This is a genomic window from Eubacterium sp. BIOML-A2 (assembly GCF_009680135.1).
In the GTDB taxonomy this organism is placed as follows: Bacteria; Bacillota; Clostridia; order Lachnospirales; family Lachnospiraceae; genus Faecalicatena; species Faecalicatena contortus_B.
In genome coordinates, this window is record NZ_WKZK01000052.1 from 1 (window position 1) to 41,179 (window position 41,179).

Sequence of the window (41,179 nt, forward strand, 5' to 3'; positions counted from 1 at the left end):
TGCATTATGGCAAAGAAAAAGAAGCTCTGTTACGAGCTTCCTAAAGAATGAACGCTAAATCGACTGTGAATAGTAACAGCAAAACTGCACAAATAATTATCACCCCCTTGACAATCTGCTGATAATAAGAAGAAATACCCATAAGATTCATGCCATTATTTAATACTCCAATCAGCAGTACACCTATCACTGTGCCATGAATCGAGCCAATTCCCCCTACCAAGCTTGTTCCGCCAATTACTGTAGCAGCAATTGCATCTGTCTCATAGCCTACTGCTATTGCTGGCTGCCCTGAACCAATCCTTGATGCAAGAATGACTCCCGCAAGGCCTGTCAGGATGCCGCTGCACAGATAAGCCCATGTTTTTATTGTTTTAGTCTTTACACCTGATGCGATGGCTGCATTTTCATTTCCCCCTGTGGCATAAAGATATCTCCCAAATCTTGTCTTGTTTAATAAAATTGCCGCAATTACCACGACAGCAATAAAAAATATAACTGGTACTGGAATCGGCCCAAGAGAACCTTTGCCATATAACTCAAAGGAATCTGAAGTAATTGTATATGGCTTCCCATCTGAATATACATAAGCAAAGCCTCTTGCAATTGACATCGTCGCCAACGTCGTAATAAACGGCGGGATATTTGCATGTGATACTAAAATCCCATTCAGCAGGCCAAATAAACCGCAGGCGAACACAGCTAAAAGCAATGCAACAATTCCCATTTTTTCATGAACTGTAATAAAACTTCCAGCTATAACACCTGCTACGGCAACCAGGGAGCCTACGCATAAATCAATCCCTCCTGTAAGAATTACAAATGTCATTCCCACGGCAATAATTCCATTGATAGAAATTTGGCGCAATACATTAATGAGGTTTTGCGCTGTACGAAAGGTATCCGATATTATGAACATAGCGATAAATAAGACTATAAAACCGATTAATACACCATTTTTCTTTAAAATGTAAGAAATATTTTCTTTCTTATTCATAGACTGCCTCCTTATTCGCACATTGACTTTTCCAATATTTGTTTTTGGGTAATTTTACCTTCCATAAACTCTTTGTAAGTAAACTCACCTCGAATTTCCCCTGCCCCCATAATCATTACACGGTCACTCATGCTCAGGATTTCAGGAAGTTCTGAGGAAATCATAATAATCGTCATTCCCTCCTGTGCCATTTTGTCCATTAATTTATAGATTTCCGCTTTGGCGCCAACATCTATTCCTCTTGTCGGCTCATCCAATATCAAGACTTCCGGTCCTGCCAGCAGCCATTTTGCTATAATAACCTTTTGCTGGTTCCCTCCACTTAGTGTTTGCGCAGTCTGCTCCATGGAATTACATTTTATAGTCAGCATTTTAATCAATTCACCGACTCGTTCTTTCTCTTGGGTTTTCTTTAATAAACAGTGACGGGTTATTTTTTTCAAATTTGGCAGACTAATATTTTCTCTGATTGATCTCCCCAAAACTAACCCATATTCTTTTCTGTCCTCACTTAACATTACGATTCCATGACTGATAGCATCATATGGGTTTCTAATTACAATTTTCTTACCGTCAATATAAATTTCCCCGCCATCAAGCTTATCTAATCCGAATATGGCTCTTGCAACCTCGGTTCTTCCAGCTCCCATCAAACCGGTAATCCCCAGAATTTCCCCTTTATGCACTTGAAAAGAAATATTCTTAAATACCCCATCCCTTGAAAGATCCTTCACTTCAAACCCAACGGCTCCTATTGACGTGTGTCCTTTGCTGAACATGCTCTCCATGGTTCTATTTACCATTAATTCGATTAATTTATCTTTATTAATCTCTTCAATAGGGTAAGTTCCAATTAAATTGCCATCGCGTAAAACAGTAACCGTATCTGCAATTTCATATATGTCTTCCATTCGATGCGAAATATAAATTATTGCAACACCCTTTTTCTGCAAATCACGGATAATGTGAAATAAATGTCTTGTCTCTTCCTCTGTTAATGAGGACGAAGGCTCATCCATAATAATTAATTTTGAATTGTCACGGACTGCCTTTATTATCTCCAGCATTTGGATTTGAGCAATGGTAAGTTTATCAACCTTCTGAGTAGCCTGTACTTTCATTCCGAAATCATTTAAGCTTTTCTGCGTTTCTTCATTCATCTTCTTTTGGTTTAAAAGCCCATTGCTAAGACAAAGTTCCCGTCCCAAAAAATAATTTTCCGCAATTGTCATCTGACGAAGCGGCGTTAACTCCTGATGAATCATAGAAATCCCAAGTCCCAATGCCTCCCTCGCATTATTCAGAGTTATTTGCTCATTATCAAAGACTATATTGCCTGAATCTGCTTTTAACAATCCTGTAACTATTTTCATCAGAGTCGACTTCCCTGCGCCGTTTTCACCTGCAAGAGCATGTACAGAACCCTTTCGGACTTCAAAAGAAATATTTTTTAGTACTTGTACCTGAAAAAAACTCTTGTTTATGCCCTCCAGTTTTAGAACATTTTCTTTGTTTTTCATTAAATGCTGACACCTCCTATTGATTATTCAATTGCTCTAAGTAATAATAATACCTTTCATTCCAAAGCAAAACATCTTTAGGCTCAAAAACCTTTGGAAGTATAGAATCCTGCAATAAGCTGCAGCCTTCCTCCAACGATGAAATTTCATGATGTCCTATCATCTGTACAAGAACATTTCCGGCTGCGGAAGCAAAATTCATTCCTGCATATACTTGTTTATTACACACATTTGCTATGTAACTGCAAAAAATAGAATCTTTTGAACCACCATCTATAATATGAATCCTGGAAAAATAACTGTGAGTCTGTTCTTGTAGTTCATCTAATGCCAATCTACATTTAAATGCCATACATTCCTGGATACAACGGAAAATTTCTCCGGGCGTGTCAGGCATCATCCCATTGAATTCGTAACATTTATTTCTGATTTTCCGAATCATATTTCCAGGCGTAAATAATTCTTCGTCATCTACATCAAATGCAAAACTAAATGGTTTCGTTTCAGAAATCATTGCGTCTATTTCATTATAACCATAACTAAAACCTTTCAATTCATAATCGCGTATGGTTTCCTGTATTAACCATGTACCCATAATACTTTTAACTAAAAAATATTTGCCATCCATATTTCCTTCATTAGTTATATCCCTATTCATGGCATTTTTACTATTAATTGGATTACTAATTGGAACTCCACACAACGTCCATGTCCCACTGCTTATGACAGCTTCGTTCTCCGAATATAAAAATGGGGCAAAAGCCGATGCCGTATCATGTTCACAGACTGTTGTTATATTGAATGGCTTTATATCATCCAGGCCCTCTAGTTTACATTGGGACTTTCCAATAACAACTCCAGGATTCACAATATTTCCCATCATCCTTTCGGGTATAGAAAATGTATTCAAAATCTCTGTATCCCACTGTTTTGTTTGATAACTCATCAATTGGGATACTGACGATAGTGTGAATTCTGCTATTTTCTCTCCGGTTAAATAGTAAAGAAGTAAATCTGGTAAAAAGAGCATTTTATCACATTTTTCAAAAATATATGCCTGCCCTTCCTCCTGCATAGCTGCAAGCTGAATTCTTGTGTTAGCTGAAGTACTTAAATTACCAGTTAATTTATAGAGTTCTTCATCTGGCATTTTATTTTTTATCTTTTCCATACATCTTTTTGTTCTGCCGTCACGATATGCTCTTACAGGAGACAGCAATTCTCCGTCCTTACTAATAAAAGAAAAATCATTACAAAATCCGTCAATCCCCATGGATACAAACTCAGATTCTGAATGTGCTTTTCTAATTCCCTTTATCATCTCAGAGTAAATATATAGATAATCCCAATAGATACCTCTCCCCATATTAATTGGATGATTGGGAAATCTATGTATCTCCTGCATTTTTAGCTTTGAACCATTGAAATCTCCCAACAACAGTTTTCCACTACTTGCGCCTAAATCAAATGCAAGATATCTCATGGTTCCACCTCATTATTTATACTTTCTACTGTTTAGTCTGCTTTAAATTAATGATTTTACAATATTGCAAAACGCCTCAGCCTCAATTCTCTCCAGCATGCTAAATGCTTTATGAATATCTTTTCCTGATACAATTACCCCATGCTTTGGCATAATACATCCAATCGGTTTCTTGCGGACAATTTCTTCTCTGTCTTTAAAATATTTCAAAACATTTTTAACAGACTGTTCTGAGCATGGAATTGCATATTCCATACACTCTACATCCCCTCTTCCTTCTGTGGCATCAGTAACACTTCTAATTGTTTTTTCATAGGCTATAAACGGCATACAATAAAATGGATGGGCATGGATTGTTGCTCCTATTTCTTCGTATGCAGATAATAATGCCACATGCATATGCGTTTCACGCGATAACTGTCCCTTCCCCTCTAAAATATTATAATTATAGTCAATCAACAGCATGTCTTCCGGCTTTAAATTGCAATGCCTGTCTTCAGACATCATTGAGGGCGTACTAAGAATTTTACCTGGTGCAACACGGACAGCAAAATTCCCGCCAGCCGCATTCGTCAGTTTACGCGTCCATATTAAATGTGCTGTTTCAGCCATTTCCTCTCTAATATCCATATACGTATAATTTCCCATTTATAATTCACCTCACATATTCACAAGTTTTCCCTTATATTTTCATTATCGTTACCAACGGCATAAGTTGCTTTGCACGTTCTACGTTAAAGCCAAACGAAAGTGGAGATTCCGCTGTAGATGCAGACACTGCAGTTGCAAAACGAAGAAGCTGTTCCGGTTTATAGCCCTGTTCTGTTCCAAAAACCAACCCTGCCAAGAAACAGTCTCCACAGCCAATTGTATTAAACACATTTACTTTCGGCGGTCTGGCCCTATAAAACCTATCTCCTATCTTGACAACAGAACCTCTTTTTCCCATAGAAACTGCTATTATTTCGATACGATATTTGTCCAATTGCCTGATTGCCTCTATGATGTCCTTCTCGGATTCTACCTTCCTTCCAACCAATTCCTGCAGTTCTTCGACATTTGGCTTAATCAAATAGGGCGATTTCTGTATGCATTCCTTAAAAGAAGAACCACTGGTATCTAAAAATACTTTTAATTTTTTATCAGCCATCCTATCCAGAACATGATTGTAAATAAGAGGGTCAGAGAAATTAGAACTGTCTCCTGACAAAACTAAGTAATCACCTTCCTGAATACTTTTGTCCATCAGGCTAAATAGTTCTGCTACTTGCCCTTCATTGGCTACCGGTCCCTTCTCACTGATTAAAGTCGAGTCTCCAGAATCCTCTACAACCAGATAGCAAGTCCTGCTTTCCGGCTGCTTTGCATAGACAAATTCTGGATGTACATTCTCCTGTCGAAGTAAATCCAATATAAATTCCCCATTCTGTCCATAAGCAAACCCAAAGGCATTTGATTGTGTTCCCATCTGGGATAAATTCATAGAAACGTGGGTTCCTTTTCCTCCCAGAGAACAGGTTACTTTCTTTACCCGGTTATTCGTATTCTTTATGTATTGTTTCATATAAAGGATTTTATCTACTGCCGGATTTAGAGTTAAAGTGTGAATCATAATATAATCTCCTTCCATCAGAGCAATCGTTTGCTCAAGCAAAAAAAATTACTTTATTTCCATATATTGGATGACAGCGCTCAGATTATCACGAAATCCCCCGCCCTGCACATATTTAGAATCAAATAATGCACTGCCCATAGTAAATCCCCAAGGTCCTATTTCAAACATCGTATCTATTCGCTCATAACTTGATATGCTGCCTGCAATACAGATTTCTGCATTCACTTTTGAGCAGAATTCCTTAGCCAATTCTTCCCCCTGTTCATGTCTATACGCTAAAATATCAAAACCTGTTATTCCCTTTTGCATCATTTTTTTCGCATCCATGACTATTTCATCAAAACTGCCTTCAAGTACGCTAGGACTTCCGTATACTTTCCCGACAAATGGCTTATATGTAACATCATGTTCCATAAGATATTGGTGAACCGATGGAAAGTACAGTGTTCCCATAAGCTGGTCAAACCCACATTCAACTGCCGTTTTAGCCCCTTCCATACAAGATTCTTCATCATAAGTCACTACTTCCAGATACGTTGTCTTTCCAGCATTTTTCATTGCTTCTGCAAGTTTTTTCATCTCACTTTTTGGTAAACCGATATTTTTAAAGCCCCAATGGCTCACGTTTAAGTCCTTGCAAGATTCAAAAACCTCATGTGCATTTTTTACAGTTACATCATTATACGTCAGCATTACTACTAAATTTGGTTTTTCCTTCATCTTTTTATGAATCTCCTTTCTCTTTTCATATATACTATTGGTTGCTTGAGTAATATCGATAGGCAAACGTTTGCTCTAATTTTATTATTGCACAGTGATTTACTATTGTCAACAATATTTTTTGTTTTTTTAGTTCAGACCTATATAAGTTTTCTTTTCGAAACTATAAGAAGAAATAAACAAAATCCACGTTTTATTCCCTCGAGCAATGAACCAAATCCCCACACAGCTTGCCGCGGCGCCTTTGACTTCGCCAGCCCCGAAAAAAAATGACAGTTCCAAAGAATAATTGTATTCAACGTAAGGGGCTGTCGCACTAGCTGATTAAAAAGCGCTTCAGACTGTAGACAATCGCCCTCTTTTTGGAGGCGGTTGTCTAATTTCAGTTTAACCTGCCCTTTCCAGATGGTATAATAGAATCATCAGGAAAGGCAGGTTTTTGTTATGTTGGGAAATAGATAACGCAGAAAGAACACAGATGGAAATCGCAAGTCTGAAGGATCTTGTACCTAGAAACCATCTGGTACGGAAGCTGGATGAAGCAATTGACATGAGTTTTATATATGAGGAAGTGAAAGATTTATACAGTGATTTTGGACGTGAAAGTATCGATCCGGTTGTATTGATTAAAATTGCCATGATCCAGTACATTACGATGAATTCTTTGACTGCTATCTATGCCCGAATCACAAAGTGCTTCATTACACCACAACAAACCGTGAAGGATATCGGGAGTATAAAAGTGACTGGCTTATTTGCCAAAACTGTCCTCACCGGGATCGTTGCACAAACAGTAAAGATTCCGTAAAAGTAATTACGCGTCATGTATGGGAAGACTACATGGAGCAGGTCGAAGAAATCCGTCATACAATCAGAATGAAAGAACGATACAAACAACGCAAGGAAACCATAGAGAGAGTCTTTGCAGATGCAAACGAAAAACACGGAATGAGATACACTCAGTACAGAGGTCTGGCTAAGATCAAAATGGAGCTTAACCTCTTATTTGGCTGCATGAATCTAAAGAAACTGGCAATTTGGAAATGACGGATAAAATGGGGAGCGAAATATCGCTCTTCATCATTGCAATTTTTCTTTTCCAGCACAGAATTTAAATTTGAAAACTAAAAGAGGGTAAAAAAACGATTCGCGAACATGACATTGCGAACCGTTTTGTTTACAGTCTGAAGCGCTTACAATTAAGCGCTTACTTTGTACACCTACTGGGGACATAAAAGTACCACCAATTCTATATCCATACGCTGCCCCCGTTTGAGACCCCACCTTAGGAACGTGTCCTTTTCCTGTCGGTTGGATGCGCCAGCTCCATTTGCAGGGCTGTTTCCCGCCTAGAATTTCTTAGGTTCGCTTTGAGCGTTTTTGAAAGGACATGGATGTTCTCCGGGAGGTTTTCGGCTATCCCTTCATGGAGCGTCCCCATCCGTACCACGACTAAAGCGCGTCACTAACTCCCGATTTACGCAAAAAGTTCCTGATAGAGTCTTTTCGCATAGTTATCCGTCATACCGCTGATATAATCAGTTATCATTAATATTCTTAAATAAAGTTTTTCCTCCTCGCTTTTCCCCGCCGACTCATGCCTGTACATTGATTTATAGAATTCTGACACCGTATCAATTATCCTGCGGTCAATAAAGTTGATTTTTTCTTTTGTATCATACCCGACCGCCGCCGGCATAAACTGACTGAGCAGGGAATCGATCACACGCCGTCCGAATAATTCTCTCCGCGTTTTCACGGAACTGGTATAAATCTTCTCCTCGCTCAGATCCGAGATTGCGGAAATAATATACCCGGAAACAGTGTCGTTAAACAAATCCCCGGAAAAATGTCCCTGCATAATCAGCTCATATTCTTTTACAAAGGTTTCCCCCGCATCTCTTATCATAATCCCCTGCATGAACTGATTCCATCTTTGTACTGCCGTCAATCCCGGTTTTCTTGTATTCTTTGCGACTTCCTCCCGATACATTTCCGCGAGTTTTTCCACACACCGGCAGACTTCCTGCTTGTTTTCTTGATTTTCCTCAAGATTCCTTCCGCATTGCTCAAATGTTTCCATGATCTGCTCGAAACTGATCACTTTCTTTACCATTGCATCTTCCAGGTCAGATGTCCGGTATGCTATATCATCCGCGGCTTCCAGCAGATATGACAGCGGGTGGCGGGAACCATTCATTCCCGTTCTGTTGTTTATCTCCTCAAATAATTTCCGTTCAGAATAGTAGTACCCTATTTTTTTATAATGGTCCGGATTACAGTTCCTCAATTTTTCCGACGAAATGGGATATTTCATGATGGCCCCCAGAACACTGTATGATAGATTAAACCCATTTTCCCGTCCCAGATAAGGAGTCTTTGATAATAAGCGCAGAGACTGTGCGTTGCCCTCAAAGGTGTACAGATCCAGAAGCTGCCAATTAGACAGGATCTCTGTGAGTTTCCGTTCTCCGAGAACCAAATCTTTCAGATGTGTCTGGAACCATTCCCTGATCGCATATTCCCCAAAATGGCCGAATGGGGGATTGCCGATATCATGGATCAGGCCGGCGCACAATAGCACCTCCGAAAATTCTTTCTCAGAGTGATTCTCAAACCACTGATCCTTTCTGCTTTCTCTTGTTTTCTTAAAAGCATACTCACCCAGCTTTTTTCCTATGGCGGACACCTCCAGCGAGTGCGTCAGACGTGTTCTTACATAATCGTCCTCGTCAAGAGGAAACACCTGTGCTTTATCCTGCAGCCTGCGCAGGAAAGTACTGCAGATAATTGTTTCATAATCGTTTCTGTCCGCTATACCGCCCTCATGTTCCATTTCAACAAAGTGCTCTTTTGAAAGTAATGTCTCCCATTCCATCTATTTCCTCTCCTTTGAAAATGACCTTAATCGTATCCTTTGAAAAAGGATAGACTAACATATTTCCCCGCTGTTTTCAACATGTTTCGTGTTTGACTTTCCTTTCTAAAATATAGGAAAGCAGCGTTACTTAATGAATTTGTCTATGGCCTGATTAAGCTTTCGGATCGCTTCCTGGTCATTTTCCTCCACAGCTTCCACAATGCAGTGATCAATATGATTCTTCAGGACAACCTTTCCCGTATTATTGATAGCGGAACGCACCGCAGCCAGCTGGATCAGAACCTCGCTGCAGTCTTCATCCCGCTCCACCATACGCTTGACCGCCTCCATATGTCCGATCGCCTTGGAAAGGCGGTTTATGACCGCCTTTTTCTCCGCCTCGCTATGGACATGGCGGTGCCCCTCCCCATGTGTATGTGTCTCTCCGTTTCCATGAGTATGGGCTTGTTCGCAGGGTGTTCCGTTATGGTGCCTGTGCTGATGTTTATGCGGTCCGCTTGTCACGTTCAATTCCTGTTCCTGCATTTCTGTTTTCTTTTCCATGGCTGTTATTCTCTCTTTTTTTGTTTTTAGTACTCGTTTATACATTTATTTATAATTATATTATGATATCCCGTACAATACTTATATCTTAACAAATTTTTCCGGACAATGCTATCAGATTTCATCCTGCCATGGCTTCGCTTACTTATCCATCTGTACCTGTCTGGTGCATACCCGGTCCAGCAATTCCCGGTTATGGCTCACTGCAATCAGTCCGATCCCTCTCCGCTCTGCTTCCCGGACAAGAAAATTCCAGATCTGGCTCTGGGTAATCAGATCCAGCATGGTGCTGATCTCATCCGCAAGAAGGAAACGGGTCCTCTTCCCCAGCGCCCTTGCCAGGCAGAAACGCTGGAGCTCCCCGCCAGAAAGCTCCGATGGAAAACGATTCAGCCAGTCCGACTCGATTCCCAGTTCCTGCAGAATCCGCTCCTCCACCTGATCCCCCTCCAGAATCACGTCCCGCATGCGCAGCCTTGGATTTACCGCAAGCTCCGGCTGCTGCCAGATCATCTGTACCGGGCAGTATCCCCTATAAGAATGCAGGGGCTTTCCGTCCAGGAGGATTTCTCCGCTGTCTGGCTGCAGATACCCAGAGAGCAGCATACACAGCGTGGTCTTACCATACCCGCTGGGTGCAGCGAGTCCGACCCTCTCCGTATGCTCCACAGACAGATTAAAGTTCTCCAGAATCATCCGATCTTCTTTTTTATATTGATAAGAAACATTTCTTATTTCCAGTCTCATAACGGCTCCATCTCCCCAGACCTGTTCTCCCCTTGCTATATTTTTCCGAATCAGCATTACGGTGTTAAGAAAACCCCCGGCGTTTATACGGCTGATAAACACCTCACCCGGCCGCCTCTCAGTTCCCTATAGGGAATCTTCTGGCTGCACGCCTGCGTGCAACTTGCGCACCGGGGTGCAAACGCACAGCCCTGCGGCATATCTTTTGCATAGGGCTGCGCGCCCTCTATACATTGGAATCCATTACGCGGCATGGCCCGCCAGAGTGCTTTTGTATAAGGGTGCCGCAGGGTCTCCTCATAACGGAAATCAGAAACTCCGGCCTCCTCTACAGACTCTCCCGCATAAAAGACGACAATACGGTCCGCGGTTTCCAGCGCCAGTTCCAGATCGTGTGTAATGACCAGGACCCCGGCCCCCATATCCGCTAATTCCCGAAAATGTCCCATGGCCCGTTTGGCCACTCTGAGTTCCAGCCCGGGGGTAGGTTCATCGGCAATCACAAGCTTCGGTTCTTCTATCAGAGCCGTTGAAATCAGAATTCTCCGGCTCATTCCTCCCGACAGTTCAAAGGGATACAGCTCCTCCACGCTTTCTTTCAGATCATATCCCGTAAAAATCCCTTTCAGCTTATCTCTTGTCCTTCTATCTTTTTTCCCTTTGCGTATCTGCGGCCCGACCTTCATCAGAGGGTCGAGGCATGCCAGGCTCTGGGGAACCATTACGATTTCACTGCCCCTGAGACGTTTTATCCGTTTAGCAGTCAGTTCCCTGCCGCAGTATGTGATCCTGCCGCCCGCCGCGGCATTATAGGGCAGCAGTCCCAGAACGGCATGTGCAAGCAGACTTTTTCCCGAACCGCTTGAGCCGACAACCGCCACCATCTCCCCGGGGAAAACATCCAAATCCATATCCCGGATTACTGTCATAGTCTCCCGGCGCAGCCCATGCTCATACTGAGTAAATGAGATATTCAAGTGCTCTATTTTTAAGATAGGAGCTGCTTCTTCTGTTTTTATGTCTTCGTTTAATCCCATCTTTTCATCCTTCCCGCCGATCTATTCGTGTATACTGCCTGGTTCCGTAAGCTTTCTCAGGTTTTCTCCCGCTTTGTAGAATAATACTACAACAAGCACCAGAAGGATGCCGGGGAACAGTGCAAGCCACCACTTTCCGGTAATTAGATATTTCATTGACTCTGACAGAATAATGCCGATCGCAGGCTGTTCCGAAGACAGTCCGAATCCTAAAAATGTAATGCTGGATTCATGGAGAACCGCATGCGGGAAGATCAAAACCAGGCCTACAAGAAACTGAGGAAGCAGATGGCGAAGCAGATGTTTTTTGGCGATATACCACCTGCTTTTCCCCATCTTCTCTGCAATCTGTATGTAGGGGCTTTCCCGAAGCTGTATCACTTCCGCCCGGATCAGCCTCGCCAGAGACGGCCAGTGTGTCAGCGCAATTCCGACCGCCACTCCTTTGAACCCTTTCCCCATTGCAACGGATATCAGTATCAGTAGCAGAATATGGGGAATTCCCATGACCAGATCAATGAAAAAGGTGATCACCGTATCCACTGCCTTTCCCAGCATGGCCGAAGCGGTTCCCAGAATCAGCGCAATGACCGCGCTGGCCGCTGCCGCCAGAATTCCAAGCAAAATGCTGATGGAAAGTCCGCGCAGGGTGCGCGCGAGCATATCCCGCCCCATCCAATCCGTTCCAAAAAGGCAGTATAGTGAAGGCGCCAGGTTCTTTTTGGAAAAATCCGTGGCGCGTGCTGCATCTGCACAAAGTGCGCCCACAATGCAGACAGCAGTCAGAACCACGGCAGATATGGTCAGACTTATAAGTACTTTCTGTCTCTGGTTCATTTCCCCCTGCCCCCTCTCCTGATTCTCGGATCCACGACGCCATAGAGGATATCCGCCAGCATATTACCGCCAAATACAATCATGGCGCTGGTCACCGTGATCGCCATCAAAAGCGGCAGATCGCTTCCCAGTCCGGCAGTCACTGCAGCCTGCCCCAGTCCCGGATAGGAAAAGACCTGTTCCACCAGTACGGAGCCTCCGAATATTTCACTGATGGATGCAAACTGAAGGGTGACTGCGGGCAGAAGGACGCTGCGGAAGCCATGCTGGCAAAACAGCCGGAATCCCTGCTGTCCTCTCGCCCTTGCGAACATCATATAATCACTGTTCATGATCTCGATCATTTTTTCCCTGGTATGCAGGGCTATATTGGCTACTCCCGTAATACTCAGCGCCGCCGCGGGCAGAATTGCATGATAGATACGATCCCAGACGGTAACCCCGGCAGCCTCCACACCTATAGGCACACTCAGGCCGATGGGCAGGACCTTCAGCCATACCCCGAATACCAGGAGCAGCACAAGCGCCAGCCAAAACGTGGGCGTGCCTGCTATCAAAAGGCAGTATCCCTTCACCGCTTTATCCGCCCATCTGCCCTGATTCATCCCGGAAACCGCACCCAGCGCGAATCCCAGTATTCCAGAAAGAATCCAGGCGGTAATCATCAGCACAAGGGAGTTCATCAGCTTAACCTTCAGCACATCCGACACCGGCTGACGGTATAGCAGGGAAGTTCCCATATCCCCCCTGATAAAATCCGACGCCCAGGATAAAAACTGCCGCACCGGAGAGCCATTTACTCCCCAGTATTCTCTCAGTTTCTCCACCTGCTCCCGGCTCATGCTGCCCAGTGCCGCCTGCCCTACATTAGCCTGCAGAGGATCCACCGGTGAAGCTTTCATCAGCAAAAACGTGAGGAGACTGGCTGCGGTGACCAGAAGCAGCATATATATCAACTTTTTCCCTATGTGTATACTCCACTGCCGTACCATATGAAACTTCCTCCACTTCTGTCTCTTTAACGGGAAAACGGGACGCTTACTTATAAGGCAGCGTCCCTGATCTCTATTCTCTCTTTATTCCCACGACCACTGATCGACATTGTTAATAATAGACCAGCCATGCCCGTGGGGATGTATTTTCTGTTCTGCAATCTGAAGCCCATCCCTTACAAAATAAAGATGATCCACATTGCACAGCCAGATCCACGGAATGTCACCGTCCTGCGTAATCCCTAACGTACCATCCCACTGCGCCTTCTGCCACAGTTCATAGGACTCCTCCAGGGTGCCTGTCTCCAGCGCTTCATCCATATACTTATCAACCGTCACATTTGCGTAAGGCGAGTACTCTGCCTGGCCAATGCCGGTACCCGAAAGTGTATGGTAAATATTATAGAGCTCCATCGGTGTATGTGCACCCCAGCCCCAGATCAGCGGTTCGGACTGTGCCCGGTCATAGGCTGTATCCCAGCCCACCCCCTCGGTGGTAACGTCAATGCCCAGCTCCTTTAACTGGTTCGCAGTATCCTCCGCCAAAGCCTGGCGTACAGAGTCTCCACTGCTGAACATCAGAGTAAACGCCGCTTTTACGCCGTCTTTCTCCCTGATGCCGTCCTTCCCTTCTCTCCAGCCTGCATCGTCCAGTAGTTTTCTTGCCTCGTCCGGATCGTATTCCACCTCGCAGGCGCTGTTGTACCATGGCATTTTATCGCATACACTAAACGCTTTTGTACCATACCCGTTCAGAACATTATCAATCATCTCATCCCGGTCAATTCCGATATTGACCGCCCTTCTTACATTTACAACGGCTGTAAATGCATTGCCATATGTAATGCCGTCCTTTTCTACGGGTTCGGATGCAGGCAGATTAAATCCACGGTTGTCCACGGTCTGCACTGCAAACAGCACGTACCCATCCACAGACTGTTCACTGTAGGATGCCGCCGTATGCGCCACGTCAGCCTCACCTGCCATCGCTGCCGCAAGCGCCGCATCCTCCTCCATGAACAGCACGGTTACCTTTTTCATCTTTGGCGCCTCCCCGTAGTAATCCGGATTTGCCTCAAAGATCACCTGCTGTCCCTTATCCCACTGCTTCATAATGTAGCGCCCTGATCCGATGGGGTTCTGTCCGTAATTTTCATCGTAGGCGTGTTCTGGCACAATGCCCACAATGGCCATGGTATAAGGCCAGATAGAAAAGGGCTTCGTCATCCGGAATTCTACCGTCGTGTCATCCAGCGCAGATGCCCTGTCCAGCATCGTAAAATCATTGACTGTACTTTTTTCTTTGCAGTTATTATACGTAAAAGCAACGTCCGCCGCCGTCAGCGGCTCACCGTCGGTAAACTTCACATCATCCCGGATCGTCACCGTCCAGGTCAGCCCGTCCGCACTTACCTGGTAATCTGCGGCAAGATCCTTCTCTATCTTCAAATCCTTTGTCGTCACCATAAGTGTACTCTGAATGAGAGGCTCATGGACATGCTCCCCCGCGCCCCAGCCATAGGCCGGATCGAACCCGGCTTCAGGCTCTGACGCGGCCGGCATGGTGACTACAACCGAGTCACGCTCTGCCTCTCCGTTGTTCTCTGCTATATTTTCTCTTCCTTGTCCGCAGCCCATTAACAGGCCAGCTATGAGTACTGCTGTGCATACGATACTGATAACCCTTTTCCTCATATTCCCCTCCCGTTCTAAGCCGATTTTTGTCCAGTATAGCATCCTCTTTTTTCCGTCACAACCCCCTTGGGGGGATACTTTTCTAAAAGAAAAAACACAGACGGTAATTCCTTTCTGCCGCCTGTGTTCTCTATGATTATGCCACTACAATCTGATATTCCTTTCGAAAGGTTTCCTGGCCTTCCAATCGGTTTATCCCTGGTTTTTCGGATATGTCTCCTGCAAATCCATGATCGTCACAGCGCCCGGCCCAAGGCTCCAGGCATACAAAAGGGGCATCCTTAACGGACCAAATGCCAAAATTAGGGAAGCCCTTACAGCAGAGTCCTGCATAAGGGGTTCCATCCTTATGGCAGATCCACACTTCCTCTATCTGCTCATTGTCGAATATCAGCGCATCATTGGCAAACAGTTCCTCTGTCAGGGGGTAAGTTTCATTTTCCAGTTCCATTTTAAAAATTTCATCCGGATTGCCGGCGCCGGATTCCGGATGAACCAGAATATACTCCAGCACTTCTTTTCCTGGAAATTTGAGACAGTAATCTTCTTTTTTCTCATGTTTTCCGGCAAAACGAAATGCCGGATGGCCCCCTATCGTAAAATACATCGTTTCATCGGAAGGATTTTTAACTTTCCACTGTACATACAGCGTTTTTCTTTCCAATCTGTATGTGATGTACAGTTCAAAATCAAATGGATAAACCTCTTTTGTCTCCTCGCTGGAGTGCAGTAGGAAGCTGGCCGTATCCGCTGTGGATTTGATACAGGTAAATGTGTTATCTCTGGCAAATCCATGCTGAGACGTAGGATACTGAAGCCCGTCTATACGAACCGTATTCTGGTAGGTCTTCCCCACATTCGGGAACAGTACCGGGGAATGGCGCTTCCAGTACAACGGATCCCCTTCCCACAGCACCTCCGTATCCTTTTGTTTATCAAAGATTCTGGTTGCTTCTGCACCTGTTTCTGCGATGTCCACGCATAGAAATTCATTTTCCAGTCTCATATTCTCTGCTCCTCCATTTCTGGTCTGCCGGTCTGTATATGTTCCGTTATCTGCTATTGCCTATCTGTTCAGACACATTGCCGGTTACTATTCCACCATGATTTTTATGATTTCCTCGTTGGTCTCCCGCATGCCTTCTTTTCCCAGACGTCCTACATTTGCTATGGTCTTTTCCACACCCTTTGTGATGATTCCGTCCCCGCCGTAGAACTGCTGTCCCTGCATGTACATATGATACCCCAGGATTCCCGCATCCACCGACGCTGCTATCTTAGCCGCACAGGATGCTTTTGCCCCGTCGCAGACCATTCCGGACACGATAGCCAGCGCATTTACCACCGTATGTGTAATCTCTTTATATCCGCCCCCGCAGAGATAGGCAATTCCTGCCCCCGCAGCCGCACCTGCACTGACTGCCCCGCAGTATGCGGACAGCCTGCCGATCCCGGTCTTCTGATGGATCGCAACCAGATTGGACAATGCAAGCGCACGGTACATCTTTTCTCTGTCCACGTTCAGTTCCTTTGCGTATTCCAGAACCGGAAGGGAGCAGGTCAGGCCCTGATTTCCGCTGCCGGAATTGATAATCACCGGAAGCTCGCAGCCGTTCATACGGGCATCTGATCCGGCCGCCGCCATGGCCTTTGCCCGGTTCCTGACATCATTTCCATAGGACTCCAAAATCACGCTCCCGATATTCGCGCCATAATTGCCACGCAGGCCTTCCTCGGCGATCTCGGTATTATAATCAATCTGGCGCTTCAATATATCGCGAATATCCTCGATATCCACTGTCTGTACAAAATCCCATATATCCTCCACAGACAGCGCTCCGCGGTCCGTCAGGCCCTCTTCGTTCTCCCCCCGCACCGGAATGTCCAGCAGAATTTCTCCGTCTTTATCAATATGTACAATATTCGTGTGGTAATTGGCTATCCGCACCTGCGCATAGGATTCTCCGGCAGAAACGGTCACGATAATGTCAAATGTAATGCCGTTATCTATATGCTCTACCCGAATCTCTTTCTCCTCCAGAAATTCCTGCATTTGTTCAATCTCTTCCCTGGACACTTCTGCAATGACTTCCAGCTCTTTTTCCGGTCTTCCAGCAATGATTCCGGCCGCAGCAGCAGCAGGGATTCCTTTTAGATGGTCTGTATTGGGCACTATGACGCTTTTTACATTCTTAATGATACTGCCGCTTGCCCCGATATGGACACGCTCGGGTATACATCCCAGCACTTCTCTGGCCTTGGCCGCCGCATATGCAAGAGCTAACGGCTCGGTACATCCCACTGCCGGAACCAGCTCTTCCCTCAAAATCTGTATATACGCCTGATATTTTTGGTCTGTTTTGTTCATCTGTCCACGATCTCCTTCCAAAATCTACCGGCACTTCCTGTCCGGTCCGCATATTACAAATGTACACTATTCCGGAGAAAAGTGCAAGAACCATGAGTTACCAGACGGCCTGATTTATCATAACCGTTCTGGCGGGCTGAAACTGTTACGATCAATTCTCCGTTTTTGTGGCTGCCTCCCGCCTATCCCCATACTTCCTCTGGCAGTAATTATCTGTATTAAAAAATCCCCAGACGTCTATAAGACCCCGGGGACTTTTCATTCCATCTGCTTATGCGATTTTCCTGTCTTTGACATAATTCTGGAGACGATCCAGCAGTTCCTGGCATTCATCACAGTGAATGACAAGCTCTACGCCGTCAGCCTTACTGATTGCAATAACTCCTAACAATGATTTTGCGTCTACTATATTCTTTCCGCTTTTAAGATCCACGTCGTATTCAAACTGGTTGATAATATCCACAAACTCAGTAATATCTTCTGGCTGACGAAAACAAATTCCCAATTTATGCATGTCTTGTTTTCCTCCTTTACTTTGTGTATATGGTTATTTTATCCAGAATACTGGATTTTATTCCCAATGTCCAGGACTTTATTTGTAAATTTATATGTCGCTATTTGCAGAAATTTGTCGACCCCCTAAAAACAGACCTTAGCTCACAGGCTTTAGACTCGTGTGCTGATAAAGAACGCTTAACGATAATTATAACGCAAAGGCACTGGAGATTACAACAGTACCTACAATTCAATCTCCATACGCTGCCCCCGCTTGACAGACGCCAAGTGAACAAATAATACCTTCCTGCCTGATGCGCCAGCTCAATGAAAGGACAGCCGCGAGCCTCCGTAAGAACATACCTGTCCTGAAAAACCGCTAAAGCGGATCTTAGTAATTCTTGGCGGGAAACAGCCGTGAAAATGGAGAGATTTTTTGATCCCGAATCAAAAAATCAGCTGACCCAGCACGAGAAATCATCAGATTTCTTGAGCTGTGTCAGCTGTGCTCCATTTTCACGGCTGGTTCCCGCCTAGAATTACTTAGTTCCGTGTCCGCGGTTTTTTAGGACAGGTATGTTCTTACGGAGGCTCGCGGCTGTCCTTTCATTGAGCGTCCTCATCCGTCGAGGCCACACCCCCAGTTCACTTACTTCTCTTCTTCACTGCTCTCAGACTGTTCTACCTGTACGCATTTATCCGCCAGATACTCTGCCACTTTCTGCTGCAGTATCGTTCTCTTGAGTACATCTTCTCCAACCTGTTCCTTGAACTCATCCGCATTCTCATAGCCTGAGCCCTTTGCGTATTCCGCAATCTGCTCTTCATATTCTTTGTCGGACGGCTCCAGCTTTTTCTCCTTAGCAATTAGTTCGCATGCCAGGCTTCTCTGTACTGCTGTCTGGGCAGCTTCTTTTGCCTGTTTATTGAAGTCGTCTTCTGAGAGCCCCATGTACTGCTCAGCAAAATCTTTGAACTCCATACCGTATGCTTCTGCCATACTGCTGTAATACTCATTGATGGACTGTATCTGATCTTCTACCTGGTCATCCGGATATTTCTTTACCTCAATCTGACCGAGCAGAGCTTCCATCACTTCATTCTGCAGCGTACTCTCTGCACTTTGTTTGCTGCTTTCTTCCAGCTGCTTCTGGATTTCCTTTTTGTATTCTTCTACGGTCTTGGACTCTTCGCTGTTCTCTTTTACCCAATCATCTGTCAGCTCCGGAACGGTAACTACGGAGATTCCGTTCAGTGTGATATTAAATACAGCTACTTTATCGGCCATTTCAGTATTTTTATAGTCAGAAGGGAACTTTACTTCAATGTCAAACTTCTCACCTATTTTATGTCCTACGATCTGCTCTTCGAAGCCCTTATAATCTCCGTTTGCTCCGATAAAGCTGTTGGAACCCAGTTCCAGGCTGGCGCCGGTGGCTGAACCGCCCTCGAACTCTACTCCATCCACAGATCCCTTATAGTCAATATTGACCGTATCTCCTTCTTTGGCTGCTCTGTCCTTGATCTCCTCCGATGTGGATTTGGAGGAAAGCGTGGAATTAATCGTGGACTCAACGCTCTCATCTGTTACCTCGCTTTGTTCCACTTTGGGGACTTCCAGGCCCTCGTATTGCTTAACCGTGATATATTCGTTAGAAAGTTCCTTGCTGCATCCTGCCAGTGATGCCGCCATCAGAACACTTAATGTCAATGCCAATATCTTTTTTTTCATTCTTTCACCTCATATTTTCTTATCTCCGGGCAGACTCCTGCCAACATACTTTAACGTTATATCATATTTTTTCTTCGTTGAAAAGGTTTTTCATACTTATTTCACTTTTGTCTTTACAAAAGCGGCGAAAGCAGCCGCGAGAACTGCTCTTTGATCCGGATCAGCAGGCTTCGCTGGTCATATACTTTGCGGGTGACATGAGTACATTTTGTCATGTCATTTTCAAATGCACGCTCCAGGCGCTGCACGGTCCGCTCACTGTAAACGACTGCATTTACCTCAAAATTCAGGCCGAAACTGCGGATATCCATATTGGCTGTGCCCACACAGGCTACCATACCGTCCACACTCAGGGTTTTTGCGTGGAGAAATCCGTTGTTGTACACATAGCACTTTGCCCCTGCTGCCACCATGTCTCCAAGATAGGAATAAGTTGCCCAGTACACAAACGGATGATCCGGTTTGCACGGCACCATGATTCTAACATCGATCCCGGAACGGCTGGCGATCTTGAGTGCATCGAGTATGGAATCGTCCGGTATGAAATACGGAGTCTGCAGGTATACATGGTCCTTCGCGCTGTGGATGAGGCGCAGATAATTATCGTGGATCGTCTTTATCTGGGAGTCAGGGCCGCTGGAAATAATCTGGACAGGATCGTGTCCATTTCTCACATAATCCGGTATCTCGAAGAGATGATCCTCCAGGAAAAGATTTTCCCTGGCAGCATAATTCCAGTCCAGCACAAAACGGACTGCCAGGGATGTTACGGCAGCCCCCTCTATACAGAGATGTGTATCGCGCCAATAGCCAAACTTCTTACTGTCCAGGCCAAGGTACTCCCTGCCCACGTTGAATCCGCCCACAAAGCCCACGCGGCCGTCGATTACCACAATCTTTCTGTGGTTCCGGTAATTCACACGAAGCTGAAGCTGTCCCAGCAGAGCCGGGAAGAATTCCGCCACCTGCACACCAGCCTTCTCAAGGCGTTCCCAGTCCTTGTTATGCATAGTCCGGCATCCCATACTGTCAAACAGCACCCGGACTTCTATTCCTTCTCTTGCCTTCTGGGTCAGGACCGGTTCAATCTCCTGCCACAGTTCATCGTTACGGATAATGTAGTACTGCAAATGAATGTAGCGCTTCGCCTGTTTCATTTCTTCAATCAATGCCCGGAACTTTTCCCTGCCGTCCGTATAGATGCGGACATCGTTGTTGTCAGTCAGCACGGACTCGCCGGCCTCCAGATTGTAAAGAATCAGGTCCTTGAAGCGCGCCATCTCCGGATTGGCAAGCCTGAGCTGTTTTCTATAAATCGTTTCCTCCTGCCTTCGCACGGCATATTTCAGTTCGCCTTCAATCTCTTTCGCCTTAAACATCCTGCTTTTATGAAAATCCTGTCCGATAACCAGATAGAGGAAAAAACCAAGAATCGGGATAAAATAGAGCAGCAGCAGCCAGGTCCAAACTGTCTGCGGGGATCTGCGCTGAAAGAAAATTATGATCAGGGATAGGAGAATATTGATGATAACCAGATTGTCCATTACAAAGTTATAAGCCGTTATCAACCCATTCCATATCGTTTCTGCCATATAATATTAACTCCTTTTTTCGTCGGTATGTAACATATTTGATTATACTATTATATTTCCAAAAAAGTAACCCTAAAATGTGACAGATCCTAAATAAATAGGTAAAATGGCGGCTATCCAGAGACCGGCATGTAAACAGTTACTCGGAGCCCGTCTGGTGCGGGCCCCTATTTGAACAGTTTCCTTATAAGTTCAATTTTCTAAGCAGGCTGTATATATCAAGGGTTCCATATCCCCAATTTTTATTGGGGTAGGTGTATCCGTGATTGCTTCTGTCCGCACCGCGTATGATCAGCCGATTGACATCGTATCCCGTAATGGTCGGATAATATCCCTTTACAACCGCCCATTCGAGCAGCATTGCAATCGTTCCTGTGGCATGGGCGGCCGCCGCTCCTGTTCCGGATATATAACCGTATCGGCCGTCCGGATAGGCACAGGCGATTTGATACCCGGGCGCTGCAATATCCGGAGTGATTCTGTTATTTCTGGTATAGCCCCAGCTGGATTCCGGCATCGTGCTGCTGCTCAGTGAATTATAGGCTGTTACAGTCAATGGGTATTCCGCGTTTCCAGGTTCCGTCACTGTGGCATCCGGGGAGGAGGCCAGAAAATACGTCTCCTCTGAGATCAGATCACCGGCGGGAAGCCATGCGTGAAAAGCGTAATCTTCCTCTTCCAGGTTTACAAGCCTAAAACGCCATATCCCTTCGCTGGGATTCTCAAATCTGATCATAATCAGCTGGTCTCCGGTCTCCTTTTCCAGGGTAATATTATTTACATAAATCCTGCTTGACTCAAATATAAAATCAAAGGCATAGCAGCTGCCTAACTGGGGCTGGATAAATCTTGTTGTCTCACCCATGGGAGATGTGATTTTTACAGCAAGGCGCGCAGGAATCTCGGACCAGATTTCCATTCCAAACAAAGTGTCTTGTTTGGAGATTTCCAGTTCAAATATATGATTGTGTGCCTCATCCGTGACCCGTGAGTAATAGTGCCTCCTGCTGCTCCCTTCATTCCCCCCTGCGATAACTGCATCAATGCCTGGATTCAGCACCATCCGGCTCAGATAGTCACTGAGCGTCCCCAAGCCAATATGACCGCCGTGGCTGCTGCCCATGGCCAGACAAATCACCATCGGCCTTTGAAGCTCCCGGGCTTTCTGTGTTAAATAGTTCAGGCCTAACAGGATATCCGTTTCCTGATAACATTCGGTATCTCCGTGGACAAAAGAGAGTTTACGAAGATTATTTTTGGGCGGTTTTAATTTTACTACGATTAGTTCCGCTTCCGTTACTATACCTCTGAAAGAAGCTGAGTCCATTACATTGCCCGCTATAATGCTGGCGATAGCAGTACCGTGTCCGTTTGTATCCTGGCATGGAACAATACTGAGAGGATACTCGCTCTGAAGTGCAAGATTAAGATCTTCATTCGTATACTCTGTACCATATCCGAATCCCTCGGGTGATATCCCATTTTGATCCTCCTGATCCCAAATGCTATAGATACGGGAATTCCCTTCTCTTGTGAGAAAGGCCGGGTGGCGGTAATCAATGCCTGTATCGACAAGCCCCACCAGGACACCGTGTCCATAAAGTGCCAGATGCGAGTTGTTTTGAAGGCTCCCTATACCCGAATCTTCGGTCGTTAGAACCGACATGGGCGTGAACAGGCCCGGCACACTGTGATATGGATATGTTTCTCCGAGTTCGCAGGGATAAGGGTCTGGATTCAAAACGTTTATAATCGAATACCTGTCATTGATCTTGATCGCCTGACCGTCTTCTGATTCAGCATTTCTCACCAGCATATTATCGATAATCAGGTCTAAATAATTTTCATCTATAATTTTATTCAATATTCTGCCCTACTATATTTTTAATATATTATATTAAAACTTCCTAATCATAGAATATCAAATTGCTTGCACTTCCCTCCAAAGAATGGTACAATACTACTTGCATAATCGCGGAAAAAGAGTATTTATAGGAGGGTTCATCGTGAGTTTAGGATTGAAAATAATGCTCATTGTTTTGGTAGTATTGATCATCGCATTAATCTTACTGTATATCTTCGGCAAAAGATCAGAAAAAAAGCAGGCAGCACAAAGAGAACAGATGGAAGCAGCAGCACAGCAGGTAACGATGCTGATTATCGATAAAGGTAAGATGAAGCTGAAAGACGCCGGTTTCCCTTCCGTTGTCGTCGACAATACACCCAAGTATCTGAGACGTACGAAAGTGCCGGTCGTAAAGGCAAAAGTCGGACCAAAGGTAATGACACTGATGTGCGATGCGCAGGTATTTCCTCTCATCCCTATTAAAAAGGAAGTCAAAGCAACCGTAAGCGGCATCTACATAACGGCCGTAAGAGGAGTCCGCGGATCACTGGAAACACCGCAGAAGAAGAAAGGGCTCTTCGCCAGATTTAAAAAGGATAAAAAATAAATTCCTAATAACAAAAAACAACCGCAGTAATCTGATAACAATCAGAAACTGTGGTTATTTTTTTACAATGGGGCGCAAAGGGGTCAGACCCCTATGAAAAGGGGTCTGACCCCTTTGAGTAAATGTCCATCTTTATTTTGCAATCAGCCAATGGTTCATGGTTCACATTCAGTTCGTAATCCACCCTGACACCAATGTTGTCGTCCGTAACATTCACTTCCATGTTCTTTGTATTCACTCCAATCAGCATCTGCCCATAAGGTGTCTGATAATACGTGAGATTCTTTTTATTCTTTTCAAATATCATATGGGCATTGGATATACCGGTTTTCATGATCTCCAGGCTGTCTGAACCGGTTATTTTTATTTTATTTTTTATTGTTCCGGGCATACCTTCCATTACTTCATCATAAAGCACGTAATGGTTCCCGTTCCTGCAGTAATAACTGCCGGGTGTTACGACCTCGATGGCCTCGTTTTCTTCATCCGTCATGCCGGCGATAAAGTCCGTGTGCAGTCCGGATATGCTGACCAATACATCCTTTGTCATATGGTTCACCTAATATTCTTCAATGTTAACTACGTTTGTGGTTGATATGTCAAACGGCATGACCGTGTTGGCAAAATGCCGGAATTTTTCCGCAGCATCGCTGACAAAAAATTCATAACGGCTGTGGGGCTCCTGCTGACCGCCATTCTCCATATCCTGCTCTTTCAGCAGCTTTTTCAGATCCATGGCTGTCTCATAGGCCGGATTCACAATCTGGATCCCCTCTCCCATGTAGGCGCGGATCTTAGATCGGAGCAGCGGGTAGTGGGTACATCCAAGTATCATGGCATCGATGTCTGTCTTCTTCATCGATTCCAAATAAAAATCAATGATCTCCCGTGTAACCTGATGTTCTTTAAACCCTTCCTCCACGAGAGGGACAAACAATGGACATGCCTTTTCTATCACCGTTATCTCCGGATTCATGCCATGGATAATCTTCGTATACATACCGCTCTGCACCGTAGCATCTGTTCCGACAACACCGACCTTCAGGTTCTGTGTCGCCTCCACTGCCGCCCTTGCCCCCGGGATGACCACCCCGAGGATTGGAACGTCAAATTCATCGCGAACCGCGTCCAGCGCAAGTGCACTCGCCGTATTGCAGGCAATCACAATGGCTTTCACCTTTTTGTTCTTCAAAAAGCGGATGATCTGCTCGGAAAAGCGGATAATTGTATTCTGGGACTTGCTTCCGTACGGAACGCGCGCAGTATCCCCGAAATACACGATATTCTCATTCGGAAGCTGTCTTATCATCTCCCGTACGACCGTCAGGCCTCCGACGCCCGAATCAAACACACCGATCGGCGCCGTTTTTTTACATTCCGCACTCAATGTCACTCGTCTCCTAGATTGCTAATACTTTTGCAATTTCATACTGGTGGGCGGGAATCTCTTTCTTCATGGAGAGAGCTTCCTCGATATCATAGTCTACAAATCTTCCGTTCTTATACCCTACTACCCGATTCGTCTTGCCTGAGCAAAGCAGCTCTACTGCCATGGCTCCCATGGTGGATGCATATACTCTGTCCTTACATGTCGGGCTTCCGCCGCGCTGCATGTGTCCCAGGATCGTTGCCCTTGTCTCAATACCGGTGGCCTCTTCGATTCTCTTCGCCATATTGATGGAGTCGCCCACACCCTCGGCGTTGATAATAATATAATTCTTCTTGCCGCGTTTCTTATTCTCCATTATGTCGGAAATCAGGGCTTCCTCATTATAATCTTTTTCTTCCGGCATCAGGATTCTCTCCGCACCATTTGCAATACCGCACCACAGTGCCAGGTATCCTGCATCCCTTCCCATAACTTCAATAATGCTGCAGCGTTCATGGGATGTGGAAGTATCGCGCACTTTGTCAATCGCCTCCATGGCTGTGTTGACTGCAGTGTCAAATCCGATTGTATAATCTGTACAGGCGATATCCAGGTCAATTGTTCCCGGAAGGCCAATTGTATTCACTCCCAGATGAGAAAGCTTCTGGGCGCCGGCAAAGGAACCGTCTCCGCCGATTACCACAAGACCGTCAATGCCGTATTTTTTGCAGATAGCTGCCGCTTTCTGCTGCCCTTCCTCCGTGCGCATAGCCTGACAGCGTGCTGTCTGCAGAATGGTTCCGCCGCGCTGAATCGTATCGGATACGTCGCGTGCTGACAGGTCGATAATCTCCTCTTTCAAAAGGCCATGATATCCTCTTCTGATCCCGCGTACCTTCAGCCCTTTGGAAAGTGCTGTTCTTGTAACCGCACGGATCGCCGCATTCATTCCCGGAGCATCTCCGCCGCTTGTGAGAATCCCAATAGTGCGGATTCGGTCTTCAATCTCTTCCAGGTTTATTTTACTAACCGATGCTTTTGTTTCTGCCATATTTTTATCCACCTTTCTAAAAATACCTACCTAACCAAATGTCGTTTTTCTGCAATTTCCTGAACCCTTGCCATCGGGAGGGCGAAAAAGCCTGCCCTGCAGGGATTGCTTAAATTTTAACACTTTGGGTACTATTCTAACCTATTTATAAGTGGTTTTCAATAGGTTTTTCTACCACTTTTACCCGCTTATCCCCAAAATGATTCATCAACCTGCTTAACACCTGAGGGCCGATACTGATATTACGGTTTCTGGGCAGACGTTTCACCGCCCGTTCCGCCTGACAGTAGATCACTACCTCATCGTCGCCCTCCGAATCCGCAAGGTACCCGTATACGATCTGTTCTTCTTCCTGAAATGCGTTCTTATCCGGGAACTGGAGCCAAAGCTCTTTCTTTGTCTGCGTAAACGGAATGATCTTCTCACAGATCAGCTTACTCGCCTTTTCGTCCTCCTCAGACACTCTCCCGCGGATAAACACCTTATTATCCACTTCCAGCAGAGGGCGGTTCTTCTCATAATCCCGCGGGAACACCACAACTTCCACCGTTCCCAGCAGGTCTTCCAGTGTCAGGAACGCCATCATCTGATTATTCCTGGTGTTTTTCACCGTCTTGTCAGTAATCATTCCCCCGATAATCTCTTTGGCGCCGTCACGGACCTTGGTTGACCCGGTCTCCTCATCCGGCTGAAAATCAGCGGTTGTGGCAGAAATGGATCTGCGCCACTTTTCCTCGTCTTCCTCCAGCGGATGCCCGCTGATATATATCCCCAGCACCTCTTTTTCAAAGGCCAGCAGATTTTCTTTCGTATACTCGCCTACATCCGGCAGTTTGATTTCAAACTCGCTCTTCTGCTCATCATCCACCAGATCAAACAATGTCATCTGCCCGGTCATGGCATATTTCTTTTCCTGGTTGACATGGTCCACGATCTGTACGTAAATGCTCATGAACTGTTTTCTGGTTCCTCCCAGCCCATCCAGCGCCCCTGCCTTGATGAAGTTCTCAATCACCCTTTTATTGAGGGAATCCCGCACGGACATTCTGCTGATAAAGTCCTCCAGATTTTTAAACGGCCCGAATTCTTTCCGGTCCGCGGCAATCGCTTCAATGACAGGCTTTCCCACGCTCTTAATCGCAGCCAGTCCATAGCGTATATTGCCTTCGTCCACGGAAAAGTCAGCCACTCCGCGGTTGATATCCGGCGGAAGTATCCGGATGTCCATCTGCCGGCAGGTATAGATATATTCTGCCACCTTTGACGGATTTTCAATCACAGAAGTCATCAAAGCTGCCATAAATTCAACCGGATAATAGTATTTCAGATACGCCGTCTGGTATGAAACCACCGCATAGGCCGCGGCATGGGACTTATTGAAGGCGTATTTCGCAAAATCGATCATTTCATCATAGATCTTATTGGCAGTTTTCTCATCGATCCCGTTGGCGACACAGCCCGGAACCCCGCTCTCTTCGTCCCCGTAGACAAAGGTCTGTCGCTCCTTCTGCATCACATCGCCCTTTTTCTTGGACATGGCGCGGCGCAGCAGGTCGCTTCTCCCCAGCGTATAGCCGGCCAGGTCGCGCACAATCTGCATAACCTGCTCCTGATATACGATACACCCATACGTCGGCGCAAGAATCGGTTCCAGCTGCGGGCAGTCGTAAGTGATTGATCCCGCATCATTCTTTCCCCGGATATACTGCGGGATAAAGTCCATCGGCCCCGGACGGTACAGCGAGATCCCGGCGATGATATCCTCCAGGCTGTGGGGTTTCAGTTCCTTCATAAAGCTCTTCATCCCCGCGCTTTCCAGCTGGAATATACCGTCAGTCTTCCCTGTGCCTATATAATCCAATACGTTTTTATCATTATAGTCAATCCGATCCATATCCAGGTCCGGGTTCTTATGCTTTACCATCCCAACCGCATTCTGTATCACCGTCAATGTACGCAGCCCCAGGAAATCCATTTTTAAAAGGCCCAGTTCTTCCAGCGTGGTCATCGTAAACTGCGTGGTGATGGAACCATCCTGCGCACGGGAAAGCGGCACATACTCATCCACTGACTTCTGGCTGATCACGACACCGGCCGCATGCATGGAGCTGTGGCGCGGCAGACCCTCGAGACGTTTTGACATATCGATGAGATACTTCACCTGCTCATCCGTCTCATAGGTTTTCCGCAGTTCCGGGTTCATTTTCAGTGCTTTGTCAATTGTGATATTCAGTTCGGTAGGGATCATCTTTGCAATCGTATCTACAAAGGCATACGGCAGATCCATGACGCGGCCTACATCGCGGATGACTCCCCGGGCCGCCAAGGTTCCGAATGTGACGATCTGCACCACCCGGTCCTTGCCGTATTTGCGTACCACATAGTCTATGACTTCCTGCCGTCTTTCATAACAAAAATCCACGTCAATATCGGGCATAGATACACGTTCCGGGTTCAGGAAGCGCTCAAACAGAAGCTGGTAGCGGATGGGATCGATGTTGGTAATCTCCAGACAGTAGGAAACGATACTTCCGGCGGCTGACCCCCGCCCCGGACCTACCGCGATTCCGTGATCCTTCGCATACTTTATAAAGTCCCACACAATCAGAAAATAATCCACATATCCCATATTTTTTATGGTATTCAGTTCATATTCCAACCGCTCTCTCAGTTCCTGGGGCGGATTATCATAATGCCTCTCCAGGCCCTCGAAACACAGCTTATTCAGATATTCCCAGGAAGTCATGCCGTCCGGCACATCGTATTTCGGCAGCTTAGTTACGCCGAATTCGATCTCCACCTCACATCTGTCGGCGATACGCTGTGTGTTCTCCAGCGCCTGCAGCGCATAGGGAAAGAGCTGCGCCATCTCCTCGGGGGACTTGACATAGTACTGTCCGCCCTCATAACGCATCCGGTTCTCATCATCCAGCTTTTTCGCAGTCTGGATGCAGAGCAGGATGTCATGGGGCTTCTCATCCTCCGCGAGAGTATAGTGCACGTCATTGGTGGCAGCAAGTTCTATCTCCAGTTCCTCCGACATCTGCAGAAGTCTCTGGTTCACCAGCGCCTGATCCGGAATGCCATGATCCTGGAGTTCCAGAAAATAATTTCCTTTCCCGAAAATATCCTGATATTCCAGGGCGGACTTCTTCGCCTCCTCATACAGTCCTTTTGTCAGATACCGCTGTACCTCTCCGGCCAGGCAGGCGCTCAGGGCAATAATTCCCTCGTGGTATTCCCTAAGAAGCGCCTTATCTACCCTTGGCTTATAATAATAGCCTTCCACAAATCCCTTTGACACAATCTTCATCAGATTGGCATAACCTGTATTATTCTCAGCCAGAAGGACGAGATGGTAATACCTGTCCTCCCCGCCGTTTAATTCTCTGTCAAACCGGGAATTCGGGGCTACATACACCTCACACCCGAGTATAGGCTTAATCCCCTGCTTCTTTGCCTCCCGGTAAAAATCTATCACACCGTACATCACACCGTGATCCGTTATGGCCGCACTGTTCATGCCCAGTTCTTTTACTCTTGCCACGTATTCTTTTATCTTATTCGAGCCATCCAGAAGACTATATTCTGTATGGACATGTAAATGTGCAAAATTCATTCTTCACCTCTTGATTCTATCTGCATCCGTGCAGACCTTCCCACTGCCGCCAGGGTCATCACTGCCAGCCGGCCGGCCTTCTTTTGCTGCGGAACGAACCTGCAGTTCCTCTCTGCCTCACAGAGTGAAAAAGGGCGGTCCCCTGTAAGAGAACTACCCTCATATGCTTCCTTTTTATGTTGATCCAGGACCGCCGGCGCCCTTGCCGGCTATCAGGGACTCACCCGTTACTGTTCGCGCCCCGGGGGTGTGAACAGTAACACTCACCCTGGGGTTCTTCTAAACTCCACCGTTGATCATAAAATTGATCAGTCTGTCTGTATCTTCTTTTTCGTATGCAATGATCTCCAGTTCAGGAATCTCGCCGTTTGAGAAGATGTTCGCCATGGATACATACTGGGATAACTTAGACTTCAGATTCAGTCTGTCCCCCTCACCTGTTACTAATTCTACTCTTCCCTGGCATGCATCTACTACCTTAAAAAACGCCTCTATGTCCGTAATGTTCTGTACTTTCATCTTTACAATCTCTCCTTTCAATCAACTACGTCTTACTGTTTCATTATAACTTATTTCAAAGGGATTGCAAGATTTTTTAACGAATTCTGATGCATTTTTCCAGAATCTCAATCTTACCTGCCTTTAAAAGACGTCCCACTGCACGCTTGAACGCCGCCTTGCTCATATTGAATTCCCGCTTAATCGTCTCCGGGTCTGCTTTGTCCGTAAACGGAAGTTCTCCGTCGTAACTTTGGATCACCTTAAAGATGTACTGAGCATCTTTATCCATCTGCTCCGGAATCTTATCTTTTACGCTCAGATCCAGTTTGCCGTCCGTCTTCACGGAGGTCACCCTGGCTTCCACCGTCTGGCCCACTGTCAGCCCGCCGAATACGTCTTTTCTTGGAATCAGCGCGGAATACTGCTGATCCACCGCTACAAAAATCCCGAACTCATCGCTGGTATCGTAGATAATGCCGCTTACCTTGTCATCCTTCTTATACGGTGAGTCCGTCCGCAGCATATGATAGACTTTCATAGTGGCGCAAAGTCTGCCGCTCTTATCGATGTAAAGAGATACGAGACATTGGTCACCCTTTTGTACCTTTGCTGTCTGCTCCTTAAAAGGCAGGAATAAGTCCTTTTCCAACCCCCAGTCGAGAAAAGCTCCCATCTTCCCAACATCTGCCACTTCCAGTACCGCCAGCTTTCCAAGGGTTACCTTAGGTTCATGGGTGGTCGCAATCATCCGGTCATCGGAATCGCGGTACAAAAACACTTCAACAGGGTCTCCTATTTCAATGTCTTGGGGCACCTGCTTCTTCGGGAGCAGCACCCGCTCCTCGTCGCTTCCCAGGTATACCCCGAACTCTACTTTTTTTACAACCGTCAGAACCTGTTTTTCCCCTAACTTCATTTCCTGTTCTCCTTCTATCTATATCGGGACATGATTGATCAGCCTGTCCCTGTTACTATCACTGATACTATGTAAGTATACCTTGTCTTTCCTGATTTAGCAAACATTTTCCCTATGTTCTTGACTATTGGCAGCCGGCTATTATAATAAGACTCAAAGAAGCACAATTGTCCGCCCGGCACAGATAAGCTGCACAGTCCGCCCAAAGAAGACCGGCTTCTCGTCCAATCCCTGTTATGATGCACTTGGCTTGCATGCCTGATTCGTACTCTTTATTGTATATAATATGAAAGGATAACTCCCCATGAATAAAAAATCGAAACTCCCTTCTACAAGATACCATAAAGCGGTTAATCTGCTCTGCATTGCCGCAATGGCCGCTGTATTTCTCTATCTCATTATAAATTGGAATCACATCCCGGACCAGATTCCCGGACATTATAACGGCGCGGGTGAGATCGACCGTTGGGGAAATAAAAGCGAACTGTGGTTCACTCCCATTCTTTCCGTCCTCATGTATCTAGGCATCTCTCTCTGTGAGCGCACGCCCGGCATTTGGAACACGGGCGTCGAGGTAACCAGAGAAAACAAGGAACGCATTTACCGTATCCTAAAAAATATGATTGTTACTATGAAACTTGTCGTGGTGTTTACTTTTGTGTTCCTCTCCTTTTATTCTGCCCTGGCAAAGCCGCTTCCTGCCTGGTTCCTTCCCGCAGATATGATTCTGGTGTTCGGGCCCATGGCTTTTTTCCTGATTCAGCTCTACCGGAAACGTTAAGGCTGTGTGCTCTTTGGCTTAAACTCGATCACCGCGTAGGGCTTCTCGTTCCTGTCACAAAGCTCTACCACGGTCCGCTCCGCTTCAAAAGATGCCTTTGGATAGATGATGTCCCCATAGACTGCGGATTTTTTATAGTCCACCCTCAGCTGTCCGATCTTCATGTCTTCCGGAAGGATTTCCAGCGCCATCTGCACATACTGACAGTTATTGACATGCTCGTTTGTGTCGATATGGTATTTGCGCACCGGAAAGGAGGGCAGACTTTTGCAGGATTCCGGCAGTTTTATCTTTCTGTCCTCATAATGCATCTCCAGCGGCGGCTCCATACCGTAAGGCGCGATATCTTCCTCCCCCGGCCTTGCCGGCCGGCCCTTCTCTATATCCATGAATACCCATACAGAGTTGGCGCAGGCAGTCATATTTCCCTGTTCATCCTTCATGACAAAGTTACGGTTCCCGTATAGTCCCTTGAACCCGGTGGCAAATGTGCCTACTGTAATCTGCTCTCCCATCTTCGGAAAGCGGTCGATCACCACCTGCCAATAGGAAAGGAGCCATGCCTTTTTTCTCTCTCTCAGTACCTCGAGACCCACGCCGATGTCTTCCGACTGAAAGGTGCTGCAGTCCTGAAAATAGTTGATAAGCGCCGGAAGTGTCATGGTTCCCTGGTGGTCGATTTCGCTGTATCTTACTCTGCTGTCAAATGCGTACATTTATAATACCTTCTTTCTTATCCTGTCATTTCACTGTTCTTGTTTCCTAATCATTTTTGCTGGATTTAAAGCTATGCTCTATTGTGATCACGCACCGGTAACGGTGATCCGTCTCCCTCAGCCTTGCCGCCAGTTTTGCCTGCAGCTCCCGCCGCGTTTTTTCATGGTAAGAGATTGGCACAACCATATCGAAGATCAGATTAATCTGCTCTTTTCCCTCCACCACGCGGAAGTCATGAATACTGCAGCTGCTGTCCAGTCCTTTCAACGCCCCGTCCACCTGCATGCGTATTTTCATGACTTCTTCATTCTGTGTTTCGATCGGATCCATATGGACAACCAGGAAAATACCCAATTCTTCTATGGCCTCTCTCTCGATTCGGTCAATGATTTCGTGGGACTCTTCGATGTTGACATTGTTGGGGACTTCTGCATGGATCGATGCCATGCTCCGGTTTGGCCCGTAATTATGTACGATGAGGTCATGCGTCCCCTCAATGCCCTCATAGTTTTCTACAAATTTTCTAATCTTATCATACAGCTCCGGGTCTACCCCCTCGCCGATCAACGGCTCCAGTGTGTCTTTGGCAATTCCTACGCCCGCCCACATGACTACAAGCGCTACACCCACTCCGACAAAGCCGTCTATATTAATGCCGGTCACTTTGAAAAATATCAGCGAAAGGATCGTTGCTCCGGTCGTGATAACGTCTCCCATGGAGTCCGTAAATACGGCCATCATTACTTTTGAGTCAATCTTTTGTCCCAGTTTCCGGTTAAAAATGCCCAGCCACAGCTTGACGCCGATAGACAGCAGCAGAATGATCATGGACAGGAGCTGAAAGTTAAGTTCCTCCGGCATTCTGATTTTAGCCAGAGAATCCTTCAGAAATGTGAATCCAACTTCCAATACCAGAAAGGCTACGACCAGGGCTGCTATGTACTCCACTCTGCCGTGGCCGAACGGGTGATCCTCATCAGCAGGTTTCCCGGCCATTTTTACTCCGACAAAGCTGATCACCGACGATCCTGCGTCGGAAAGGTTGTTGAACGCGTCCGCTGTTACGGAAACGCTGTGAAGAACGATTCCGACAACAAATTTTACAATGAACAGAAATACATTACAAAAGATGCCCACGATACTGGCTAATACGCCATAAGCTGTACGCACGGACACCTTTTCTACTTTTTCATAATCTTTTACAAAATGTTTTACTAAAAATTCAGTCATGTTCCCTCCGCCTGGATTTCCGGAGATTCCGCCTGCGCATTCGGGCTCTGTGCCGTCCCTGTGACACCGGCCGGTCTGTTATTTAAAACGCTCCAGGAAATACCATTTTATCTTAAAGTCTGATTGTGCCGTCACCTGGGAGTACTCGTCCTCTGTCAGCACGCTCTTCAGTTCCTCTTTTCCTTCTTCCGGCACAACCGCATTTGTGGCATCCGTAAAGCACAAATTCGGGTACAGTACGCACCACCAGTTATGTCCTTTTGCTGCTCCGATCTCAATTCTTAACGCCTCATAATTACCCGCCGGAAACGTCACATCCCCGTATGTCTTATCCGGGAAATAACAGGTCGTCACCGCGGCGCTCACGGGATAGTCCTTGTTTTGCGCCAAGATCGTCTGTCTGGCAGTCTCCTCCAGTTCATCCGTATGCCTGCGCATCCATTCCTTCGTTTCATCCACATTCAGCCCTTCTGGCATTGCGGCTTTCAGGTAGGCCAGAACCTGTTCCTTGACATCCATCTTCAGGGCCTGGTCTTCCTCACTGTCGCTGTTGGCAAGAATGTGAAACCGCAGAACCTCCTGCGCCAGATGTTCCTGCGTCTTGGCCTGGGCGGTCAGCTGCACACGCCAGACGGCGAACCCCGTGATCAGAGTCGCGATGATGACCGCGAGCATTAAAATAATTCTGTTTGTCTGTCTTTCTATGTGAAATGTTCTATCCATATGTAACTCCCTCCATGTTTCAGATGCGTCTGATCTGTTTGATAAAAGGAGTATTGACAGAATTTACAGAATTATACAACAACGGGGCTGCCGCTGTTTTTATACTTATTTATGACGCAGTATACCGATCACCGCCGCCACCTGGTTATCGATATGCTGGCTTGTAATTTTTGCAGCTTTACCTCTTTCCCCGTTCTCTATGGCCCGGATAATGTCCTGATGCTCCGCCAGAAGCTTAGGGTGGCATTCTTTCTGCTTCAGGTACTCCACACGGTACCGGTACATCTGTTCACGCAGGTTGTTCAGCAGCTGGATCAGCCTTGTGTTATCTGTCGCAATATAGATCACGTCATGAAACGCTACGTCTGCCTCGGCAATCTGGGTGATATCATCGCTGTCAAGGACGGCTTCGAATTCCTTCGCGGCCTTTTTCAGATTCCGAATTCCCTCTTTGTCTATCCGGTCACAGGCCAGCTGTACCGCCAGCTCTTCCAGGGCCCCTCTTACTTCAAGGACATCACGCAGGTTCTTTTCCGTGATTTCCGCAACTTCCGCACCCTTGCGCGGGATCATCAGTACAAGGCCCTCCAGCTCCAGCTTACGGATTGCCTCACGGATCGGTGTACGGCTTACGCCCAGCTTATTCGCAAGCTGAATCTCCATCAGACGCTCTCCCGGCTTTAGCTCGCCCCGCAGAATGGCTTGTCTCAGCGTGTTGAACACCACATCCCGCAAAGGCAGGTATTCGTTCATAGTCACTTCAAATTTAGGCTCCATATTCTATCCTCCTCGCACCGTGTATGTTCGTCACATACACCTGCTTTGCCAGTGCTTTTTCTCTGATCTTATCCTGCGCTTTTCTGGCCTGCGCCTTGTTCTCAAACAGGCCGAATACGGTTGGGCCGCTGCCGCTCATCATTGCGTTGAGCGCTCCGGCCGCTTTCATTTCATTCTTAATGTCTTCAATGACCGGATACAGAGGAATCGTCACATCTTCCAGCACATTTCCCATGGCAGCTGCGATGTCCGGAAGACTTCCTTGTTCTAAACCGGCTATCAGGGCGTCGATATCCGGATGTTTTAGGATCTCTTTTGCATCCAGCGCCTCGTACACGACCTTGGTGGATACACTGATCGCCGGCTTGGCCACAAGAACCGTGCATTTCGGCATGGCAGGCAGCACCGTGAGTTCTTCCCCGATCCCCTCTGCCAGTACGGTGCCGCGCATGATGCAGTAGGGCACATCCGCTCCCAGCTTCACGCCCCGTTCCATCAATTCTTTTTGGGACAGGCCCAGGCCGAACATCCGGTTCATTCCAAAAAGCACGGCGGCGGCGTTGGAACTGCCGCCCGCCATACCTGCTGCCACCGGTATATGTTTATCCAGCGTAATGATAACACCTTCCTGAATTGCAAACTCCCTGATCAGCATAGCCGCTGCTTTGTATGCAATATTATTCTCATCTGTGGGAAGAAAATACAGATTCGTCCTGACTTCGATCCCCTTCTTTTCCGTCCGCTCTATTTTCACATCGTCATACAGATATATTGACTGCATCACCATGCGTACATCGTGGTATCCGTTCGCCCTTCTCCCCAGTACGTCCAGTCCCAGATTGATTTTGGCAAGAGCCTTTAATGCGATCTGTTTCATCCTGTGTCCTCCAAATTGTATCTTGTATACATTATACCTACAGTATACTCATATTTTCCTTAAAAATCAACAATTTGTCACCCGGTTTTATGGTATCTGATTCCAATTCATTGATTTCCTTGATACCGTCTATGGTGGTCATATAATTCTTTGCAAGCGTCCAGAGCTCATCTCCGTCTTTCACAATGTAGCCTACGATTCCCGGCCGTTTTTCCATCTCTTCCATCGAAACCGGAGACAGTTCCACATCCGTAATTACCTGCATGGGAACGGGTTTGCGCATAAATGTGTCAAAGGCAAGCACAGCCTTCACCTCTACCGCCTCGCTCCCTGCCAGATTGACGGAAAGCTGCTCAACATGATAGGAAATGTTATAGCGCACATCTTCCGTCATTCCCGGGCATTCCAGCAGATAAGAGAAGGGGACCATTCCCTGCCAGCCGCCAAACGGCATTGCATCATCCGCTTTCAGATAAAGGAAGGAAATGTGCAGGATGCCTTCGATCTGGATTCCTTCCTCTACCAGTTCCATGTGTTCGATCTGCACGCTGCCGTCGCTGTGGCAGATCTGCAGCACGTCGTCTTTTAACTCCGGAAGGGACAGACGCTCCGCCACTTTACATTTCGAATAATTCTGTACAAGGAGTTCTTCATAGACCGCCTCTCTCGTTTCAAATCCGCAGTTCTGCTCCAGAGAATACATATCCTCCAGAAGTTCAATCTCTTCCTCCTGATAAATGTTCATCCTCAAATTCAGAGTGCCCTCTATCCCAAGAATACGCATTTCTCCATCCTCATCCATTCGGACATCCATCAGGGTATCCTCCAGGCTGTTGTGGACATAATAGTACATGCCTTCCTCCACGCCGCCGCATTCGATCCGGCCCTCATACGGGACGCTCTGCTCCAGCCAGTCTGCCTTCCCATCCTCCGACAAATACATGCAGAACACCAGGAGTTCGCCTTTCAGCTGCATCTCATCCTGTCCCAGGCGGATCTCCAGCTTCCTGCTGCTGACGTCCGTCAAAAGCAGCTGACCGACGCTTTCCTTTGTTCCGGGAAGCGTGATTTCCTCCTTGATCCGGTAGGTATCCTTTTTGGTGGTATGAAGCTCCAGGAGGTTTACATTTTTCATTTTTTTGTAAATCGGAACCGGGCTGTCGATATCCACTGTGGTCTCTTCGTCCTCCAGTTTTTCCCGGCCAATCTCCATTTCTACCATTGCGCGGATACTCAATTTTCTGGAATGCACCAGAGATACCGTGAATTCCACGCGGATATTTTGTATAAAATAGCTTTCCATTTCTCCGCCATCCGTATACACCATCTCTTCAAATGGTATCTTGCCTTCTAATACCGCGGGCTGCGGATCTCCGGTTGCAGTGACATATAGTATCTGAAAATACAATTTGCCCGAAATCCTTATGTAATTCTCAACCAGCTTGATATCCTCGATCTTAACCGTGCCGCTTCCCTGGATAATCTGCTGTACATCCTCCTTTGCATCGGGGACATTGTAATCCTCATCCAGATAAAACTGGTCAAAAGTTCGTTTTCCCTCCTGTGTGTAGTGTACTTGTTTCTTAATCAGTTCCATATACATCCTCCTCTAATCAAAAATAACATTTTTTTCAATATATTCCAGTTTAACTACCACATAGGGATAGGTAGTTACCTCTTCCGTTTTCTCTCCCTTTTCCGGCCCCAGCAGATTCGTATGTATATAAATGGCATTTTCTGTCTCATATAGTCCCGTCACTTCTACGCTGTACCCGCTTTTGGGCTGCGGCCCGTATCCTTCCGCAATATACAGATATCCCTGGTCTGCGTATGTCAGCTTAAATGGCAGGTCCCTGTTTTCCAGAATCGCCGTCTTCAGTTCATTTGGCACTTTCTCCTTATCCATAACGGTAAAGTCCAGGTCCCGCAGCTTTTCCGTCTTTTGTGGGCGCGATATGCATCCCGTGAGCATCAGCACAAGCAAAAATCCCGCCAGATACATCATTTTTCTCTTCATATCCAATCCCCGCGGTATATTCTCTCTATTATCATATTATTCAAGTGTCCTGAATATTCTCTTTCTGCTGGATTCTGTGCCAATTGCTTTTTTGGGGGACGGCGGTCCCTTTATTTCGCTGGGCGCATCCGGGCGGTAGGGAAGGTTGGCTTATGGGGAGGAGATTTTACGGGGGGCAGTGTATTGATTCGTTTGGTGGGAGTTGTAATCTGTATTGATTTATTGATAAAATGTATGTTATTTGACCGGAGTATGAATAGTGATAAACTAGTTGCTATTCTCTGGATTGTGAATAGTGTCCAAACTGTAATGGTTCAGAACTGTCTGAACTGTTACACCAAACTGTTACTATTCACAGTCGATTAGGGCATGACAAATAGAGCGGGTGTCATTTCCGCTTGATTTTTCATATTTGAATCGACTTTCAAAGAGGAGGTGATGAGGAAAAAACTTCTTCAACTGTATAGGGATTTCCGGTACACAAACGTTTTAGAGCGTCGATCTCATTGATGTGATTTCGGCGGCAGGTTTCTATGTATGTTCTGATGAGTGCATGATTGTCCGCTGCGGCTTCAGATTCAAATTGGCCAGATATTTTCATATGGGATTTCACACCACGAAGTCCACGTTCGCTGAGGTTGTTTGTGGTAGGCAAGCTGAAGTCCTCTACCCATNTTGTTACTATTCACAGTCGATTAGGGCATGACAAATAGAGCGGGTGTCATTTCCGCTTGATTTTTCATATTTGAATCGACTTTCAAAGAGGAGGTGATGAGGAAAAAACTTCTTCAACTGTATAGGGATTTCCGGTACACAAACGTTTTAGAGCGTCGATCTCATTGATGTGATTTCGGCGGCAGGTTTCTATGTATGTTCTGATGAGTGCATGATTGTCCGCTGCGGCTTCAGATTCAAATTGGCCAGATATTTTCATATGGGATTTCACACCACGAAGTCCACGTTCGCTGAGGTTGTTTGTGGTAGGCAAGCTGAAGTCCTCTACCCATAGAAAGTATGGTCTGCGATAAGTGGCAATTCTGTTCAAAAGGGTTCTTTCCCATGCCGCACCATAATTGTTGGGATCAGCCTCATTTTCAGACCAGCCGTTTGCAAGATATTCATCCACTTTCTTGTAAAATTGTGAGATGTAGGACTCATCAAAAGAAGACTCGTTCCGGGCAATCGCGTCATTGCGTTCCTTGATGGTTGAGCTGATAAGCTCCTTTAAATCGTCAGACCATTTATGACAGGTATTATCAGAGTTTTTTTGGCAGTCTCTTTGAAGATGCTGGTTACATTCGATGTTTTCGAAGCTGTATTTCTTGTTGTAGTTTACGGTATTGTGGTCGTGCATTGTTTTTGTGGCAGAAGTCAGGAGATTTAAAACGTTGTCATCATCAAGGCTCTCCATATCCTTATGGGCATGAGCGGTGTAATAAGCAATGGTTTCATCGCCATAAAAACGAAAGCAGGCTCTTTCTGTGAGGATCATGATTACCGTATCATCCCAGTAGATTATCTTGCGCGTGATGAGCAAAAGCTTAAGATCCTCTCGAAATTGAAGCAGTCCCTTTGCGGCACGCACCTGCAGCTTCGCAACATATCCCTCACATGGGGTTAATTCTCCGCCTGTGATACCATCGAGAAACATAGAGACCTTATTCATGGACGCATTGACAGTATTAGTGAGGGATAAAGCGAGTGCCTGTAATTCACTGCCATACTGAGCCTTTTCCTTGAGCGTCGGTGGTATTTGAGAGCGAAATACGGTTCCGCAATTATTACATTCGTAGTAAAAGAATTCATGCCTTATCTTTACTACTTTGATGCGTATATCGTATTCGTATTTGACCTCGGATTCGCCGGTAGGCGTGCAGTCAGAGAGACCACACTTTGGGCAACACTCATCATCCTGCAATGGATGTTCGATCGTTTCGGTCACCTCGGATTCATCCGGCTCTTTCAGAGATGATTTTTCGTGTCCAACCTGTCCGCCTTTAGGCTTGCCCGAACTACGTCGGGAGTTTGGTATGAGTTTGTTTTTATTTATCGGTGTTTGTGATGTCGGAGTACCGGTATTGCTGCCATCATGATTAAGAAGAGCCTCCGCATGGGCAAGCCTGTTTTGAAGTTCCTTGATAACAGCGTCCTTCTCGGACAAGGATTCTTGATATCGTTTTTTATCGGAATCCTTTGATTTTTGGAGACTCTTAACAGACCTGCGGAGACTGGCAATCTCCTCCTGGTAGCCGAGAATACGATCTTTTAGTTTTGCTATTTCTGCGGTTGCCTTTGCAAAGTCGCAACGCAGATCACCGGTAAACTTTATCATAGATTGTCAGGCACCTTTGTAAGAATAGCAGATATAGAACTGCATATTTTCTCGAAGGATCGAATAGTGGCTCTCAAAGCTTTTATCTCGGATTGGAGAGCAGATATCTCGTCATTTTTATCTGCCAAACTCTTTTCAAGAGATTTGATCCTTGAAGATGAACTGTCAGTAGCAGTATTAGTGGTTTTATTATCTGAAGATGAAGTTCTTCCGCGACGCCCGGAAGAGGGAATTAATTCCCCGGTTTCTGGATCAAGTGTACCAAGATATTTTCTCTTAGGTCTTGATTGCTTTGTGACGGGATCATAGTGAGGGGTAGACTCATAAACTCGGGTCTTGCCGGTTTTCTTATCATAATGACGAACGATAGTAGACATGGTGAATCTCCTTTCAACGAATAATGGCTATATATATTATATTATAACCACTACTAATTGTCAAGGGATAGTGGCTATAAATATATACAAATATGACCACTATGTTTGTGCATTATGGCAAAGAAAAAGAAGCTCTGTTACGAGCTTCCTAAAGAATGAACGCTAAATCGACTGTGAATAGTAAC

Annotated in this window: 36 protein-coding genes and 1 pseudogene; 3 read left to right on the top strand and 34 right to left on the bottom strand. The window is 46.1% G+C overall.

Going from position 1 to position 41,179, the window contains the following annotated elements; translation table 11 throughout:
* Positions 1 to 40: 40 nt before the first annotated feature.
* The 6 genes from GKG43_RS16690 to GKG43_RS16715 are packed head-to-tail and all read right to left on the bottom strand — an operon-like array spanning position 41 to position 6,335.
* Positions 41 to 997, bottom strand: coding sequence for an ABC transporter permease (locus GKG43_RS16690; RefSeq protein ID WP_129879435.1), 957 nt, complete (start codon positions 995 to 997; stop codon positions 41 to 43).
* Between the two features lie 11 nt (positions 998 to 1,008).
* Positions 1,009 to 2,517 carry a sugar ABC transporter ATP-binding protein gene (locus tag GKG43_RS16695; RefSeq protein WP_129879437.1) on the bottom strand — a complete coding sequence of 503 codons (1,509 nt, stop codon included), beginning with the start codon at positions 2,515 to 2,517 and terminating at the stop codon, positions 1,009 to 1,011.
* A gap of 16 nt (positions 2,518 to 2,533) precedes the next feature.
* Positions 2,534 to 4,000 carry an FGGY family carbohydrate kinase gene (locus tag GKG43_RS16700; RefSeq protein ID WP_129879439.1) on the bottom strand — a complete coding sequence of 489 codons (1,467 nt, stop codon included), beginning with the start codon at positions 3,998 to 4,000 and terminating at the stop codon, positions 2,534 to 2,536.
* Between the two features lie 42 nt (positions 4,001 to 4,042).
* Positions 4,043 to 4,648, bottom strand: coding sequence for a class II aldolase/adducin family protein (locus tag GKG43_RS16705; protein WP_129879441.1), 606 nt, complete (start codon positions 4,646 to 4,648; stop codon positions 4,043 to 4,045).
* A gap of 34 nt (positions 4,649 to 4,682) precedes the next feature.
* The gene (locus GKG43_RS16710; protein WP_173020120.1) at positions 4,683 to 5,612 is read right to left on the bottom strand and encodes a 1-phosphofructokinase family hexose kinase; all 930 of its coding nucleotides are present in this window, start codon (positions 5,610 to 5,612) and stop codon (positions 4,683 to 4,685) included.
* 48 nt (positions 5,613 to 5,660) lie between these two features.
* Positions 5,661 to 6,335, bottom strand: coding sequence for a hypothetical protein (locus GKG43_RS16715; RefSeq protein WP_129879445.1), 675 nt, complete (start codon positions 6,333 to 6,335; stop codon positions 5,661 to 5,663).
* 643 nt (positions 6,336 to 6,978) lie between these two features.
* Between GKG43_RS16715 and GKG43_RS16720 the strand changes: the two are divergent.
* Positions 6,979 to 7,379 (top strand): annotated as a pseudogene (locus tag GKG43_RS16720) (transposase); the annotation flags it as partial.
* A 433-nt stretch (positions 7,380 to 7,812) separates the two neighbouring features.
* Here GKG43_RS16720 and dgt read toward each other — a convergent pair.
* The 13 genes from dgt to GKG43_RS16785 all read right to left on the bottom strand — a co-directional run bounded on the left by dgt (position 7,813) and on the right by GKG43_RS16785 (position 23,118).
* The gene (dgt, locus tag GKG43_RS16725; RefSeq protein ID WP_129879447.1) at positions 7,813 to 9,213 is read right to left on the bottom strand and encodes a dGTP triphosphohydrolase; all 1,401 of its coding nucleotides are present in this window, start codon (positions 9,211 to 9,213) and stop codon (positions 7,813 to 7,815) included.
* Between the two features lie 126 nt (positions 9,214 to 9,339).
* Positions 9,340 to 9,741, bottom strand: a complete 402-nt coding sequence (locus GKG43_RS16730; protein ID WP_050640878.1) for a metal-sensing transcriptional repressor — start codon at positions 9,739 to 9,741, stop codon at positions 9,340 to 9,342.
* Between the two features lie 159 nt (positions 9,742 to 9,900).
* Entirely contained in the window at positions 9,901 to 10,506 is a 606-nt protein-coding gene (locus tag GKG43_RS16735) for an ATP-binding cassette domain-containing protein (protein WP_050640879.1), read from the bottom strand.
* Positions 10,507 to 10,589: 83 nt separating this feature from the next.
* Positions 10,590 to 11,543: an ABC transporter ATP-binding protein gene (locus tag GKG43_RS16740; protein ID WP_050640646.1), complete on the bottom strand. Its 954-nt coding sequence runs from the start codon at positions 11,541 to 11,543 to the stop codon at positions 10,590 to 10,592.
* Positions 11,544 to 11,564: 21 nt separating this feature from the next.
* Positions 11,565 to 12,380, bottom strand: coding sequence for an ABC transporter permease (locus GKG43_RS16745; protein ID WP_129879449.1), 816 nt, complete (start codon positions 12,378 to 12,380; stop codon positions 11,565 to 11,567).
* Positions 12,377 to 13,372, bottom strand: coding sequence for an ABC transporter permease (locus GKG43_RS16750; RefSeq protein WP_050640648.1), 996 nt, complete (start codon positions 13,370 to 13,372; stop codon positions 12,377 to 12,379). Before GKG43_RS16750 ends, GKG43_RS16745 begins: the two co-directional genes overlap by 4 nt.
* 84 nt (positions 13,373 to 13,456) lie before the next feature.
* On the bottom strand, positions 13,457 to 15,067 hold the full coding sequence (locus GKG43_RS16755) for an ABC transporter substrate-binding protein (protein ID WP_129879451.1): 1,611 nt from the start codon (positions 15,065 to 15,067) through the stop codon (positions 13,457 to 13,459).
* A gap of 136 nt (positions 15,068 to 15,203) precedes the next feature.
* Positions 15,204 to 16,073: an aldose 1-epimerase family protein gene (locus GKG43_RS16760; protein WP_050640650.1), complete on the bottom strand. Its 870-nt coding sequence runs from the start codon at positions 16,071 to 16,073 to the stop codon at positions 15,204 to 15,206.
* Between the two features lie 87 nt (positions 16,074 to 16,160).
* On the bottom strand, positions 16,161 to 17,435 hold the full coding sequence (locus GKG43_RS16765) for an L-serine ammonia-lyase, iron-sulfur-dependent, subunit alpha (protein ID WP_050640651.1): 1,275 nt from the start codon (positions 17,433 to 17,435) through the stop codon (positions 16,161 to 16,163).
* A gap of 271 nt (positions 17,436 to 17,706) precedes the next feature.
* The gene (locus GKG43_RS16770) at positions 17,707 to 17,949 is read right to left on the bottom strand and encodes an HPr family phosphocarrier protein (protein WP_050640652.1); all 243 of its coding nucleotides are present in this window, start codon (positions 17,947 to 17,949) and stop codon (positions 17,707 to 17,709) included.
* A gap of 630 nt (positions 17,950 to 18,579) precedes the next feature.
* Entirely contained in the window at positions 18,580 to 19,662 is a 1,083-nt protein-coding gene (tig, locus tag GKG43_RS16775; RefSeq protein ID WP_050640653.1) for a trigger factor, read from the bottom strand.
* A gap of 113 nt (positions 19,663 to 19,775) precedes the next feature.
* On the bottom strand, positions 19,776 to 21,254 hold the full coding sequence (cls, locus tag GKG43_RS16780) for a cardiolipin synthase (RefSeq protein ID WP_055154983.1): 1,479 nt from the start codon (positions 21,252 to 21,254) through the stop codon (positions 19,776 to 19,778).
* A 184-nt stretch (positions 21,255 to 21,438) separates the two neighbouring features.
* Positions 21,439 to 23,118, bottom strand: coding sequence for a S8 family peptidase (locus GKG43_RS16785; protein WP_243125868.1), 1,680 nt, complete (start codon positions 23,116 to 23,118; stop codon positions 21,439 to 21,441).
* 142 nt (positions 23,119 to 23,260) lie between these two features.
* Here GKG43_RS16785 and GKG43_RS16790 point away from each other — a divergent pair, with 142 nt between their 5' ends.
* Complete coding sequence (locus GKG43_RS16790; RefSeq protein ID WP_025655919.1) at positions 23,261 to 23,707, top strand: hypothetical protein; 447 nt, start codon at positions 23,261 to 23,263, stop codon at positions 23,705 to 23,707.
* A 91-nt stretch (positions 23,708 to 23,798) separates the two neighbouring features.
* On the opposite strand, the gene GKG43_RS16795 is transcribed toward GKG43_RS16790, so the two are convergent.
* From GKG43_RS16795 to GKG43_RS16820, 6 genes are all read right to left on the bottom strand, one after another.
* A complete protein-coding gene (locus tag GKG43_RS16795; RefSeq protein WP_050640656.1) occupies positions 23,799 to 24,257 on the bottom strand; it encodes a DUF1934 domain-containing protein in 459 nt (152 codons plus the stop codon).
* A gap of 9 nt (positions 24,258 to 24,266) precedes the next feature.
* Positions 24,267 to 25,100 (bottom strand): glutamate racemase, encoded by an 834-nt coding sequence (murI, locus tag GKG43_RS16800; protein ID WP_347562091.1) that lies wholly within the window; start codon positions 25,098 to 25,100, stop codon positions 24,267 to 24,269.
* 7 nt (positions 25,101 to 25,107) lie between these two features.
* Positions 25,108 to 26,082, bottom strand: a complete 975-nt coding sequence (gene pfkA / locus GKG43_RS16805) for a 6-phosphofructokinase (RefSeq protein WP_347554013.1) — start codon at positions 26,080 to 26,082, stop codon at positions 25,108 to 25,110.
* A gap of 190 nt (positions 26,083 to 26,272) precedes the next feature.
* Positions 26,273 to 29,746, bottom strand: a complete 3,474-nt coding sequence (locus GKG43_RS16810; RefSeq protein ID WP_050640658.1) for a DNA polymerase III subunit alpha — start codon at positions 29,744 to 29,746, stop codon at positions 26,273 to 26,275.
* A 279-nt stretch (positions 29,747 to 30,025) separates the two neighbouring features.
* Positions 30,026 to 30,265, bottom strand: a complete 240-nt coding sequence (locus GKG43_RS16815; protein ID WP_025655915.1) for a hypothetical protein — start codon at positions 30,263 to 30,265, stop codon at positions 30,026 to 30,028.
* A gap of 76 nt (positions 30,266 to 30,341) precedes the next feature.
* The gene (locus GKG43_RS16820) at positions 30,342 to 31,163 is read right to left on the bottom strand and encodes a S1-like domain-containing RNA-binding protein (RefSeq protein ID WP_055154986.1); all 822 of its coding nucleotides are present in this window, start codon (positions 31,161 to 31,163) and stop codon (positions 30,342 to 30,344) included.
* A gap of 304 nt (positions 31,164 to 31,467) precedes the next feature.
* On the opposite strand from GKG43_RS16820, the gene GKG43_RS16825 reads away from it, so the two are divergent.
* Entirely contained in the window at positions 31,468 to 31,944 is a 477-nt protein-coding gene (locus tag GKG43_RS16825; protein WP_055154987.1) for a DUF1648 domain-containing protein, read from the top strand.
* On the opposite strand, the gene GKG43_RS16830 is transcribed toward GKG43_RS16825, so the two are convergent.
* From GKG43_RS16830 to GKG43_RS16870, 9 genes are all read right to left on the bottom strand, one after another.
* Positions 31,941 to 32,660, bottom strand: coding sequence for an acyl-ACP thioesterase domain-containing protein (locus GKG43_RS16830; protein ID WP_055154988.1), 720 nt, complete (start codon positions 32,658 to 32,660; stop codon positions 31,941 to 31,943). The two genes, GKG43_RS16825 and GKG43_RS16830, sit on opposite strands and share 4 nt — an antisense overlap.
* A 46-nt stretch (positions 32,661 to 32,706) precedes the next feature.
* On the bottom strand, positions 32,707 to 33,891 hold the full coding sequence (locus tag GKG43_RS16835; protein WP_050640661.1) for a cation diffusion facilitator family transporter: 1,185 nt from the start codon (positions 33,889 to 33,891) through the stop codon (positions 32,707 to 32,709).
* A 78-nt stretch (positions 33,892 to 33,969) separates the two neighbouring features.
* The gene (spoIIR, locus tag GKG43_RS16840; protein WP_050640662.1) at positions 33,970 to 34,614 is read right to left on the bottom strand and encodes a stage II sporulation protein R; all 645 of its coding nucleotides are present in this window, start codon (positions 34,612 to 34,614) and stop codon (positions 33,970 to 33,972) included.
* A 105-nt stretch (positions 34,615 to 34,719) separates the two neighbouring features.
* Positions 34,720 to 35,391 carry a GntR family transcriptional regulator gene (locus GKG43_RS16845; RefSeq protein ID WP_050640663.1) on the bottom strand — a complete coding sequence of 224 codons (672 nt, stop codon included), beginning with the start codon at positions 35,389 to 35,391 and terminating at the stop codon, positions 34,720 to 34,722.
* On the bottom strand, positions 35,381 to 36,268 hold the full coding sequence (gene ispE, locus GKG43_RS16850; RefSeq protein ID WP_050640664.1) for a 4-(cytidine 5'-diphospho)-2-C-methyl-D-erythritol kinase: 888 nt from the start codon (positions 36,266 to 36,268) through the stop codon (positions 35,381 to 35,383). The genes GKG43_RS16845 and ispE overlap by 11 nt, the downstream gene beginning before the upstream one ends.
* Positions 36,269 to 36,305: 37 nt before the next feature.
* The gene (locus GKG43_RS16855) at positions 36,306 to 37,865 is read right to left on the bottom strand and encodes an SPOCS domain-containing protein (protein ID WP_025655907.1); all 1,560 of its coding nucleotides are present in this window, start codon (positions 37,863 to 37,865) and stop codon (positions 36,306 to 36,308) included.
* A gap of 12 nt (positions 37,866 to 37,877) precedes the next feature.
* Positions 37,878 to 38,285 carry a protease complex subunit PrcB family protein gene (locus GKG43_RS16860; protein WP_025655906.1) on the bottom strand — a complete coding sequence of 136 codons (408 nt, stop codon included), beginning with the start codon at positions 38,283 to 38,285 and terminating at the stop codon, positions 37,878 to 37,880.
* 757 nt (positions 38,286 to 39,042) lie between these two features.
* The gene (locus GKG43_RS16865) at positions 39,043 to 40,617 is read right to left on the bottom strand and encodes a transposase (protein WP_055152718.1); all 1,575 of its coding nucleotides are present in this window, start codon (positions 40,615 to 40,617) and stop codon (positions 39,043 to 39,045) included.
* Entirely contained in the window at positions 40,614 to 40,994 is a 381-nt protein-coding gene (locus tag GKG43_RS16870; protein ID WP_055152716.1) for a hypothetical protein, read from the bottom strand. Before GKG43_RS16870 ends, GKG43_RS16865 begins: the two co-directional genes overlap by 4 nt.
* Positions 40,995 to 41,179: the final 185 nt, after the last annotated feature.

Bases quoted from the DNA above. Each gene is read 5' to 3' on its own strand.
- GKG43_RS16845 (WP_050640663.1), bottom strand. From the start codon at position 35,391: ATGGAGCCTAAATTTGAAGTGACTATGAACGAATACCTGCCTTTGCGG.
- GKG43_RS16810 (WP_050640658.1), bottom strand. From the start codon at position 29,746: ATGAATTTTGCACATTTACATGTCCATACAGAATATAGTCTTCTGGAT.
- GKG43_RS16730 (WP_050640878.1), bottom strand. From the start codon at position 9,741: ATGCAGGAACAGGAATTGAACGTGACAAGCGGACCGCATAAACATCAG.
- GKG43_RS16715 (WP_129879445.1), bottom strand. From the start codon at position 6,335: ATGAAGGAAAAACCAAATTTAGTAGTAATGCTGACGTATAATGATGTA.
- GKG43_RS16870 (WP_055152716.1), bottom strand. From the start codon at position 40,994: ATGTCTACTATCGTTCGTCATTATGATAAGAAAACCGGCAAGACCCGA.
- GKG43_RS16765 (WP_050640651.1), bottom strand. From the start codon at position 17,435: ATGAACAAAACAGACCAAAAATATCAGGCGTATATACAGATTTTGAGG.
- spoIIR (WP_050640662.1), bottom strand. From the start codon at position 34,614: ATGGATAGAACATTTCACATAGAAAGACAGACAAACAGAATTATTTTA.
- GKG43_RS16815 (WP_025655915.1), bottom strand. From the start codon at position 30,265: ATGAAAGTACAGAACATTACGGACATAGAGGCGTTTTTTAAGGTAGTA.
- GKG43_RS16770 (WP_050640652.1), bottom strand. From the start codon at position 17,949: ATGCATAAATTGGGAATTTGTTTTCGTCAGCCAGAAGATATTACTGAG.
- ispE (WP_050640664.1), bottom strand. From the start codon at position 36,268: ATGAAACAGATCGCATTAAAGGCTCTTGCCAAAATCAATCTGGGACTG.
- GKG43_RS16760 (WP_050640650.1), bottom strand. From the start codon at position 16,073: ATGAGACTGGAAAATGAATTTCTATGCGTGGACATCGCAGAAACAGGT.
- GKG43_RS16745 (WP_129879449.1), bottom strand. From the start codon at position 12,380: ATGAACCAGAGACAGAAAGTACTTATAAGTCTGACCATATCTGCCGTG.
- GKG43_RS16835 (WP_050640661.1), bottom strand. From the start codon at position 33,891: ATGACTGAATTTTTAGTAAAACATTTTGTAAAAGATTATGAAAAAGTA.
- GKG43_RS16740 (WP_050640646.1), bottom strand. From the start codon at position 11,543: ATGGGATTAAACGAAGACATAAAAACAGAAGAAGCAGCTCCTATCTTA.
- tig (WP_050640653.1), bottom strand. From the start codon at position 19,662: ATGAAAAAAAAGATATTGGCATTGACATTAAGTGTTCTGATGGCGGCA.
- GKG43_RS16695 (WP_129879437.1), bottom strand. From the start codon at position 2,517: ATGAAAAACAAAGAAAATGTTCTAAAACTGGAGGGCATAAACAAGAGT.
- GKG43_RS16865 (WP_055152718.1), bottom strand. From the start codon at position 40,617: ATGATAAAGTTTACCGGTGATCTGCGTTGCGACTTTGCAAAGGCAACC.
- GKG43_RS16820 (WP_055154986.1), bottom strand. From the start codon at position 31,163: ATGAAGTTAGGGGAAAAACAGGTTCTGACGGTTGTAAAAAAAGTAGAG.
- dgt (WP_129879447.1), bottom strand. From the start codon at position 9,213: ATGGAATGGGAGACATTACTTTCAAAAGAGCACTTTGTTGAAATGGAA.
- cls (WP_055154983.1), bottom strand. From the start codon at position 21,254: ATGGCAGAAACGATATGGAATGGGTTGATAACGGCTTATAACTTTGTA.
- GKG43_RS16690 (WP_129879435.1), bottom strand. From the start codon at position 997: ATGAATAAGAAAGAAAATATTTCTTACATTTTAAAGAAAAATGGTGTA.
- GKG43_RS16735 (WP_050640879.1), bottom strand. From the start codon at position 10,506: ATGAGACTGGAAATAAGAAATGTTTCTTATCAATATAAAAAAGAAGAT.
- GKG43_RS16830 (WP_055154988.1), bottom strand. From the start codon at position 32,660: ATGTACGCATTTGACAGCAGAGTAAGATACAGCGAAATCGACCACCAG.
- GKG43_RS16705 (WP_129879441.1), bottom strand. From the start codon at position 4,648: ATGGGAAATTATACGTATATGGATATTAGAGAGGAAATGGCTGAAACA.
- GKG43_RS16755 (WP_129879451.1), bottom strand. From the start codon at position 15,067: ATGAGGAAAAGGGTTATCAGTATCGTATGCACAGCAGTACTCATAGCT.
- GKG43_RS16855 (WP_025655907.1), bottom strand. From the start codon at position 37,865: ATGGAACTGATTAAGAAACAAGTACACTACACACAGGAGGGAAAACGA.
- GKG43_RS16710 (WP_173020120.1), bottom strand. From the start codon at position 5,612: ATGATTCACACTTTAACTCTAAATCCGGCAGTAGATAAAATCCTTTAT.
- GKG43_RS16860 (WP_025655906.1), bottom strand. From the start codon at position 38,285: ATGAAGAGAAAAATGATGTATCTGGCGGGATTTTTGCTTGTGCTGATG.
- GKG43_RS16700 (WP_129879439.1), bottom strand. From the start codon at position 4,000: ATGAGATATCTTGCATTTGATTTAGGCGCAAGTAGTGGAAAACTGTTG.
- GKG43_RS16795 (WP_050640656.1), bottom strand. From the start codon at position 24,257: ATGACAAAGGATGTATTGGTCAGCATATCCGGACTGCACACGGACTTT.
- GKG43_RS16750 (WP_050640648.1), bottom strand. From the start codon at position 13,372: ATGGTACGGCAGTGGAGTATACACATAGGGAAAAAGTTGATATATATG.
- GKG43_RS16825 (WP_055154987.1), top strand. From the start codon at position 31,468: ATGAATAAAAAATCGAAACTCCCTTCTACAAGATACCATAAAGCGGTT.